Annotated in this window: 44 protein-coding genes and 2 other RNA genes (1 of these 46 running past the window's edge); 13 read left to right on the plus strand and 33 right to left on the minus strand. The window is 39.0% G+C overall.

Annotated features, from left to right (window positions below):
- Positions 1-387 precede the first annotated feature (387 nt).
- Positions 388-732 carry a hypothetical protein gene (locus ACFIJP_RS05320; protein WP_375626074.1) on the plus strand — a complete coding sequence of 115 codons (345 nt, stop codon included), beginning with the start codon at positions 388-390 and terminating at the stop codon, positions 730-732.
- Between the two features lie 197 nt (positions 733-929).
- The gene (locus ACFIJP_RS05325; protein ID WP_375626076.1) at positions 930-1,202 is read left to right on the plus strand and encodes a hypothetical protein; all 273 of its coding nucleotides are present in this window, start codon (positions 930-932) and stop codon (positions 1,200-1,202) included.
- A gap of 618 nt (positions 1,203-1,820) precedes the next feature.
- On the opposite strand, the gene ACFIJP_RS05330 is transcribed toward ACFIJP_RS05325, so the two are convergent.
- From ACFIJP_RS05330 to ACFIJP_RS05360, 7 genes are all read right to left on the minus strand, one after another.
- Complete coding sequence (locus tag ACFIJP_RS05330; protein ID WP_375626077.1) at positions 1,821-3,620, minus strand: acetolactate synthase 3 large subunit; 1,800 nt, start codon at positions 3,618-3,620, stop codon at positions 1,821-1,823.
- A 258-nt stretch (positions 3,621-3,878) separates the two neighbouring features.
- Positions 3,879-4,751 carry a tRNA (adenosine(37)-N6)-dimethylallyltransferase MiaA gene (gene miaA, locus ACFIJP_RS05335; protein WP_375626079.1) on the minus strand — a complete coding sequence of 291 codons (873 nt, stop codon included), beginning with the start codon at positions 4,749-4,751 and terminating at the stop codon, positions 3,879-3,881.
- 933 nt (positions 4,752-5,684) lie between these two features.
- Positions 5,685-7,211 carry a Do family serine endopeptidase gene (locus tag ACFIJP_RS05340; protein WP_375626081.1) on the minus strand — a complete coding sequence of 509 codons (1,527 nt, stop codon included), beginning with the start codon at positions 7,209-7,211 and terminating at the stop codon, positions 5,685-5,687.
- Between the two features lie 149 nt (positions 7,212-7,360).
- Complete coding sequence (gene hflC, locus ACFIJP_RS05345; RefSeq protein WP_375626083.1) at positions 7,361-8,296, minus strand: protease modulator HflC; 936 nt, start codon at positions 8,294-8,296, stop codon at positions 7,361-7,363.
- 2 nt (positions 8,297-8,298) lie between these two features.
- Positions 8,299-9,438 (minus strand): FtsH protease activity modulator HflK, encoded by a 1,140-nt coding sequence (gene hflK, locus ACFIJP_RS05350; protein ID WP_375626085.1) that lies wholly within the window; start codon positions 9,436-9,438, stop codon positions 8,299-8,301.
- Between the two features lie 119 nt (positions 9,439-9,557).
- Complete coding sequence (locus ACFIJP_RS05355; RefSeq protein WP_375626087.1) at positions 9,558-10,067, minus strand: dihydrofolate reductase; 510 nt, start codon at positions 10,065-10,067, stop codon at positions 9,558-9,560.
- On the minus strand, positions 10,064-10,858 hold the full coding sequence (locus ACFIJP_RS05360; RefSeq protein ID WP_375626089.1) for a thymidylate synthase: 795 nt from the start codon (positions 10,856-10,858) through the stop codon (positions 10,064-10,066). The genes ACFIJP_RS05355 and ACFIJP_RS05360 overlap by 4 nt, the downstream gene beginning before the upstream one ends.
- A gap of 194 nt (positions 10,859-11,052) precedes the next feature.
- Here ACFIJP_RS05360 and ACFIJP_RS05365 point away from each other — a divergent pair, with 194 nt between their 5' ends.
- The 3 genes from ACFIJP_RS05365 (at position 11,053) to ACFIJP_RS05375 (ending at position 16,237) form a co-directional block, all read left to right on the plus strand.
- Positions 11,053-12,360 (plus strand): MFS family transporter, encoded by a 1,308-nt coding sequence (locus ACFIJP_RS05365; RefSeq protein ID WP_375626091.1) that lies wholly within the window; start codon positions 11,053-11,055, stop codon positions 12,358-12,360.
- Between the two features lie 607 nt (positions 12,361-12,967).
- A complete protein-coding gene (locus ACFIJP_RS05370; RefSeq protein ID WP_375626092.1) occupies positions 12,968-14,278 on the plus strand; it encodes an MFS family transporter in 1,311 nt (436 codons plus the stop codon).
- A 651-nt stretch (positions 14,279-14,929) separates the two neighbouring features.
- On the plus strand, positions 14,930-16,237 hold the full coding sequence (locus ACFIJP_RS05375) for an MFS transporter (protein ID WP_375626094.1): 1,308 nt from the start codon (positions 14,930-14,932) through the stop codon (positions 16,235-16,237).
- A gap of 67 nt (positions 16,238-16,304) precedes the next feature.
- Here ACFIJP_RS05375 and ACFIJP_RS05380 read toward each other — a convergent pair whose 3' ends face one another.
- Positions 16,305-16,610, minus strand: coding sequence for a DUF2853 family protein (locus ACFIJP_RS05380; RefSeq protein WP_375626096.1), 306 nt, complete (start codon positions 16,608-16,610; stop codon positions 16,305-16,307).
- 97 nt (positions 16,611-16,707) lie between these two features.
- On the opposite strand from ACFIJP_RS05380, the gene ssrA reads away from it, so the two are divergent.
- The 5 genes from ssrA to ACFIJP_RS05405 all read left to right on the plus strand — a co-directional run bounded on the left by ssrA (position 16,708) and on the right by ACFIJP_RS05405 (position 20,704).
- Positions 16,708-17,064, plus strand: a transfer-messenger RNA (tmRNA) gene (ssrA, locus tag ACFIJP_RS05385).
- A 181-nt stretch (positions 17,065-17,245) separates the two neighbouring features.
- A complete protein-coding gene (locus ACFIJP_RS05390) occupies positions 17,246-17,791 on the plus strand; it encodes an SspB family protein (protein ID WP_375626097.1) in 546 nt (181 codons plus the stop codon).
- Positions 17,792-17,799: 8 nt separating this feature from the next.
- Complete coding sequence (locus tag ACFIJP_RS05395; protein ID WP_273788068.1) at positions 17,800-17,982, plus strand: DUF4169 family protein; 183 nt, start codon at positions 17,800-17,802, stop codon at positions 17,980-17,982.
- A gap of 10 nt (positions 17,983-17,992) precedes the next feature.
- Complete coding sequence (locus ACFIJP_RS05400; protein ID WP_273788067.1) at positions 17,993-18,244, plus strand: ribbon-helix-helix domain-containing protein; 252 nt, start codon at positions 17,993-17,995, stop codon at positions 18,242-18,244.
- Between the two features lie 120 nt (positions 18,245-18,364).
- Positions 18,365-20,704: an ATP-dependent helicase gene (locus tag ACFIJP_RS05405; protein ID WP_375626100.1), complete on the plus strand. Its 2,340-nt coding sequence runs from the start codon at positions 18,365-18,367 to the stop codon at positions 20,702-20,704.
- Positions 20,705-20,759: 55 nt separating this feature from the next.
- On the opposite strand, the gene ACFIJP_RS05410 is transcribed toward ACFIJP_RS05405, so the two are convergent.
- Entirely contained in the window at positions 20,760-21,389 is a 630-nt protein-coding gene (locus ACFIJP_RS05410) for a DapH/DapD/GlmU-related protein (protein WP_375626101.1), read from the minus strand.
- A 136-nt stretch (positions 21,390-21,525) separates the two neighbouring features.
- On the opposite strand from ACFIJP_RS05410, the gene ACFIJP_RS05415 reads away from it, so the two are divergent.
- From ACFIJP_RS05415 to ACFIJP_RS05425, 3 genes are read left to right on the plus strand one after another with little or no spacing between them, the layout of a single operon-like run.
- The gene (locus tag ACFIJP_RS05415) at positions 21,526-22,107 is read left to right on the plus strand and encodes an SCO family protein (RefSeq protein ID WP_375626103.1); all 582 of its coding nucleotides are present in this window, start codon (positions 21,526-21,528) and stop codon (positions 22,105-22,107) included.
- Positions 22,108-22,134: 27 nt separating this feature from the next.
- A complete protein-coding gene (locus tag ACFIJP_RS05420; protein WP_375626105.1) occupies positions 22,135-23,004 on the plus strand; it encodes a 50S ribosomal protein L11 methyltransferase in 870 nt (289 codons plus the stop codon).
- A 17-nt stretch (positions 23,005-23,021) separates the two neighbouring features.
- Positions 23,022-24,848: an aminopeptidase P family protein gene (locus tag ACFIJP_RS05425; RefSeq protein ID WP_375626107.1), complete on the plus strand. Its 1,827-nt coding sequence runs from the start codon at positions 23,022-23,024 to the stop codon at positions 24,846-24,848.
- A gap of 581 nt (positions 24,849-25,429) precedes the next feature.
- Here ACFIJP_RS05425 and ligA read toward each other — a convergent pair.
- From ligA to ettA, 24 genes are all read right to left on the minus strand, one after another.
- A complete protein-coding gene (gene ligA / locus ACFIJP_RS05430; protein ID WP_375626109.1) occupies positions 25,430-27,589 on the minus strand; it encodes an NAD-dependent DNA ligase LigA in 2,160 nt (719 codons plus the stop codon).
- Positions 27,590-27,698: 109 nt separating this feature from the next.
- Complete coding sequence (gene recN, locus ACFIJP_RS05435) at positions 27,699-29,360, minus strand: DNA repair protein RecN (protein WP_375626111.1); 1,662 nt, start codon at positions 29,358-29,360, stop codon at positions 27,699-27,701.
- Between the two features lie 6 nt (positions 29,361-29,366).
- Positions 29,367-30,260 carry an outer membrane protein assembly factor BamD gene (locus ACFIJP_RS05440; protein WP_375626113.1) on the minus strand — a complete coding sequence of 298 codons (894 nt, stop codon included), beginning with the start codon at positions 30,258-30,260 and terminating at the stop codon, positions 29,367-29,369.
- Positions 30,261-30,418: 158 nt separating this feature from the next.
- A complete protein-coding gene (lpxC, locus tag ACFIJP_RS05445) occupies positions 30,419-31,303 on the minus strand; it encodes a UDP-3-O-acyl-N-acetylglucosamine deacetylase (protein WP_375626114.1) in 885 nt (294 codons plus the stop codon).
- 213 nt (positions 31,304-31,516) lie between these two features.
- Complete coding sequence (gene ftsZ / locus ACFIJP_RS05450; protein WP_375626116.1) at positions 31,517-33,289, minus strand: cell division protein FtsZ; 1,773 nt, start codon at positions 33,287-33,289, stop codon at positions 31,517-31,519.
- Between the two features lie 63 nt (positions 33,290-33,352).
- Positions 33,353-34,654, minus strand: coding sequence for a cell division protein FtsA (gene ftsA, locus ACFIJP_RS05455; RefSeq protein ID WP_375626118.1), 1,302 nt, complete (start codon positions 34,652-34,654; stop codon positions 33,353-33,355).
- A complete protein-coding gene (locus ACFIJP_RS05460; protein ID WP_375626119.1) occupies positions 34,651-35,562 on the minus strand; it encodes a cell division protein FtsQ/DivIB in 912 nt (303 codons plus the stop codon). The genes ftsA and ACFIJP_RS05460 overlap by 4 nt, the downstream gene beginning before the upstream one ends.
- Positions 35,550-36,470 carry a D-alanine--D-alanine ligase gene (locus tag ACFIJP_RS05465; RefSeq protein ID WP_375626121.1) on the minus strand — a complete coding sequence of 307 codons (921 nt, stop codon included), beginning with the start codon at positions 36,468-36,470 and terminating at the stop codon, positions 35,550-35,552. The genes ACFIJP_RS05460 and ACFIJP_RS05465 overlap by 13 nt, the downstream gene beginning before the upstream one ends.
- Before the next feature lie 238 nt (positions 36,471-36,708).
- Positions 36,709-37,686, minus strand: coding sequence for a UDP-N-acetylmuramate dehydrogenase (gene murB / locus ACFIJP_RS05470; protein ID WP_375626123.1), 978 nt, complete (start codon positions 37,684-37,686; stop codon positions 36,709-36,711).
- Entirely contained in the window at positions 37,664-39,091 is a 1,428-nt protein-coding gene (gene murC, locus ACFIJP_RS05475) for a UDP-N-acetylmuramate--L-alanine ligase (protein WP_375626124.1), read from the minus strand. The genes murB and murC overlap by 23 nt, the downstream gene beginning before the upstream one ends.
- Entirely contained in the window at positions 39,075-40,211 is a 1,137-nt protein-coding gene (gene murG / locus ACFIJP_RS05480; protein WP_375626126.1) for an undecaprenyldiphospho-muramoylpentapeptide beta-N-acetylglucosaminyltransferase, read from the minus strand. The genes murC and murG overlap by 17 nt, the downstream gene beginning before the upstream one ends.
- On the minus strand, positions 40,204-41,358 hold the full coding sequence (locus tag ACFIJP_RS05485) for an FtsW/RodA/SpoVE family cell cycle protein (RefSeq protein WP_375626128.1): 1,155 nt from the start codon (positions 41,356-41,358) through the stop codon (positions 40,204-40,206). Before ACFIJP_RS05485 ends, murG begins: the two co-directional genes overlap by 8 nt.
- 143 nt (positions 41,359-41,501) lie before the next feature.
- Positions 41,502-42,896: a UDP-N-acetylmuramoyl-L-alanine--D-glutamate ligase gene (gene murD / locus ACFIJP_RS05490; RefSeq protein ID WP_375626130.1), complete on the minus strand. Its 1,395-nt coding sequence runs from the start codon at positions 42,894-42,896 to the stop codon at positions 41,502-41,504.
- Positions 42,897-42,900: 4 nt separating this feature from the next.
- On the minus strand, positions 42,901-43,971 hold the full coding sequence (gene mraY, locus ACFIJP_RS05495) for a phospho-N-acetylmuramoyl-pentapeptide-transferase (protein WP_375626132.1): 1,071 nt from the start codon (positions 43,969-43,971) through the stop codon (positions 42,901-42,903).
- A 21-nt stretch (positions 43,972-43,992) separates the two neighbouring features.
- Positions 43,993-45,414 (minus strand): UDP-N-acetylmuramoyl-tripeptide--D-alanyl-D-alanine ligase, encoded by a 1,422-nt coding sequence (murF, locus tag ACFIJP_RS05500; protein ID WP_375626134.1) that lies wholly within the window; start codon positions 45,412-45,414, stop codon positions 43,993-43,995.
- Entirely contained in the window at positions 45,411-46,862 is a 1,452-nt protein-coding gene (locus ACFIJP_RS05505) for a UDP-N-acetylmuramoyl-L-alanyl-D-glutamate--2,6-diaminopimelate ligase (protein WP_375626135.1), read from the minus strand. Before ACFIJP_RS05505 ends, murF begins: the two co-directional genes overlap by 4 nt.
- A gap of 23 nt (positions 46,863-46,885) precedes the next feature.
- Positions 46,886-48,628, minus strand: a complete 1,743-nt coding sequence (locus tag ACFIJP_RS05510) for a peptidoglycan D,D-transpeptidase FtsI family protein (protein ID WP_375626137.1) — start codon at positions 48,626-48,628, stop codon at positions 46,886-46,888.
- Positions 48,628-49,032: a hypothetical protein gene (locus ACFIJP_RS05515; RefSeq protein WP_375626139.1), complete on the minus strand. Its 405-nt coding sequence runs from the start codon at positions 49,030-49,032 to the stop codon at positions 48,628-48,630. The genes ACFIJP_RS05510 and ACFIJP_RS05515 overlap by 1 nt, the downstream gene beginning before the upstream one ends.
- Positions 49,029-50,027: a 16S rRNA (cytosine(1402)-N(4))-methyltransferase RsmH gene (gene rsmH / locus ACFIJP_RS05520; RefSeq protein WP_375626141.1), complete on the minus strand. Its 999-nt coding sequence runs from the start codon at positions 50,025-50,027 to the stop codon at positions 49,029-49,031. The genes ACFIJP_RS05515 and rsmH overlap by 4 nt, the downstream gene beginning before the upstream one ends.
- Before the next feature lie 264 nt (positions 50,028-50,291).
- Positions 50,292-50,682, minus strand: an RNA gene (gene rnpB / locus ACFIJP_RS05525) — RNase P RNA component class A.
- Between the two features lie 83 nt (positions 50,683-50,765).
- Positions 50,766-51,275: a lytic transglycosylase domain-containing protein gene (locus tag ACFIJP_RS05530; RefSeq protein ID WP_375626143.1), complete on the minus strand. Its 510-nt coding sequence runs from the start codon at positions 51,273-51,275 to the stop codon at positions 50,766-50,768.
- 1,315 nt (positions 51,276-52,590) lie between these two features.
- A complete protein-coding gene (locus ACFIJP_RS05535; RefSeq protein ID WP_375626144.1) occupies positions 52,591-52,968 on the minus strand; it encodes a hypothetical protein in 378 nt (125 codons plus the stop codon).
- Between the two features lie 1,964 nt (positions 52,969-54,932).
- The gene (locus tag ACFIJP_RS05540; protein ID WP_375626146.1) at positions 54,933-55,871 is read right to left on the minus strand and encodes an ArsR/SmtB family transcription factor; all 939 of its coding nucleotides are present in this window, start codon (positions 55,869-55,871) and stop codon (positions 54,933-54,935) included.
- 670 nt (positions 55,872-56,541) lie between these two features.
- Positions 56,542-57,671, minus strand: the 3' portion of a protein-coding gene (gene ettA, locus ACFIJP_RS05545) for an energy-dependent translational throttle protein EttA (protein ID WP_375626148.1). 520 nt of this gene lie beyond the right edge of the window; only the last 1,130 of its 1,650 coding nucleotides appear in the window; the start codon falls outside the window, past its right edge; the stop codon is at positions 56,542-56,544.

Consider the following 57,671-nt stretch of genomic DNA (forward strand, 5'->3'; position numbering starts at 1 on the left):
GGCTAGCTATAGAAGCGATAAAAAAGCTCCAAAAAAATGAGGGATAGTGCTATAAAAAACATTAATGGAATCAATAATGATAAATTTCCCCCATATCGCAATAACTCATTTATTTTATTTAAAATTATTGAATCTCTGGGTTTAGCAATGTATGTAAATCAAATCGCAATTATTACTGCTCCACCATTATTTGGATTAATCCAAGATTTTACAGACACTTATTTACTAACTTTGAGTTGAGCAATGGCGAAAGAGACAAACTTTGGGAGGCTTTAGACCATGTTATTTATGATCCATACGGTGGTATTGAATATTCGGTTAAGCTAAAAAAAAATAGCATCTTCGCTGCTACCCCATAGAATATTGACAATTCTTATGAATCAAAAGATGTCTATTACCCCTAGAGCATATTTAAGCTTTGAAAACCTTCCAATTGATAGACAAATTAATACGTCACCTAATCCTTATAATTTAGATGCGTCTTGTAAAAGTGGCTATATTAGCGAAAATTTAATTATGATGTTTTCTTTATTAATCGGAGAGCCTTATTCAATTAAATTTGAAGGCGAACATATAGTAAACAACCTAGTTCCTTTAGAGGATAATAAAAAAGATTATACAGGATTAGGATCTGAAGTTGAGTTAAATTTTCATATAGAAAATACTGCACTAAAATTTATAACGAGTTTAAATTTATCTCCTAAAGGGATATTTTTCTGGTGTTCGCAATGATGTTGATGGCCCGTTAACGAGAATATCTGGTGCACATCTAGCTTTAAAACTTTTAAGTAAGAAGGATTTGAGTAGCTTAAGGGATAATTTATATATAATTAATTTTCTCTATAGAGGAGAAATTGGGTAACCTCTACAAGTAAAGTGTTCGAGAGGACGGTGAATTCCCAGATATCAGCGCTGTTTTTTATCTGGGCATGTTAGAGCCACAGTCAAAAAAAGCTAAGGAAGCTTTAAATCATTTTTATGAAGCTATGAAGACTGTATCTTTTGGAATTGATGTACAACTAGGAAGATTATTATACATTGATAACAGAATGGCTCTACACTCTGGAGGTAAATTTTTGGGATCATTTGATAGTTATGAAAATCCAATGCGGTGGATTCAAAGAGTGTTTGTGTCTGCAGATTTATGGAATCATAAATATGTAGAACAAATAAAAGAAAGAATATTTGATTTTCAATGTTAATGTCCTGATAATGATACGATGTTGAGTATTATTCCGGTTTATATATATTGACTACACATCTCATATGTATAGATTTCCCCCGCATAATCAGGTGAGATTACTACCTGATTATAAGCTATGGTAGCCAATTGATTTTCTATGGCTGCGTTTGATCTTTGTTATTTTTGCTCTTCCTTTCAAGCCGCTAGGGGGATTTTCCTATCAAGCCCTTGAAAGAGCGATTTGGAGTAATTTCATAATGCGAAACCAAAACATAGTGACAAACTTTTCTATTGTTTTCACAAGTATGACGGTTTGCATGGTTGCCCCCTTCAAGCACGGTGGCTTTTTTCTTGCACGATGGAATCTTTCACATATGAGACAACATAATTAATTTATAACAGATAATTCAATGTATTATCTAAAAAATGCAACGAAATAGCTATTAATGTGAACATATGAATAAAAAAAACAAACATCGCATACAAATAATAATACACCCCATGTCTTTAAACAAAGAATGAAAATCATAAAATGAGCTCTAAGGATAATAGGAACTCTCCACAAAGAAGAGACAGAGATGAAGACTTTAAAGACTTCATCATCACCATCCTTCACTATTTTATTAACATATTCATTTTATACAAGAATCTTTCCCTCGGAAGAAACAGCATTTGCAACAGCTTCCTCGCTTGCCTCATCGGGTAATAACATCTCATTATGGGCACATCCCGATGGGATCATAGGAAAACAGTTTTCTAAATGATAAACACGACAATCAAAAAGAACAGGCTTATCACTGTCAATCATCTGCTGAATTTTATCATCAAGTTCATCTGGTTTTGAACAACGAATCCCTACGGCTCCATAAGCTTGTGCCAATTTCACAAAGTCAGGCATAGATTCCGTATAAGAATGAGAAAGACGATTACCATGCAGCAATTGCTGCCACTGACGGACCATCCCCATATACTGATTATTTAAAATGAAAATTTTTACAGGTGTGTCATGCTGAATAGCTGTTGCAAGTTCTTGAATATTCATCTGAATGGAGGCATCACCAGAAATACACACAACAAGCGCAGCAGGATGTGCTATTTGAACACCAATAGCCGCAGGAAGACCATAACCCATAGTTCCCAGACCACCAGAAGTCATCCAATGTTTTGGTTCATCAAAATGATAATACTGTGCTGCCCACATCTGATGCTGTCCGACATCCGTTGTGATATAAGCACATGCATCTTTAGTAAGAGCATAAAGTCGTTCAAGAGCATATTGTGGCATGATAACATCTTTTTTTTTCATATATGCCAATGAATTACGAGCTTTCCAGCGATTAATTTGCGTCCACCACGCCTCACGGACTTCACTGTTAAACGCTGGTTGCTGTATCTTTAAGAGTTGCGTCATATCTCCTAAAACACAAGCCACATCACCAATAAGTGGCACTTTCACTTTTACGATCTTATTAATAGAAGAAGGATCAATATCAATATGGATAATACGCGCATAAGGTGCAAATGCATCCAATCGCCCTGTGATACGATCATCAAAGCGCGCACCAACAGCCAACATAACATCACAATCATGCATGGCCATATTAGCTTCATAGGTTCCATGCATCCCAAGCATTCCAAGCCAATTCTTGTCAGAAGCGGGATAAGCACCAAGCCCCATGAGTGTTGAAGTAATCGGAAAATTTCCCAATTGAACTAAATCGCGCAAAAGCTTTACAGCTTCCATCCCTGATGAAATAACACCACCACCAGAATAAATAACAGGACGCTTTGCTTCTACTAAGAGAGAAACAGCCTCTTCAATAGCCTGCGCATTCCCTTTCGGCTTTGAATAAGAACGCATAAATGTCGGCGCTTGAGGTGCTCTATAAATTCCTGAAGCAAATTGAACATCCTTAGGAATATCAATCAAAACCGGTCCAGGGCGACCTGATTGAGCAAGAGAAAAAGCTTCATGAATAATAGCCGCAAGATCATTGACGTTTTTAACCAGCCAATTCCACTTCGTACAGGGTTTTGTAATTCCAACCGTATCAGCTTCTTGAAAGCCATTTGTTCCAATAATCGTTGTCGCTACCTGACCAGAAAAACAAACAAGAGGTATAGAATCCATAAGAGCATCTTGCAAAGGTGTAACAGCATTCGTTGCGCCTGGACCAGAAGTCACAAGCATAACGCCTACCTTTCCAGTACTGCGTGCATAACCTTCAGCAGCATGCCCTGCAGCTTGTTCATGGCGCACCAAAATATGCTGGAGTGTATCTTGGTGATAGAGAACATCAAAAATAGGCAGAACAGCCCCACCAGGATAACCAAAGAGATGCTTAACTCCATGATCAATAAGAGCTTGCACCACCATTTCAGCCCCAGACATTATTTTTCCGTCCGCACTCTCTTGCTTTCTTGGATCATTTCTCATTTTTCCCACTCACCTACTTGATAGGACAATAAAAAAAGCCCCTAGCGGAGCCCATAAAAAAGACCCCAAAGGAGCCCATTACACAACACATACTGTATGATCACCCCCATTATTCCAACGTATAAAATATATAAAAATTTCCTTGTAGAAAGGTTTCTAATTCCATTGATACCATTCGTCAATAAAAAATTATATTTTCTAAAAAAAATCTTATCTTTTATCTTTCGAAAATTTCTTTGCAAAGCTCTAGCTCTTTTATCAAAAAGTAAGCATCCATTCTTCATCAAATTGATTACGAAACCATGTCATTTGTCTTTTTGCATATCTCCTCGTTTGTATTTTCACTGCTTCAAAAGCATTCTCAAAGCTTCTACATCCATCCAAATAAGCCATAAATTCAGGTATACCAATAGCCTTCATTGCTGGTAATGAAGGGGAAAGCTTAAGATTCTTCATAATCATCACCTCTTCTAAAGCTCCTCTTTCAATCATAGAATCCAAGCGTTTATGAATACGTTCATAAAGCAGAAGGCGTGGTGGCATGAGAAGAATTTTTTCGATGAAATTCGGCGCTATGAGAGGTGTTGTTTTTTGTTTCTGCCACCAACTGAGCGTCTTACCGGTTGCATCATAAACTTCCAAAGCACGGACAATACGTTGACCATCGTGCGAAGAAATTTTTTCAGCAACAACAGCATCAATCTGCAACAACTGGCGATAAAGATTTGCAACGCCCTCTTTATCAAGCCGAAGTCGCCACTTCTGCCGCACAACATCTGGAACATGAGGGATTTCCGAAATCCCCTTTAAAAGAGCACGAAAATAAAGTCCTGTTCCACCAACAAAAATAACTGATCTTAAAGAAAAAGTAGCCAATAGCTTCTCGACATCACACAACCATTGCCCTACTGAATAATTCAAAGTAGGACTCACATGACCATAAAGATAATGTGGCACAATCGCAGTATCAGCCTCTGTAGGCCGTGCCGTTAAAATATTTAAAACATCATAAACCTGCATTGAATCAGTGTTAATAATGAGAGCATTTTTTTCTTGAGCCATTTTCAAGGCAAGTTCTGACTTCCCACTTGCCGTTGGTCCCGCTAGTAATGTAACTGTTCTCTGTGTCATGAATAGCAATTTCTCCCAATCAATAACTTATTGCAACACAGCCCCCAAAGCCCCCTATGAAACTTATAACAAAAGAAAAAATGGACTTAATAACGACACCAAAGGAATTTCCAAGCATTTTTGCTATCATAATTCAATAATAAATTACAGCCATAATCATTCTGTCCGTTAGTCCATTAAAAATAAACATATTCTTTGTCATCATTTATGAAAATAATACTGAGCTTAACCTATACAATCAAACAGCTTTATTTTTTCCTATAAAAACAGCATGTTACTCTGGTTTATAATAAGAGATTCAGAAATTGTCTTCTGTACGCTCTCTTTCTTATAACTATTTTTTCATCCATCACCAAGAAAGGTATAAATATATATAACTAATTTAGTCTAATATCATTTTTCTCTAGAATAACTTTTTTCAAAATGAAGTAAAAAAACGTTCTCTATAGCACACAAAGTACAATCACAAAGTTCTAAAAGTCTCACTAAAGAAAACATGATTTATAATAATAATTGCACCCTTTATTTATAATAGTTGAGCGTTTTGCAACCTGAATAAGAGCTCCCAATATCATAAGATTTTCTCATTTTTATCCTTCTCATAAAGTGCCATATCAATACCATTCACTTGTGCATCAAAAGCAGAGATAAAAATTTGACTTAAACACAAGACATAGATCTTTTATGCGGCACTTCAAAGCCTAGGCTGTTGCAATATTGGGAACTAGCAAATCTATTATGGTACCAACTTATACTTTTATTTAATGCAAAAATAGAGCTGCCCAACGGATTTTATATTATACAATCCATACTTTTTGTCATGAAATGAGCTTGAGAAATATTGGACATCACATGGTTGAGCTACAAAGTAGCCACATACCAAGGCTGATAAAAAACAAAAAATTAATTTTTAAGCCTCAATCCATTGGGGTATCAATCCATCAGGAGCGTTAGGAACCGTAACTCTCCATCTGGACGCGCTACGATGAATAGAACATTTTTGCGTCCAGCTTCACGTAATTTATGAATACGTTTTTTAGCCTCATCGATTGTTGTGATAGCACTCTGATTAATATCAATAATGACTTCACCAACGCGAATACGCTTTTTATCCGCTGCGCTATTTTGTGCAACAGATGTTACCACTAGTCCTCGAAGTTTATCTGAAATTGAATAACGATGACGCAAATCCTCTGTCAATTCAGATAGCGTCATTCCCATAAATTGCATTGTCACGCTTTTCGACAGATCATTGTCTTTTTTATCATCAACTTCTTCTTCTATATCTTCATTTGCATCTGTTTCAATCAAACGTCCAAGCTTAACTTTTACTGTTTTTTCTTGCCCATTCCGTAAAACAGTAACATCCACCACTTTTCCTTCTGAACTTTCTGCAACTAAACGCGGCAAATCACGTGCATGCTTAATTTTTGCATTACCAAAGGAAAGAATAACATCTCCAGTTTGTAACTGGCTATTATCTACATTATTTTCTTCTGTCTGTTCTATTTTACCAGCCACCAATGCTCCTACAGCATTGTCCAATTTTAAACTTTTTGCAATATCCTCTGTTACCGGCTGAATACGAATAGCCAACCAACCACGCCTTATTTCTCCAAAATCACGCAATTGATTAATAACAGCAAGGGCCATATCCGATGGAATAGCAAACCCAATACCGATAGATCCTCCAGAAGGTGAAACAATTGCTGTATTAATGCCAATGACTTCACCATTTCTATCAAATAACGGACCACCAGAATTGCCCCGATTAATTGCTGCATCTGTTTGAATAAAATTATCATAGGGACCAGCATTAAGATCACGGTTACGTGCAGAAATAATACCAACCGTTACACTTCCACCAAAACCATAAGGATTACCAATAGCCATAACCCAGTCACCAATACGTGCTTTTTCTGAGTCACCAAAACGCACAGCTTTTAATTTTTTACGTCCCGCATCCACTTGAAGTAGTGCCAAATCAGTTTTGCTATCCTTGCCAAGAAGCTTCGCCTTGAGTTTTGTACCATCTGTAAAATTAACTTCAATATCATCAGCATCAACAATAACATGATAATTTGTAACAATAATCCCTTTTTGCGCATCAATCACAAAACCAGACCCCAAAGAACGCACCTTTTGAAATTGACTATTTTTTTGACCATCTTTGGATGTAAAAAAATCATTAAAATATTCCTCCAGCAATGAATCTTTGGGAATAACGGGTACCGAAGTATTTTCATCCTGTTCGGTTCCTTCAACAGTCTGTGCCGTAGAAATATTCACAACCGTCTCCAAAAGCTCAGAAGCTAAATCAGGAATAGAAAGCAATGTCTTGTTTGTCTCTGCGCTCCAAGACAAATTCACTGATCCTGATAAAAACAAAACCACACACAAAACAACTCTTGTGATAAAAGACTTCAAAAACGTATTTCTACTCACGATACTTCTATCCATGACATGCCTTTAACCAAAGCTGAAAAGAGCCCTACCCAATTTATTATACAAAATCAGTATGGCTTAACACTGTCTTACATTCATCATAAAAAAAGCAGCTATAGAGCATACTTCTCATATGAAATAGTATACTCTACACATTGTTTCATCTATTCTCCACCAGACTTTGAATCAGTTTTGCTCAAACTAGGACTCATTGTTGATGAAAGCTTTTTCTTTGCTTGCAGGGGATTGTGAAAATAAAAAAAGAAATCCTCATTTGGTGAAATGACCATCGGAACTCTTTCTAAATTCTTATACTTTTCCATCGCTAACCAAAAATCGTAAAAAGATGGATTAGCTTCCCGCGCATTTAGTAAAATGCGAATACTTTCAGCTTGTCCTTCACCACGAGTAATTTCAGCATCACGCTTTGCAGCTGCGACGATTTCTTCATATTCACGATTAGCCTCCGCCACAATACGATCTCGTTCTTGCTGACCACGAGCACGAATATTTTCTGCAGCAGCTTCACGTTCAGCTGCCATTTGTCGATAAACATCTTCTGAAACAGCATCCGTCAAATCGGTTTTACGAATACGCACATCAACAATGGTAATACCCAACGAACCTGCATCTACAGAAAACTGCTTCTGTACTTCAGCCATCATCGCACCTCGTTCATCCGATAAGGCTGCTTTAAATTCTCGCTTGCCATAAACAGCACGTAAAGCGTCAATAAACCGTGGTGCAAGGTTTTCACGTGCCGCAATTTGTGGACGCCCAGAAGCAATGCGCTGTAAAAACAACTTAGGATCTGTAATACGGTAAATAAAGAACGCATCTACCTCATAATACGCACCACCACGAACCTGTACAGATTGTGTAGGAACATCGTAACGCAACAACCGATTATCCACAATGATGATCTTATCTATAAAAGGCGCCTTGAAATAGATTCCAGGGTTAGATTCTACCTGAACAATTTGTCCAAAACGCTTAATTGCTACTTGTTGACGAGGATAGACGATAAAAACGGACATCCACAAAATCATCAAAACAAACACTATAGCACTAAAAACAAACAAAAAACGAGATTGCTGCATAATTAATATCCTCCAGAAATGCGAGAATCCGAAAGCGATGCAGGACGCGCTGATGTTGCCTTCAATTTTTCTGATGAATTGCTACGCAACAATTCGTTCAAAGGTAAATAGGGCACCGCTGGAGAATTTGCCTGATCAAAAACCAACTTATTTGGTGAAGAAAGAATACGCCCCATCGTTTCCATATAGAGACGGTAGCGAGCAGCTTCTGGTGAAATCGCAGCCTCACGAGCTATCGCCTGAAAACGTTCCGCACGCCCTGTTGCCTCTTCAACCATTTGTGCCTTTTCACCTTTTGCGATTTCTCGTGTGCGTGAAGCTTCACCATTTGCTAAACCAATTTTCGTAAAACGCACACGATTCCCCTCTTCAATCATTCTTCCACGTTCCTGCTCCGCCTGCTGAACAGAATTAAACGCAGCAGCAACCTTTGTTGGAGGAGCAGCTTCACTGATAGACACACGGCTTATTTCAACACCAAGTTGATATTTATCTACAGTCAACTGAATAATCTTTCTGACGTCATTAGCAACTTCTTCTTTCTTGTCACGTAAAACATCATCAACCGGCCGCGAACCAATGACCTCACGCATTGCACTCTCAGCAACTTGGCGAACTGTTCCTTCTTGATCATTCACATTGAATAAAAACTGACTAGGGTATGAAATGCGATAGTAAACGGAAAAATTAACATTAACAATGTTCTGATCACTTGAAAGCATTAAGCCATCACTTTGTTGCGCCTGACCAGGCTTCCCACCAATCGCAATTGTTTTTTCCGTTAAAGGTACTTTCATATAGGTCTCAATTGGCCAAAAATGAAAATGCAACCCATCACCAATAATGCCTTCTTTAGGGATGCCAAAGCGCAACTCTACCGCTTGTTCATTTTGCTGAACAATATAAATTGACTGGTATAGCCAAAAAAACACAATAAGCAGAAGGAATAAAACAGAAAAACTGCTTCTCCCGAATTGTTTAAACTGATCCTGCCCTTTGCGCAAAATATCATTAAGATTAGGACCATTTTCGCCACCATTACCGCCACCAGAACCAAAGAGATTCTTAGCTGGTGTTTTTTTGTCACCACTGTTTTTATCGCCACTCCACGGGCCACCACCATTTTGATTTGTCCAGGGCATTATCACCTCTTTAACTGATTACCACTACTCGAACACCAACCATTTGCTTGATCTTATAGGGTGTCTCTTACCTCATTACAATACAACTGATAACCCCTTCCACTTCATATTACAAAAAATTATTTCCGCTCATAAACCACAAAACGTGTCGGATGACTATCTTTTTCTCCTTTTGGAATATCTTGTGTTTCTACAATAGTCCATTTTTCTTTATCAAAAACAGGAAAAAAACTATCCCCTTCTATAGAAGCTAAAACTTCTGTAAGGAATATTTTATCAGCCATATGCAACCCTTGTTGAAAAATTTCACCACCCCCAATAATAAAAACTACATCTGCACCATTTTGAGAAGCCACACTTTTTGCGATAGAACAGGCTTGCGACAAAGAATGAGCAATAACAGCGCCTTCAGCCGTGAATGCGCAATTACGGGTAATAACAATATTTGTACGCCCTGGTAAAGGACGCCCAAGAGAATCCCATGTTTTTCGCCCCATAATAATGGGGTTACCAAAAGTCAAAGCTTTAAAGCGTTGCAAATCCGTGGATAAATGCCAAGGCATCGCACCTTCACGACCTATAACACCATTTTCTGCAACAGCTGCAATTAAACAAACTGGAAAAGTCATACTGCTACCGGTGCCTTGATATGTGGCTGCGCTTCATAATTAAGCAATTCAAAATCCTCAAATTTAAAAGAAAAAAGATCTGTTACCGCTGAATTTATAAGCATCAACGGCAAAGCATTTGGTATACGAGACAACTGGTATCTCGCCTGTTCAAAATGGTTAGAATAAAGATGAGCGTCACCTAGAGTATGAATAAAGTCTCCTGCTTTAAGTCCGCTTACTTGGGCAATCATCATCGTCAATAACGCATAGGAAGCAATATTAAACGGAACACCTAAGAAAATATCTGCTGAACGCTGATAGAGCTGACAGGATAGCTTCCCATTAGCAACATAAAATTGAAAAAAACAATGACAAGGAGGCAAAGCCATCTCCTCTATCAGTGCGGGATTCCAAGCAGATACAATTAAGCGACGAGAATCAGGCGTTTCTTTAATCATCGTCAAAAGATGACTGATTTGATCAATCTGCCGTCCATCGGGAGCAGGCCAAGAGCGCCACTGATAACCATAAATAGGACCAAGGTTCCCTTTCTCATCAGCCCACTCATCCCAAATTGACACACCATGTTCCTTCAACCATGCAATATTTGTATCACCCCTCAAAAACCACAAAAGCTCATAAATGATCGAGCGCAAATGTAATTTCTTCGTTGTTAACAGAGGAAAGCCAGCTTGCAAATCAAACCGCATTTGATACCCAAAAATTGATCGTGTCCCCACACCGGTTCGATCTGTACGATCAATGCCGTTATTTAAAACATGCGATAAAAGATCAAGATAGATTTTCATATAAATATTATGGTTGATTCTTAACGTTACAGGAAATAGAAACTTCAAAATTTATAAAAATACAATTCAAAAAAATCCTCCTCCCAAACATCTTTTATAGGAAATCATTATTATACGATTGCATTTTGATGAATCAAATCGTAAATAAATTTTAAAAGAAACAAGTTAGGTATGATCATAAAAGGGATAAATTTATGGAGAATGAACCAACTTTAGCACCACATGATACAAGAAAACGTATCTGGGCTATCGTGTCCAGTGCATCAGGTAATCTAGTAGAATGGTATGACTTTTATGTTTATTCCTTTACGTCCATTTACTTTGCATCACAATTTTTTCCCTCAGATGGCAATGTCGTTACACAACTTTTAAAAGCGGCTGGTGTCTTTGCTATTGGTTTTCTTATGCGCCCAATCGGCGGATGGCTTTTTGGCTTCATTGCCGATCGTTACGGACGCAAACGCTCAATGCTTATCTCAGTTTTTATGATGTGTGGTGGTTCGTTCTTAATCGCCCTACTCCCTACCTATGAAACCATTGGAGTAGCAGCAGGAATTCTTCTACTTTTACTCAGAATGCTTCAAGGGCTTTCTGTCGGTGGTGAATATGGTACAACAGCAACTTATATGAGTGAAATCGCCCTCAAAAATCGCCGAGGATTTTTTAGCTCTTTCCAATACACCACACTGATTGGTGGTCAACTTCTAGCCAGTCTTGTTATATTCATTTTAGCGCTTTATCTCACTGAAGATCAGCTAAAAGCATGGGGCTGGCGTATCCCATTTGCCATTGGTGGACTAGGAGCAATTGTTGCGATTTATCTACGCCGCACGCTCCATGAGACAACGACCAAAGAAAGTCGTTCTAATGCACAAGCTGGTAGTATTAGGGGACTCTTGAGCAACCACCGAAAAGCTTTTTTTCTAGTTATCGGCTTTACCGCTGGAGGATCGCTCACATTCTACACCTATACGACTTACATGCAGAAATATCTGATTACAACCACCGGCTTTGATAAACATACAGCCACAACTGTGATGACTGCTGCACTCTTTGTTTTCATGTTACTTCAACCTGCATTTGGTTTTATGGCTGATAAAATTGGAACAAGAACTTCACTCCTTATTTGGAGTGTCTTATCTATTATCTTTACCATTCCCGGACTTAATGTGATTGGTAGTACTGATAGTACATGGATTGCTTTATCAGTCATTATTGGAATGCTATGCATTATGAGCTTTTATACATCCATCTCTGGCATTGTAAAATCAGAAATGTTTCCCGCTTCAGTACGAGCAATAGGAGTTGGGCTCTCTTATGCTATTGCCAACGCACTGTTTGGCGGTTCTGCTGAATATGTCGCGCTTGGATTAAAAGATCTTGGATATGAATCTGTCTTCTATTTTTATATAACCGGCATGATGATTATTGCATTCATTTCTGTTCTCTTAATGCCAGATGCCCGGAAAGAGGGTTATCTTCAAGGTGATAGTATCCATTAAATTTTCTAAACTAAATCAAGAATCCCGATTTTTCGGGCTTCTTGATTATGATAATACTGTAAAATCAATTTATAGACATGCCTTTCATATCATAAACATCTCTCGTGTCATAAAGGAGAGATATCCTCTTCTTTGATATAAACCATGATGAATAAAGTACCTCATGCCATGACCCTATATTTTTCATGATACCAATAAATCCAGTACACTTAGCTTTAAAACATCAAATCTGCTTTAATTAATATCCTCTTTTCTTTATCAAAAATAAGCAAAACATCGTTTCCTTATTTGTCTAATAATGGACATTAAAGCGCATCTATTATCACCAATCAATCATCTCTCAACCCCCCTTTCTGATCTGAATGATCGATGACACCGTTAAAGATACAATAAAAATCTAAACATATCCTCCTATAAATATGAGCACTGTTTTTGTTCTATGACAAAAATAAAAACTGGAAACATCATGAAAATAAGCCGCTTCCACCCCCTCTTTTTTTAAGAAACATCTTTTAAGAAACATCGCAATACAATTGAATTTTTATGGCTTAAACTGTAAACAACTTTAAAGAGAAGAAAAGTTATAGATCTAAAAGGGGAATACTTCATGAATAATCAAACAACTTTAGATCCACATGATACAAGGAAACGTATTTTTGCTATCATATCCAGTGCATCAGGAAATCTGGTAGAATGGTACGACTTTTATGCTTACTCCTTTGCATCGGTTTATTTTGCATCACAATTTTTTCCTGAAGATGAAGATATCGTTACACAACTTTTAAAAACTGCAGGAATCTTTTTTATTGGCTTTCTTATGCGTCCAATTGGAGCATGGCTCTTTGGATTCATTGCGGATCGTTATGGACGTAAACGCTCAATGCTTATTTCTGTTTTTATGATGTGTGGTGGCTCTTTTCTCATTGCCATACTTCCCACTTATAAAACCTTGGGAATAACAGCAGCATTCCTCCTCCTTTTAGTCCGCATGTTTCAAGGACTTTCCGTTGGCGGTGAATATGGTACAGCAGCAACTTATATGAGCGAAGTTGCACCCAAAAATCGTCGTGGGCTCTTTGCATCTTTTCAATATGCAACAACGATCACAGGTCAACTTCTCGCAAGTTTTATAATATTTATTTTATCCCTTTACCTTACGGAAGATCAGTTAAAAGCGTGGGGCTGGCGTATTCCTTTTGTCATTGGTGGCTTTGGAGCAATTGTTGCAATTTATCTGCGTAGTTTGCTCCATGAAACAACAACCCACAAAAGCCGCTCTGAACAAAATGCTGGTAGTCTTAGAGAACTTTTTCGCAATCATAAAAAAGCTTTCTTTTTGGTTGTTGGCTTTACAGCTGGTGGATCACTCACATTTTATACATACACCACTTATATGCAAAAATATCTGATCACAACCACAGGCTTTGATAAACAAACCGCAACAACGATAATGACTGCCGCCCTCTTTATTTTTGTGCTACTCCAACCCCTTTTTGGTTCCATAGCCGATAAAATTGGAGCAAGAGCTTCACTCATTAGTTGGAGTACTTTATCCATTATCTGCACCATTCCTGTACTTAAAATGATTGGGAATGCCCATAATGCATGGGCAGCACTCTTAATCATCATTGGAATACTCTGTGTTATGAGTTTTTATACGTCCATTGCTGGTATCATAAAAGCAGAATTGTTCCCAGCCTCAATCCGCGCAATTGGTGTTGGATTTGCTTTTGCCATTGGGAATGCACTATTTGGCGGTTCTGCTGAATATGTAGCGCTTGGATTAAAAAATATGGGATACGAATCTGTTTTCTTTTTTTACATAGTTGGTATGATGGTCATTGCACTCATCTCTATTCTCCTTATGCCCGATATAGATAAAGGAGGATATCTCGATAAAGACAATAAACTTCATTAAACTTATTTTCTGGATAAAAAAGCCCAAGAAATTGGGCTTTTTTTGATCTCCTCTCCACCCTAATAAAGAACGAAAAGTCCGCCCCGCATTCGTCTTATAAACAACACAGTTTCTCTTAAATTGTCTATAGTTACTGCCTTCTTTATGTAATTTACTTGATAAGATTCTATAGGCAAGCCCTATCCTAAATATTTATCACGATATCTAAAAAACACCTTATACGGAAAACCTTATCTGAGCCTTACCTCACCCTCCTAAATGATGATGTGTTATGATACAACAAGATAAGTAAGGACACAAAAATGCCCTTTTACATTATTTAAGCTTTATACAATGTCTTCAGTTTTTAGGCTTTCTGCTCATAAAGACCATCTCTTCTATGATCTTCCCGTATGCCAATAATTGCATTCTTCTCATAAAGTTTAAAGGTATCTTGATCTACTTTTCAATGTTCTCTCCCTTTAAATGCAACGTGATAACTTTTTATTCTATAACACAAGTAAAAATCTTAAAACGAATGACAACCTGACTCTAATAAATCATCTTAAAGAGTTTCCCTAAGAATTATTATAATACAATTGAATTTTTCTGGAAATCATAAACAATTAGGTTTAGAAAATATAAACTATAAATACAAAAGGGGAACAATTCATGAAAAATGAAACAACTTCAGCATCACAGGATGCAAGAAAACGCGTTTTTGCTATTATAGCAAGCGCATCAGGAAATCTCGTAGAATGGTATGATTTTTACGTTTACTCATTTGCATCGATTTATTTTGCATCACAATTCTTTCCCTCCGATGGTGATACGATTACGCCACTGTTAAAAACCGCGGGTGTTTTTTTTATTGGCTTTCTTATGCGCCCTATTGGAGCTTGGTTTTTAGGATTTGTCGCCGATCGTTATGGACGTAAACGCTCGATGCTTATATCCATTTTTATGATGTGTGGTGGCTCTTTTTTCATCGCCATACTTCCCACCTATGAAACCTTAGGAATAACATCAGCAATCCTTTTACTTTTAGCTCGGATGATGCAAGGACTTTCAGCGGGTGGTGAATATGGTACAGCAGCCACTTATATGAGCGAAGTTGCCCTCAAAAAACATCGTGGGCTTTTTGCTTCTTTCCAATCTGCCACCCTTATTACAGGTCAACTTGTTGCTAGCTTCATTATATTTATTCTAGCATCTTATCTCTCTGAAGATCAGTTAAAAGCATGGGGATGGCGCATTCCTTTTGTGATTGGTGGTTTCGGGGCAGTGATTGCGATTTATCTGCGTCGTTCTCTCCACGAAACAACCACGAAAGAAAGCCGCTCTCACAAACACTCTGGCAGTCTTAAGGAACTTCTCACCAAGCATACAAAAGCCGTTGTCGTAATTGCATGCTTTGCATCAGGAGGATCACTCACATTTTACACCTTTACAACTTATATGCAAAAATATCTGATCACAACCACCGGCTTTGATAAACATACCGCAACAACGATTATGACAGCTGTACTATTTATTTTTATCCTATTCCAACCCATAGCTGGTATCATAGCCGATAAAATTGGAACAAAAACTTTACTTATCATTTGGAGTATACTCTCTGTCATCTTTACATTTCCTGGACTCTGGATAATCGGTAATACGCATAGTATATGGGTTGCCTTTTCCGTCATTATTGGCTTGCTCTTCATTATGAGCATGTATACATCCATCTCTGGTGTCGTAAAATCAGCAATGTTTCCCTCTTCAATACGCGCATTAGGCGTTAGCATCTCTCATGCCATTGGCAACGCCTTATTTGGTGGTTCTGCTGAATACGTTGCGCTTGGATTAAAAAAGTATGGTCATGAATCACTCTTTTATTTTTATATAACCGTTGTGATGATCATGGCATTCATTGCTCTTCTCTTTGTCCCGAGTATGCGTAAAGGGGGATACCTCCAAGAGGATGAAAAACATTAAACCTTTTTATCAACGAAAAAGCCCAAGAAATTGGGCTTTTTTATCATTATCACAAATTTAATATTGTTTAAATTTTATGAAGTGCATTAAGGTGCTTAGCAACTAGATAATAAAAAGTCATACGACTTTTTCTGCGATCTCCAGACATCATTTCTGAAACTTTTGACACAGCCATTTTAGCCCTCTGCTCATCGGCGCCTAATACATCTTGAACCCATTTTTCGACGCGTTCTAACTCTTTTGGATCCGATGTAGCAACAAGCGCTGCATCCTGCTTTTTCATCACCAAAGCTAAACGACGGCTAAGTCGTTCTACTGCTGCTTCATCGGGGTTTGAATCATATAGTTTAATATCTGCTAGATTATTGATCATTTTGCATCATCTCCTCTCCAAAAATGAGCGGCCTATACTTTACAGCCACATCATATAGCTCCGTAAATAATTAGAGGATTAAAAATATTAACAACCCCCCCTTTTCCTAAGACTGTTCTTCATCTATATTTAAAGAGCTGGTTTACCAGCTATGGTAATAAATGGACAATGAAATAAACTCATTGGACCCGGGGGCGGTACCCGGCGCCTCCACCAAAATATAAGAGGCCAAAATTATATTTTGGTGGGGGCGAAATAGGATCGACAAGGGCGTAAAGATTGCTCTTTTACTCGGCATAGTACCACCGTTATCGGACTAAATGAGTAGTTGCAAATGACAACTATGCGGAAGCACGTCTCGCTGCTTAATGCAGTGCGAATGTTTCAATTTAAGTCTTAAGCCATCGCAGGTTTAAGCGGGGTTCGGAGGCACCTGGCAACAGAAGCCTTCACTTTTTTAAATGTTATTGATTGATCTTTCAGACATTATCAGACATTATTTACCATAGAGTTTCGTATTTATTCGATTTATTGAGGTACATCGTAGACAAAATATTGCTAATTTTAAAACGTATTCTATCACACAATATCAATACGCCCCGTTCTGCTACGTGAAATAAAAGGAATAAACTTCGATGGTTAAAGATCAAATCCGTTACGATATTCTCGTTCAGGATGCGCTTCGTGGAGTTATCCGTAAAGTTTTATCGGAAGTTAGCAAAGCAGGTCTTCCGGGAAATCATCATTTTTTTATAACTTTTTTGACGAATGCCCCAGGCGTTAAAATTTCTCCTCGGCTAAAAAATCGCTATCCCGAGCAAATGACAATCGTTTTACAACATCAGTTTAGAGATCTCAGTGTTTCAGAAACAGCTTTCGAAGTAACCCTCTCCTTCAGGGAAATAACCGAAAAGCTCGTGATTCCTTTTACTTCCATTCAGGTCTTTTATGATCCTATAGCAGCATTTGAAGCAGCATTTGATCTGCCCTCAAATCCTGCCTCTGGAGAAAGTGAAAATTCAGAAAATACCTCAACTACGCCCATTACCTTATCAAACACACAAAAAAAAGAAAATACGCTTACAAAAGAACAAAATTTCAGTACAAATAAAGAATCTTCAAATAACGATACAAAACAAAGTGCTGATGTTGTCTCTTTAGACTCTTTTCGGAAAAAGTAAATTTTTTCATGACTGAATTGATTAATCTTCGCCAATTTCGAAAACAAAAAAAACGTACAGAAAAATCTCTTCGTGCTGAGCAAAATCGTTATCGTTTTGGACGAACAAAAACTGAAAAATTTTTTGAGCAACAAAAATCTTTAAAAACGCAAAAATTTCTTGATCAAAATCGTTTACGAAACGACGAATAAAGGTGGAAAAATGCACGAAAATAATTCTATCGATTGGTCAAAAGTCATTCCACGAAAGATATCTGTTCGCGTTGATGGACACGCAACAAGCGTCTCTTTAGAACCACCATTTTTAGATATTCTAAAAGATATAGCCCGCAAAAAAGGACAATCTTTAGCCTTTATTATCACTGATATTGATAGCAAAAGACCACAACAAGTCAATCTTTCGGCTTCGTTACGCGTTTATGCCCTTCAAAGCGTTCTCACCCAACGCCTTTAATGTTTATGCTTATTTTTTACGTTCTCTTTTTGTTTATTCAACTGAAGCTGTTGTGACTTTTTTAAGAGAAGTTTTTTTAATCTAGAACTTCAATGAAAAAAAGACTACAAAAGAGATACAATGAGTAATTTTTCTGATCACAACATACCTTTCTTTGAAGAAGATTCCCCTCCAGACCATGATAAGAAGAGCTCTGGTTTTTTCTCCCATACTCTAAAAGAACAAAAATCATATAACACGGATTATTTAGAACAACTCAATCCAGAACAGCAACAAGCTGTTATGAATACTGAGGGAGCTCTTTTAGTTCTTGCGGGTGCAGGTACAGGAAAAACGCGCGTTTTAACAACCCGTATTTCTCACATTTTACGCTCTGGACTTGCCTCTCCTCAGCAAATACTTGCTGTCACTTTCACCAACAAAGCAGCACGTGAAATGAAAATACGTATTGGTGAACTTATTGGAGAAATTGTTGAAGGTATGCCTTGGCTTGGAACTTTTCACTCCACTGGTGCTAAAATTTTACGCCGTCACGCAGAGCTTGTTGGTTTAAAAAGAAACTTTACAATTCTTGATAGCGATGATGTTCTTCGACTTTTAAAACAGCTTATTCAAGCTGAGAGACTAGACGATAAGCGTTGGCCCGCACGAAACCTTGCCACGATGATTGATTCTTGGAAAAATCAAGGACTTTCACCAGAACATATCTCAAAAAGTGATGCTCATTCCTTTGGCAACGGCATGGGACGCGAACTTTATCACAGTTATCAAAATCGATTAAAAGATCTTAATGCTTGTGATTTTGGCGATCTTCTGCTTCATTCTATCTCTATCTTCCAACATAATCCAGATATTCTTCGCGAATATCATTCTCAATTTCGCTATATTCTTGTCGATGAATATCAAGATACAAATACAGCACAATATCTTTGGCTTCGCCTTTTGGCACAACATCCCCAAGGTCAACATGTTAATCTTTGTTGTGTTGGCGATGATGATCAATCCATTTATGGATGGCGTGGTGCAAAAGTAGAGAATATATTACGTTTTGAAAAAGATTTTCCTTCTGCCAAAATTATTCGTCTAGAACGCAATTATCGCTCAACATCCCATATTCTTAAAACCGCCTCCCATCTCATTGCTCATAATGAAGAAAGACTGGGCAAAGTCCTTTTTTCTGCACAAATAAAGAATGAGGAAGAAAAAGTAAAAGTTCATTCAGCATGGGATTCGCAAGAAGAGGCCCGAGCCATCGGAGAAGAAATTGAACAAGCACAACAAACAGGTCATGCATTAAATCATATGGCTATATTGGTGCGTGCATCATTCCAAATGCGTGAATTTGAAGATCGCTTTGTAACGCTTGGTCTTAACTACCGCGTCATTGGTGGTCCTCGTTTTTATGAACGAATGGAAATACGTGATGCTATGGCTTATTTACGCGTTGTTGTCCAACCTGCTGATGATTTAGCTTTTGAGCGTGTTATTAATACGCCAAAACGCGGCATAGGCGATGCAACCCTGCGCATTCTTTATGAGAGTGCGCGAGCACGTGCTGTTCCTCTCTTTTCCGCGGCCGCTGACATCATTGAAACAGATGAGTTAAAGCCTAAGGCACGCAGTGCGTTACGAAGCCTTATTGAAAACTTCCGCCGCTGGCAAAATATGCTTCAAGACACTCCTCATAAAGAACTTGCCGAGATTATCCTTGATGATTCTGGTTATACAACCATGTGGTTAGAAGATCGCTCACCAGAGGCTCCTACACGTCTAGAAAATCTTAAAGAAATGATCCGTTCCATGGAACAATTTGAAAATCTTCAAAGTTTTTTGGAACATGTTGCACTGGTTATGGATGCTGAAAACAATGAAAATACCGATGCGGTCAACATCATGACACTTCATTCAGCCAAAGGGCTTGAATTTGAAACAGTTTTTCTTCCTGGCTGGGAAGAAGGACTTTTTCCCCATCAGCGCTCATTAGATGAAGGTGGACGTTCAGGATTAGAAGAAGAACGGCGTCTTGCTTATGTTGGACTTACAAGAGCAAAAAAACACCTGCATATATGGTTTGTATCTAATCGTAGAATTCATGGACTTTGGCAACCTGCTCTCCCCTCCCGTTTTCTAGATGAATTACCAGCAGAACATATAGAAGTTGTAGAAATGGAAACATCCTATGGTGGTTATGGAAAATCTTCCTTTCAACATCACGATTTCTGTTATACTGACTATGCAACAGCAAGACAAAAGCGTGCACAAAAAAACAAAACGGTTGAAGGGAAAATTATCACTCAATCAATCTCTCATGAATCATCAGATTTTTCTATCAATGATCGGATTTTTCACATAAAATTTGGTTATGGTCATATTACAGCAATAGACGATCATAAATTGACAATAATGTTTGAAAAAGCCGGAGAAAAGCGTGTACTGGATAATTTTGTAAACAAAGCTTGACTAAAAGCAAACTATATCAGTTTTTTCAAGAGACCATTTTGTTTTATTCTGATTATCATTTCCATTTGCGAACAAAGACTTCAATGGGTAAATTTTGCATATCAGGCAATGCGTCGTAAATTTTATCAAGCGACCAATCCCACCAAGCCATCTCTAAAAGGCACTCAATCACATGATCGGGAAAACGCATCCGCAAGCGTTTAGCAGGAACACCAGCGACAACCGCATAAGGCATAACATCTTTCGTTATAACAGCGTTAGCACCAATAATTGCTCCATGTCCAACTTTCACCCCAGGCATAATAACCGCGCCATGTCCAATCCACACATCATGCCCGATAATAACACGTTTTGCACAACGCCTTTCGCGAAAAGAACGATCAAGTGCCATATAACGAAAATATTCATTAGGACGATAGGTTATTTTATGCGTTGAAACGCGTTCCATAGGATGCTCCAACGCATTCATCCGTACATGAGATGCAATAGAACAAAAACGCCCAATATTGCTATAAATAGCCTCACTATTACGTTCTAAATAAGAAAAATCTCCAACGGTTACATCCCGTAAACTCACCCGTTCATTAATTTCCACATAGCGCCCTAATTTACAACCATGCAGCCGTGCTGTCGTATGGATACGAGGCTCACTTTCATGAAATCGAAGATCGTTCTCAATATTCATGCATCCCTCACCAATGTTTCATCAATAGATATGGAAAGACATACCAATCAAGCCAATAAAATCAACCATGAAACAGAGATTGCAAAACAAACCTGCCGATGTTACAATTTCGTGATCTATCTAAGAGAGTCAAACTATGAAAAATGTAATACGCATCTTGGGGCTGACAATCATATTTCTTGCAGGTATTTTTATTTATGATGCGCTGACAAATAAGCCTTTAGGTGATAATTTTACACTCACTGATTCTAATGGAAGAAATATCACTGAGGCTGATATTCGAAGCAAGCCCTCAATAGTTTTTTTCGGCTTCACTATGTGTCCTGAAATCTGCCCTACGACATTGATGAATCTTGATCGATGGCTTACAGCCCTTGGACCCAATGCCGATAAATTAGGTATATGGTTTGTTACTGTTGACCCTGAACGTGATACACCAGAAGTGCTCCATGAATATCTCAGTAATTTTAACAATAAAATCATTGGGATCAGTGGAGATCCTGATAAAGTTCATAAAATGGTCAATTCCTTTAACATCGTTGCTGAAAAAGTCCCTGGAACAGATGGAAACTATACATATAACCATACAGCAGCAATTTTTTTACTCAAAAAAGGTGGAAAATTAGCTGGCGTTATCCGTTATGACACGAAAGAAAGCGATAGCGAATTAAAAGATGAAATCGCCATTGAACGGTTAAAAAAACTCATCTTAAACTAAAAAAAGCCGATCAAAAGAAAGAACAGTATGTCGCAACAAATTCGCCTCTATTATACTGCTTCTAAAAATGAAGCAGAACGGTTCTATACCCTTATAGACACAGCCTTTGACGAAGAAAGTTATCCTCTTGCTCTTACAGAGATAGATGAACAAAATGCTGTATATGAACTTTCACTCTATGTAGACCAAGAAAACTACGAGCATATTTCGAAACATTTTGCTCAAATCCTTTCTATAGATCCTGATAAAATTAATATGGAAGTTTTACCCAACATTGATTGGGTACAAAAAAGCCTTGAAGGACTAAAACCTGTGCATGCTGGACCTTTTTTTCTTCATGGAAGCCATAATAGAGGCGACATTCCATCCAATGTTTTGCCTATTGAAATTGAAGCAAATCAAGCCTTCGGTACAGGACATCATGGAACAACAGCTGGTTGTTTAGAAATGATTGCCAAAGTGATGAAACACGAAAATCCCCAAAATGCACTTGATCTCGGTACTGGGAGCGGTGTACTAGCCATTGGCATAGCAATGCTCAAACCAATTACTGTTCTTGCATCCGATATTGATCCTGTCGCTATTCAAGTTGCACAACACAATATCGAATTCAATGGCGTAAAAAAATATATCACAGCTATTACAGCAACAGGTTTTGCCCATGATGCAATTGCATCACGAGCCCCTTTTGATCTCATCGTTGCCAATATCCTTGCTAATCCGCTTATTGAACTTGCGCAAGAAGTGGTAAAAGCACTTCAAAAAGGGGGATCACTTATACTCTCTGGAATTCTTGAAGAACAACATGCCCATGTTTTGGAGACTTATATAAAACAAGGACTGAAGCACATCGAAACATACCACCGGCAAGGATGGGTTACGATACATCTGAAATAAAAGAAAAGGACGTCGTTATGTATCAATCTTTTGAGGCAACAACAAATCCTGCTTATGCTCTAGAGCGCATTGCCTCTCTTCGTAAAGAACTAGATCGCCTTGGACTCGATGGTTTTCTTGTTCCGCGGTGCGATGAACATCAAGGAGAGTATGTCCCTCCTCATGCTCAACGCCTTAGCTGGCTAACCGGCTTTACTGGATCAGCTGGGATTGCAGTGATTTTAAAAAACAAAGCCATCATATTTACAGACGGGCGATATAAGCTCCAAGTTCGCCAACAAACTGATCCTGATATTTTTGATTATGAAGATCTCATAACTTGCCCTCCCTCACAATGGCTTGAAAAAAATGGTCAAAAACTTTCTATTGGTTTTGATCCATGGCTCCACACGATTGCCGCTACAGCAACGTTGAAAAAATCTTTAGAGATAGAAGCCGGTGGAAAACTTGTAGCAGTTCAACATAATCCCATTGATCTGCTCTGGCATGATCAGCCACCATTTCCACAATCTGCCTTATCAATTCACCCTCTCAAATATGCTGGGTGCGATACGGATGAAAAACTCGCTTTGATTTACAAAGATATACAGAAAACTCATGCAAATGCCTTTATTTTTACAGATCCCTCCTCTATTGCATGGATATTCAATATACGGGGCAGTGATGTTTCCAATACACCTTTTATCTTGTGTTTTGCTCTCATTCCACTTAACGAAATACCAGCCTTATTCATTAGCAGCAAAAAACTTGGTGTAGAACAGAAACAATATCTGGAACGTTATGCAAAATTATATGAACCAGAACAGCTTATTCCAAAGATCAAAGAGTATATTCAAAAAGGGACAGTGTTTGCATTAGATCCACAGCTAACATGCGAAAAATTACGAACTGTTATTGAAGAAAACAATAGCTCTTTCATCACACTTACCGATCCTGCCGCTCTACCACGTGCCATTAAAAATGACACAGAACTCAATGGTGCACGCAAAGCGCATCTACGCGATGGTATTGCCCTAACCCGTTTTTTTTCCTGGTTAGATAAACAAACACCAGGGTCAATAAGTGAAATTTCTGCTGCGCAAAAATTAGAAGAATTTCGCATAAATACAGCAAAAGAAATGGGAGAAGAACTCAAAGATCTTTCTTTTGATACAATTTCAGCAGCAGGAGAAAATGGCGCCATTATTCATTATCGTGTAACGACACAAACAAATAAACAACTCAATGCGGGTGAACTTTATCTTGTTGATTCAGGCGGACAATATCGTGATGGAACGACAGATATCACACGTACAGTAGCAATTGGGAATATTGGAGAAGAAGAAAAGCGCTATTTCACGCTTGTCCTCAAAGGTATGATTGCTCTTTCAACGGCTTACTTTCCAAAAGGAACCCGCGGACAAGACATTGATATTCTAGCGCGCATTGCATTGTGGAAGGCTGGTTTTGATTATGCTCATGGCACCGGTCATGGTGTTGGGTCTTATCTTTCTGTTCATGAAGGACCACAAAATATTTCCCGCAAAGGATGCCAAGAACTCATCTCCGGTATGATTCTTTCAAACGAACCAGGATATTATCGCGAAGGTGCTTTTGGTATTCGTCTTGAAAATTTGATAATTGTAAAGCCAGCACAAAAAATTGATGGCGGGGATATAGAAATGCTTTCGTTTGAGACACTTACACTCTGCCCTATTGATCAAAAACTCATTCTCCCAGAGCTTTTGACACAAGAAGAACGGCAATGGCTCAATGATTACCATGCGCGCGTTTATCAGATGAATGCACCTTACTTAAATGAAGAAGATAAAAAATGGGCAAAAGAGGCAACACTACCCCTTTAAATGAGGCAACACAAATATCTTCTAACGCTTCTTATAAAAACACCACACCCTACTCTTTTAAAGAGAGAAGTGCGTATTCACCATCAGCAATCACAAAAAATGCTTCTATAAAATACTTCAAGTTTTTTTACCGATAGGATAAAAGCTCTTTCCAAACTGAAACAAAACGGAATACACTTGTAACAGATAATGCTTATCAACTATCCTCCGCCATCTTCACATGAGTTATAGCCTTATTCTGCTATATAGAAATTTTCATTATATTTTGTAATCCTCCGCGTCTCATTTCTAAAATGCCTATTATAACCAGCTTATTACGCCGTTTAAATTCAAAAATTCTGCATACTTAGTTACAATTTTTACCTTGCTTCACAGTGATAACGTATATCTTTTACTAACAATAACCTTGTATATTCATCATCATAATAGTTTAAGTTTAATATTTAAATTCAACGTTAATCATTTTTAATAACTTAATAAATATCAAAATATATGGCGATCTATTTTTGCAAAAAGACAGCCCCCAAAATATAAGAGAGCTAACCATACAAACAGCATACGCATCTTCTAGAAAACGCCCTCTAAACATTATGTTCCTTAATCAACTGTAGCCAAATCTCTTCATCAATAACCTCAACACCTAATTCTTCAGCTTTAGCCAATTTGGAACCCGCTCCAGGTCCTGCAACAAGAAGATCTGTTTTTTTAGAAAGTGAACCAGATGTTTTGGCCCCTAATCGCTCTGCCAATGCTTTTGCTTCATCGCGTGACATATGCGCTAAGGTTCCTGTAAAAACAATTGTCTTCTCCACTATTGGGGAAGAAGCTGTCATGATAGGCTCCTCATCAAGAGGAGTTACTTCTTCAAGTAAAACAGACAAAACCTCCCGATTATGCGCTTCTTGATAAAAATCAATAATTGCGCTCCCTACCTGTGGTCCAATTCCTTCGATATTGGTAAGCTCCACCCAAGCTTCATTGCCTTTTTCATTTTCCTTAACACATGGCATAAGTGCTCCCATAGCCGCAGTTTCAAAAGCTGTATAATTTTTATAAGTACGCGCAAGGCGGCGTGCATTCACCTCTCCAACATGACGAATCCCCAATGCAAACAAAAAACGACTTAAAGGAATTTCTCGGCGTGCATTAATGGCATCATAAAGTTTACGAACTGAAACAGTCCCAAAACCTTCCATATTTTCTAAACGTATCAAAGATTTTTCTTGGCGACGTTCTAAAGTAAAAATATCGGCTGGTGTATGAATACAAAGCGCTTCATCTTGAGCATAGAAAAAAAACTCTACCTGTTTTTTCCCCAAACCCTCAATATCAAAAGCATTGCGTGAAACAAAATGACGAATACGCTCAATCGCCTGTGCAGGACAAATAAGCCCCCCTGTACAGCGACGCACAGCTTCTCCCACTTCACGAACAGCATGACTCCCACAAGCTGGACACAAATGAGGAAAAATAAAGACAGCAGCATCTTTCGGGCGTTTTTCAATAATAACATCAATAACTTGAGGGATCACATCACCAGCACGTTGTACAATCACGCTATCGCCTACACGGATATCACGTCCTTCACGAATAGGCTCTCCTTTATGACCAATTCCCTTAATATAATCCTCATTATGCAAACTAGCATTGGTCACCACCACTCCACCAACAGTAATAGGCGTAAGACGTGCAACAGGTGTCAAAGCTCCCGTGCGACCAACTTGAATGTCAATATCTTTCAAAAGCGCTATCGCCTTTTCTGCTGGAAATTTATGCGCGATTGCCCAACGCGGCGAACGAGAAACAAACCCCAAGCGCTTTTGGAGCATCAAATCATTAACCTTATAAACAATGCCATCAATATCATAGCTTAAAGAATGACGGCATTCTTCGATATCGTGATAATAAGAAATAATTTCTTTTACTGTCTTAAAGACTTTTGTTAATGGATTGATAACAAAGCCATATTCTTTTAGCTTTTTCATCATCTCCATTTGACTTTCTGCCAATATTTCACTCACCTCACCACAAGCATAAGCAAAAAATTGAAGTTTTCTGCTAGCGGTTATCCGTGAATCAAGCTGACGGAGTGAACCAGCCGCCGCATTTCGGGGATTGGCAAAGGTTAACTTGCCCTTCTCTTGTTGGCTGATATTCAGTGCTTGGAAATCCTCCCGCCCCATATAAACTTCACCACGCACCTCAATGATATCAGGAAAATCACCTTGCAAAACTTGTGGAATATCAGCAATTGTTCGGGCATTTGCCGTCACATTTTCACCAACAGTTCCATCCCCACGCGTTGCCGCCCCCACAAGCCGCCCCTTTTCGTAGCGCAAAGACAAAGATAGACCATCAATTTTTGGCTCCGCTGTTATTTCCAACACTTGTGTTTCTGGAAGCCGTAAAAAACGACGAATACGCTCAACAAATTCAGCAACATCTTCAGAGCTAAATGCATTATCAAGTGAAAGCATTGGCTGTGCATGAACAGATTTTTCAAACTTTTCAGAAATTGGTGCCCCAATTTTATGTGAAGGAGAATCAACACGAATAAGCTCTGGAAAAAGAGCTTCAATTTCTGCATTACGGCGGCGCAAAGCATCATATTCTGCATCAGAAATTTCAGGCTGATCATCACGATTATAAAGCACATCATGACGTGCAATCTCTTTTGCCAACCACTCTAATTCATTTTCTGCTTCAACAGCTGTGAGATTTTTATCTGCATCTTTGTTCATAAAATCTATTCCAAATTACGAGCACTATCACAAGGATCTCCACCCTCCTCATAAAGTGAATCTCAATAAATACAAGCTTTCCAGTATTTTTATCGCTGACTAATTACCTTTATGCTAGAAGCTTTTGAGCCGCTGCACGCGCTTCTTCAGTAATCTGTTCTCCTGCCAACATACGAGCAATTTCTTCTGCACGCTCATGCTCTTCCATTTTATGAATCGCAGTAACAAAGCGTCCTTTATCATGACTCTCAATTTTTGAAATAAGAAAATGCCCATGCGCTTTCGATGCGACCTGTGGAGCATGCGTAATAGCAAAAACCTGGACATGTTCTGACAAGCGTTGCAACCGTTGCCCAATAGCCGCTGCAACAGCACCCCCAACGCCTGTATCAATTTCATCAAAGATCAGCGTCGGCGCTGATCCTCGATCAGACAAAACAACTTTTAATGCCAACAAAAAACGAGACAATTCACCGCCAGAAGCTACACTAAGCATTGGTCCGGCACGTGTTCCAGGATTTGTTCGCACCCAATATTCAATACGATCACATCCCTCTGCACTCCGTTTTTCCATATCACTTTGCATTTCAACAATAAATTCAGCCCTCTCTAATTTCAGTGCTGGTAACTCAGTCATCACGCTTTCAGACAAATGCTTTGCCACCTCTTGACGTTTTATTGACAATGCTTGCGCTAATGTATCATACTCTTTTTGTGCTTGTCTTGCCTCATCTTCAAAACGTATCAATACAGTCTGAGCATCCTCAAAAGCAGCGAGTTCAGCATCCATTTTATCGCGTAACTGTACCAATTCGTCTGCAGAAACTTGATATTTACGAGCAAACCCCCGAAGAGAAAAAAGACGCTCTTCTATCCTTTCCAATTCATCAGGTTCAAAATCTAATGCTCGTATTGCCGTCTCAATACCTTCTTGTGCTGTTGCAAGTGCATGCAATGCCTCATCAATAGATTTCACCACTGGTGCAATAAGCTCTTGTGCCTCAGGAATTTTTCGCTCCAAACGCCTCACCAAATTAGAAAGCACTGGGATTGGTGATTTTTGACCCGTTAAAAGATCATCCGCTTCTTTAATATCCGTCGCTATTTTTTCTAATTTAAGCATATCGGCACGGCGAAGAGAAAGAGCATCCTCTTCACCAACTTTAAAATCAAGCTTCTCAAGCTCTTCTACACACGCACGAAGATAATCAACCTCACGTACAGCGCTCTCTACTTTAAGACGCTGTCGTTGCAAACGCTCCTCAAATTCACGCCATGTGTGATAACACTGACGCAAATTTTCCACTTCATCCTCAAGACCACCAAAAGCATCTAATAATTGGCGATGTGTAGCAACATCAACAAGCGCACGATCATCATGTTGTCCATGGATTTCAACCAGCAAACGGCCAACACTCCGCATCAATGCAACACTAGACACCTGATCATTGATAAAAACACGGCTACGTCCATCGCTTGATTGCACACGTCGTAAAATAATATCACCCTCATCATCAAGACCATTCTCACGAATAAGTTGACGTGCAGGATGTGAAACAGACACATCAAAAACAGCTGTGACCTGCCCGCGCTCAGCACCATGACGCACAAGCGAAGTATCACCCCGCCCCCCTAGAGCAAGTGATAAAGCATCAAGGAGAATGGACTTCCCCGCACCTGTTTCTCCAGTTAAAACAGTCAACCCCGCCGTAAAATGAATATCGAGCGTTTCGATCAAAACAATATTATGAATCGAAAGCTGTACCAGCATAGAGAATCAACGTACCCTCTTCTTATCACCACCTAAAGCATTTGAGATCCAAGAAGATTTATGCTCGCGCGGCGATATTTTATTCTTCTGCAAGAGATTATAAGAAAATTTATACCACTCACTTTTGGGATAGTTACGTCCTAAAATAGCTGCTGCCGTCTGTGCTTCCGCCGTTAAGCCGAGAGCAAGATTAACCTCAGTCAAGCGGAAAAGCGCTTCTTCAATTTGATTTGTATCGGAATACTCTTCAACCACGGTACGAAACCGTCTACTTGCCGCAAGGTAGCGCCGCCCCTCTTCATAATAACGACCAATCTGCATTTCTTTGCCAGCCAGCTGCTCGCGCCCAAAACGTATTTTATCCTTAGCATCCTTGACATATTCAGAATTAGGATAACGCTCTATAAGGAGCTGCATAGCAGCAATAGCGCGTTTCGTATCACGTTGATCACGCGTAACATCAGGAATCCGACGGAAAGAAGAAAGACCAATAATATAGTACGCATAAGCCGAGTCAGTCGACCCTGGATAAAGAGTAATATAGCGTTGAGCCATACTAATTGAATCATCATACTTTCCGAGTCGATAATTAGTAAAAGCCCCCATGACCAAAGATTTACGCCCCCAGTCTGTATAAGCATACTGCTTTTCAATCTTCAAAAACTTCTTCGATGCATCCCCAAGCTTCCCACTCTCAAGGCTAGCAAGAGCCTGATTATATAAAACATCTGCTGGCTCTATTTTCAAAACATAAGCAGATGGATCAAGAGTATTTTTCTCTTTAAAGAGGCATCCCGCCAACATACAGGTGCTTCCCAAAAGCACCACCCCCAATATCTTGCGTACAATGTTAGATTTTCTATATGTCATATTTCCAATGCACACATGAGATTTTTTCATAGTTTTCCCGGCCTCCACAGAATATCACCTTGTAGCAAAAACAAGTTATAAAAGGTCTTATACCATATCACTTTAAAATCCACATAACCAATTTAGCAGTTTAGGTCAATCATCCCCTTAAAAATCAAATAAACGATAAAAAAATCTTGTCAATTTTTTCACTCTTTCTCTAAAAAGCTTTTTTCGTAATGTGATTCGTCTGCCAAAACAGCCTTCACCAATTGCGCATTAATTCTATGTCCACTACAATAAGAACGAAATAATCCAATAAAAGGCGCCCCAAGCAAAGCAGTATCACCAATCGCATCAAGCATCTTGTGCCGAACACATTCATTCTCCCAATAAGGACCATCGGGATTTAAAATTTTATCATTAAGGTCGATAACAAGAGAATTTTCCAAAGAAGCGCCTCTCGCCTTTCCAGAAAGCCTTAATTTTTCCACATCTTTGACAAAACCAAAAGTGCGCGCACGTGACAAATCATCTCTAAACCCTCGTGTGGTAAGGTCAAAACTGAAATGTTGCTTACCAATAGCAGAAGAAGGAAAAGAGATCGTTATATCAAAACGACGTCCATCGAATGGCAAAAGCTCTGCAACACCATGAGCTCCTTCAACCCGCAACGGTTTTTTTATAATGAAATAAGAACGTAACGCACTTTGCTGTACAATGCCGACATCTTCAAAAGCTTGGCAATATAGCCACGCTGAACCATCCAAAATAGGAATCTCATTATGTGACACTTCAATAATAAGATTATCCAAATTATAAGCAGTAATTGCTGCCATCAAATGTTCAATTGTTTCAACCCTTATATCTCCATCTCCAAGTACCGTTGATAATTCAGTTTCTCCTGTTTGCGATGCATGGGCTTGAAATATTTTCTCTGTTCCGTCTAATCCACAACGCTTAAAAATAATACCACACCCAACATCCGCTGGACAAACCTTTACCACTGACAAACAGTCACTGTGAACGCCAATCCCCTTAAATGTTACCGCTTTTTTAAGAGTAGACTGATATTTTGGCACCAAATTCATCATATTATTTTATTGAATTACTTTTACTTCTTTTAACAAAATTTATAAAACTATAAAAAATATTCATAGTAAATAATAAAAAAAACCGCTTATAATAAGCGGTTTTTTAAAAACAAAGTATTTTATCCAAAAAACAGCAATATATTTTACTGTATAATTTTTGACTGATCATCAAAGAGGTAATAATTTTTCTTACTTTGCCTCATTTTTCATCAATTAATTTGCCTGACGACGTAAAAATGCTGGTATTTCCAACTGATCTTCTTCACTTATAAAAGTGCGCTGATCTTGTGGTACCTGAGGGTGCAGCTCACCAGAACGACGTGGAACATAAACAGAAGCATCTTGAGAAAGTGCTTGAGAATTTTTATTGTAAACATGAGACTCTTGCTGCTGAGACGATCTAACAGCGGGTTCTAGCCTCGCTTCTGGCTCTGCTTCTTCACGATGTGTCAAGCTCTGTTTCAAACGCTGCCAAAGATTACGAGGACCTTGATCAGTCACAGATATTCTTTGACTTTGTCCATGAGCAACAGGAGGAAAATCCTTTAACTCAGGCATACGCATTGGAGCGCGCGCTTGCATTTGTTGCATTTGTTTTGGTTGCACTGGCTTTTCTTTTTGCTTCACAACTCCTGTCATCTCATCAAGAACATGCGCTGTTGCCTCCATACTCACAGGAGCCGTCATAGCCTGTTGAGAACCACGATTTACTTGCATACGGGGCACATTTGATTTCTGTTCCTGAACAGCATTTGAACCATACGCAACAGCTTTCGTCGCACTTCGTGTCGTCATTGCTTCTGCAGGATGTGCAAAAATTTGACTTTTGGGACGGAACCTTTCTCCGGTTGTTTTACCCTTCTCTATTTCAAGTGATTCGATCACTTCTACCATTGACTCAGAACGCAGTGGCGATGACTGAACATGAAAAGAACTGTGTGACGTTCCAGGATCGCTCTTGCGCATTGAAGAAGCAGGTCTTTGAAGCTGAGGATGAGAGGACTGAACCACATCACTAACTTCACGATCAATACCGGTAGCAACTACAGAAACACGAATAACGCCTTCCAATGACTCATCATCAATGGCGCCAAAGATCACATTCGCATCAGCATCCACTTCTTCACGAATACGATTAGCAGCTTCATCAACCTCAAAAAGAGTCATATCACGACCACCCGTAATAGAAATCAGTAAACCACGCGCCCCACGCATAGAGGTATCATCCAACAATGGGTTTGCAATAGCAGCTTCAGCCGCAGCCAAAGCACGCCCCTCACCAGAGGCCTCACCCGTTCCCATCATGGCTCGACCCATTTCGTGCATAACAGAGCGAACATCAGCAAAATCAAGATTAATCAAACCCTCTTTAATCATCAAATCCGTAATGGAAGCAACACCAGAATAAAGCACTTGGTCAGCCATAGCAAAAGCATCAGCAAACGTTGTCTTATCATTTGCAATACGGAAAAGATTTTGATTGGGAATAACAATCAATGTATCGACAGATTTTTGTAATTCTTCAATACCAGCCTCTGCCGTTTTCATACGACGTGCGCCTTCAAACTGAAACGGCTTTGTCACAACACCAACAGTCAAAATACCTTTTTCACGCGCTGCGCGAGCAACAACGGGAGCAGCCCCTGTTCCAGTTCCTCCGCCCATACCAGCAGTAATGAAAACCATATGAGAATCTGCAAGATGATCAATAATTTCATCAATACATTCCTCTGCCGCCGCTTGTCCAACTTCCGGTAAAGCACCAGCACCCAAACCCTCTGTCACAGCTGCTCCAAGTTGGATAACACGTTCAGCCTTTGACATAGCCAAAGCCTGTGCATCCGTATTTGCAACAACAAAATCAACTCCCTGAAGACCAGCATTTATCATATTATTCACGGCATTCCCGCCACCACCTCCAACACCAAAAACGGTAATGCGTGGCTTCAATTCCGCGATATCTGGCCGATGCAGATTAATCGTCATTTTCTTTTCCTTCTCATAAGACACCGCAAGCCAAAGCGATGAAATTTATCCAACTAGACTTAACTAAAAACTCTCACGCAACCACTGACCAACACGCTGAAAATACCCACGCGTGCCCATCGATAAATGATTTCCTGCCGCCTGCATTGTTTTTTCTTCAAAACCCACCAATTGCGGATAAATTAACAACCCAACAGCAGATGTAAACGCCGCCCCTTTTGCAAGAGAAGGAAGCCTCGAAATACCTAAAGGCCGCCCGATACGAACATTTCTTCCTAATATAGTACGTGCCATTTCTGGCAATCCTGTTAACTGGCTTGCTCCCCCAGTCAAAATAACACGTTTACCAATGATGTGACCAAAACCAGAACGATTTAAACAATCACGAACCATTTCTAAAATTTCTTCAACACGCGCACGAATGATACGCCCAAGAACCGCGCGAGGATATTGAGTTTCACGCTGTTCATTCCCAATTTCTGCTACATTAATCATTTGTCGCTCATCAGCACTTGTTAAAAGTGCTGAACCATAAACAACTTTTAAACGTTCCGCCTCTGTTAGAGACATAGAAAATCCGCGCGCAACATCAAGAGTGACATGATGCCCCCCAACAGCAAGAGCATCCGCATGAATAAATTTTCCCTCAAAAAACACTGAAAATGTTGTTGTTCCACCACCAAAATCAATACATGCAGCCCCTAAATGCGCCTCATCATTCATCAAGACAGCAAGACCACTTGCAAAGGGAGTAGCAACCATTGCTTCAACACTCAAATGTGCACGATTAATACAAGTTTCTAAATTACGCAAAGAGGCTGTTTCTGCTGTTACCACATGCATATCTACCCCAAATGTTTCCCCTGCCATACCAATAGGATCAGAAATTCCTTTATCTCCATCCAATACATAAGAAACTGGAACTGAGTGCATAACATGACGTTCAGCATCAAAAGCTTTACGCGAAACATCTGAAAAGGCCATACGCATATCACGCTTGGTGACTTCACGACCATTCAAATGGACTTTTCCATTAATCAAAGCACTTTGTAATCGACTTGAGGAAAAATTCACAATCACTGAATCCACCACCAAGCCAGCCATTTTTTCTGCCGCATCAACAGCCAATCTTATTGATTGTTCTGCTGCAAACATATCCATGACAACACCAGATTTAATACCGCGTGAACGCTGCACTCCAAAGCCTAGAATTTCCGTAGAATGTGTACGACCATGTAAATAGTGCGCATGCTTCAAAGGACGCAAACAAGCAATAAGACAAACAATCTTACTTGAACCGACATCAAGCACCGTTAAAAAACGTGTTTTACGCCCTCCCAGATGATGTGATCTAAGCAACATCATGGGTTTCCTGCCTTTCGTGCCTTTAAAATACGTTCTTCTTCTGCTACAGTAGCGTTATAACGCTCCAACGTTTCATCTGACAAAGAAACAGTAATTCGATCAGCAAGACGTAAATCAACACTGAGAATATCGCGCGATAAAAGATCTTGCATTGTACCGGACGAAATAAGAGAGGAAAGCCTTTCAAGTGCACCATTTTCAGGCAACATAACGCGCATTCCATTATCCAAAACAAGATCCCAACGTCGATTACCTACCCGCACAAAAGCACGAATACGATCATATACTTCTGGATAAACTGACAGCGCTTGAATAAATCCTTTAGCAGCATTTTGCGCACCCTGCCCCACCACAAGAGGTAAATCCCGAACAATTTCCCCTTTAAAGGGCACAATGACACGACCTGTATTATCAACAATATCCACTATGCTATCATGTTGCCAAATGGCATAGGGTTCACGCTCCACGATGGAAATGCGCATTCTATTGGGATAAATTTTCTGAACATTAGCCGATTGCACCCAAGCCTGTTTTTCCAAAAGAGAACGTGCTCTTTCAACATCAAAAGTGAATATAGAAGGCGCAACATCAAGTTTTAAAATTTTAAAAATATCCTGCTTTGTTAAGCGCTTATTACCGCTTATATCGACATGAGTGACCACAAAACTACTATCCAATATGATCGTATTTACGATCACAGCCATCTGACCACTCGATGAAAGTCCATAAAAAGCCGTAACCAAGAAAAACCATACAACAGCAAAAGAGCCGAAATGGCGTGGAATATGAATATTGACAAAAACAAACTCAAACATAAACCGAAGAAAACGACGATAAAGACGTGGCAAAGCCGGCACTGAAAGCACCTCCATCGGAACATTTGTTTTATTAACATTCAACGCATACATGATGCGTCCTCCACCATCCATTGAACAATATCGCCGTAAGTACGGCCGCTCGCTTTTGCAATATCAGGAAGAAGAGACGTCGATGTCATACCGGGTTGCGTATTAATTTCAAGCCAAACCAATTCTCCCGTTTTCTCATCAAAACGAAAATCAGAACGGCTAACACCTCGACACCCTATCGCCTGATGGGCTGCTAAAGACATTCTTTGCACACTTTGGTAAATATTTAGTGAAAGTTGTGCAGGACAAATATGAAGAGAACCACCCATTTTATATTTCGAGTCATAATCGTAGAATGGAAAGTGTTTATCGGGAAGAATTTCACACACATCCAGCACTTCATTCCCCAAAACAGCACAAGTCAATTCACGACCAGGAATATATTTTTCAATCATCACCTCATCGGCATACCCCCACTCAGCTCCCCCAATATTATGCGGCGGTACAGCTTCATTTTCCTGGACAATAACAACACCAAAACTTGATCCTTCACACACAGGTTTAATTACATAAGGAGGCTCCATGGGGTGTGTTTGTCCCAAAGCAAAGCGGCTCATGATACGAGAAGGAGCAACACAAACCCCAACATTTTCAACGATAATTTTTGCACGTCCCTTATCCATTGCCAAAGCGGATGCCATCACACCAGAATGGGTATAAGGAATTTTTAAATATTCAAGAATCCCCTGAATCCGACCATCTTCACCAAATGGACCATGCAATGCATTGAAGACAATATCGGGCTGCAACTTTTCAAGAACAAAAGCAATATGAGCGTCAACATCCACGCGGCTCACGCGATACCCCTGCAGCTCTAGAACATCAGCACAAGCCGCCCCTGAAGATAAACTTACAGACCGTTCAGAAGAAAAACCTCCCATTAACACAGCTATATGTTTATCTCTCATAATAAATCACCCTCTTTCGCATACTATATGTAGTCTATATAAAATACATCAGCACCACATACAGAAAAAACAAGGTTTATCCTTGCGAATCAATAACCTAGCATTTTGCATAATGAATCAGACTCAAAAGCCTGATGCAAGAGATTCTTTGTTAATTTATTGATTCTTAATAGAAATTTTTTATTATCTCTTTGAAATGACTCAATTTTTTATTTGCACTTTTTTAGTGAACAATAAATCAATGAAATGGATCAAAAGGAGAAACACTTCGACCACGCTCAAATTGACCGATACGCTCTATTTCCCACTGTAAAAGGTGGGCTGAATTTGCAAAAACACGCGCACGCACTGTTTCTCCCAATGCTTCAAGATCATATCCTGTTGCTTGCCCTGTATTAATCATAAAATTACAGTGCATTTCACTCATTTGAGCGCCACCAATCCGTAAACCACGACACCCTGCTTCATCAATCACGCGCCACGCAGATCCATTCTCAGGATTTTTGAAAGTTGATCCTCCTGTCTTTTCACGAATAGGTTGTACAGTTTCTCTGTGGAGGGAAACTTCATCCATAGCAGCACGAATATCATCTTTATTACCAAGTTTTCCTTCCAATAAAGCAGCTGTAAAAATAAAATCTTTAGGAATATCACAATGGCGATAGGAATAATGCATATCTTTCAAACTCAAGATATGACGTTGTCCTTTACGATCCAGCGCATAGACCTCGACAACACGCGCTGCGGTTTCAACACCATTCGCACCCGCGTTCATTTTGAGAGCTCCTCCAAGAGCACCAGGAATACCATGATAAAAATGAAAACCTGCAACTTCTGCCTTTAAAGCAGCAGCAGCTAAATGTTTATCCGCCGTACCAGCACCAACTAAAAAGCCTTTTGGAGAAACTTGCTGCACTTGCCCAAAATTTTTTGGCGAAAGACGAATCACAACACCAGGAACGCCCCCATCACGCACCAGAAGATTAGAACCAATTCCCACAATTGTTACAGGGATAGATTCAGGAAGATTTTGCAGAAAAACTGCTAAATCTGCCTCATCAACAGGCTGATAAAAAAGCTCTGCCAACCCGCCCGTGCGAAACCACGTTACCTTACGCATTTCAACATTAGGTGTAAGTTTGCCTCTCACGCCACCCAACAGCGGTTGCAATTGCGCCAATAGCGCCTCACCATCAATGTGCTGAAAATTTACCATGACCATCCAATACCGCTAATTGATGAGGCAACGCACAAGCCCATTGTGTGATATTGCCAGCACCAAGAAAAACAACATAATCCTCTGCCTGAGCAAATTTTGAGACAAGAGACACGACATCTTCCAGACTATGTATCAAGCGCACATCACGATGACCCGCCATTTTAATATGCTCTACCAATTCTTGAGAACCAAATCCTACAATAGGCTCTTCACCAGCCGCATAAACAGGCGTAATCAACACTGTATCTGCATCATTAAAACAAGTAGAAAAATCATCAAATAAATGATACAAACGTGAATATCGATGGGGTTGTGCAATGGCAATAACACGTCCTTTTGCACTCTCACGTGCTGCACGCAAAACAGCCTTTATTTCAACAGGATGATGTCCATAATCATCAAATATTTCAATACCCCGCCAACTTCCTGTTCGCGTAAAACGCCGTTTTACTCCGCCAAATTCTGCTAAGCCCCTTTTTATAGCTTCATTTGAAATGCCAAGTTCATGCGCAATAGCAATAGCCGCCGTTGCATTAGCAACATTATGCTGTCCTGCCATGGGCAAAAGCAAATTTTTCAACTCAATCTTTCTTCCTGTTTTGCGTGAGCGAACAAGAACATCAAAATGCGTTTTTTGACCATCCATCGAAAGATTAAGAAAACGAACATCCGCTTGTGGATTTGCACCATAAGTGATCACCCAACGATCATCAATACGGCCCGCCAATGACTGAACCTCTGGATGATCAAGGCACAAAACAGCAAAACCATAAAAAGGAACATTTTCTACGAATTGCCGAAAAGCGTCACGCACAGCATCAAAACTTCCATAATGATCCAAATGCTCAGCGTCAATATTAGTAATAACAGCAATATCAGCAGGCAGCTTTAAAAATGTACCATCACTCTCATCAGCTTCAACAATCATCCAATCGCCATCTCCTGTACGAGAATTCGTACCATAAGCATTAATAATACCACCATTAATTACCACTGGATCAAAATGACCGGCATCAAGAAGGGCTGCGACCATTGATGTGGTTGTTGTTTTACCATGTGTACCACCCACCGCAATTGCACGCCGAAACCGCATCAGCTCCGCCAGCATTTCTGCACGTCTAACAAGCGGCAAATGTCTTTCCTTTGCAGCAATATACTCAGGATTTGTTTTTTTAACGGCAGTAGAAAAAACAACAACCTCTGCATTCCCTAAGTTTTCAGCACAATGACCTATATGAACGTTAATTCCTTTTTTCCGCAAACGTTCAACATTTGTACTTTCAACTTGATCTGACCCTTGAACTTTATAGCCAAGATTATAAAAAACCTCCGCAATTCCACTCATACCGATCCCCCCGATTCCGATAAAATGGATAACGCCTATATCAAGTGGCATTTTCATTTAAAAGCTCCTCTTTTATATCTGACAACAATCGCCCTGCAATTAAGGATTCAGCCATATCAGCAAGGCAACGGGTTGCATGAGGTTGCCCAACTTTTTTTGCAGCAAGCGCTTGTTTTTCCAATAAATGGGGCGCACAACAAGCGTGCATTAAAAGAGAAAAAAGCTTTTGTGCATTTAAATCTTTTTCTGATACAATTTGCGCACCACCTACACGAGCAAGCAGAGCTGCATTGGCAGCCTGATCATGATCTAAAGCATGGGGATAGGGAACAAGCAAAGCAGGTCTACCAATCACCGCTATCTCACAAACAGATGAAGCCCCAGCACGCGACAAAATAAAATGGGCATGTGCCATACGTTCAGCCATATCATCAAAAAAAGGAGCTACCTCTGCTTGTACGCCCATATCACGATAGATTTTGATTAACCCTTCTGCTTCCCCTCGAACTTGCTGCACAATTCGTAAACGTTTACGGTTCTTATCATCGAATAAAGCAATAGCTTCTGGAACAATATGTGAAAAAGCAGAAGCCCCTTGGCTACCTCCAAAAATCAAAAAATGAAATGGCTCTTCACCAGTTGAGGGATGATAAGGAATTTTGGCCGCCTTCAGCACAGCCTCACGGACAGGATTCCCCGTCAAAAGTATTTTACGAGCATAAGCGCCATTTGGCGACAACAAACCACCAGCGATTGCACGCACAAAAATTGCCAACACCCGATTGGCACGCCCCATAATAGCATTTTGTTCATGAATAAATGTTACACGCCTCGTTAGGGCCGCAATAAAAAGAGGAGGAAAGCTAGGATACCCCCCAAATCCTCCAACAAGAGCAGGACGTAATTTATAAAACAACGCCAACGATTGCCCCATACCCCTTAGCAAAGACCAAAATGTCTTTATCAGAGCAAAAGGATGGCGTCGTATAAATGTTGCCGATGAAACGATATGAATATGCTCTTCATCAAAACACTGAACAAAAGGTCGTGCTCTTTCATCTGTTATTAAATGAACATCATATCCACGCTGCCTTAATTCAACAGAAAGGGCTTCAGCAGGAAAAAGATGTCCACCTGTACCACCAGCCACCAAAACAATAACTTTTTTATCATTCATAAGGGGTATCCAAGACAGAAGAGGAAGAAAAAGCTGAAAGGCGTGCTTCTGGCCAACGACGTGTTAAACTAAGCAAAATGCCCATTGAAAACGCAATCGCCACCATCGAAGAACCACCATAAGAAATAAAAGGCAATGTCATGCCTTTTGGAGGAATTAAGTGAAGATTAACGGCCATATTAATCGCTGATTGAAAGCCAATCATCATTGCTATGCCAGTAATACCAAGACGTATAAAGGAATCACGTGTATTCATGGCTATATACAATGAACGCATAACGATAAAGCCAAAAAGCATCATAATTAATAAACAAAGGATAATACCATATTCTTCAGCAGCGACGGAAAACACAAAATCTGTATGGCTATCAGGAATGATACGTTTTACTGTTCCCTCCCCAGGACCTTGCCCAAACCAACCACCATTCAAAATAGCCTCACGTCCTACATCCACTTGAAAAGTATCCCCTTCACCTGTCAAAAAACCATTGATACGCTCGCGCACATGATGCAGAAAAAGATAAGCTAAAATAATTCCTACAACGCCTAAAATGAGAAAGAGAAAAATAATGGTAAGAGGTACACCAGCAATAAAAAACAGCCCCCCCCATGTTGCACTTATTAAAACTGTTTGTCCAATATCAGGCTGCAAAACCAGAAGCACACAACAAATGGCATAAAGTAGAATCGCTAACGTATAACCCAGAATTCCCCTCCTGCGTATCTGTTCTGAAAAAAGCCAAGCAGACATAACCACAAAAGCTGGCTTCATAAACTCTGAAGCCTGTACAGAAAAACCAAATAGCTGAATCCACCTCCGTGCTCCCTTTAATTCTGGACCAAAAAATAAGGTTGCAACCATAAGAGCAAGCGTTACAATGAGCAAAAGAGCACATAAACGACGAATATTAGAAAGCGAAAAAAAAGAAATGGTAACCATCGTAAAAAATGCTGAAATGCTAAAAATGATATGCCACCGAACAAAATAAAAACTATCAGCAATTCCGATTTTTTTTGCAATAATAGGGCTGGCAGCAAAAGATAGCATAATGCCAATACCCATTAAAATTAAACAAGCTGCAAAGATAGAGCGATCAATCGTCCACCACCAATTAGCAATTGGATCTCTATCTGCGCGCGTAACCATGGTATCCACCTTATCCATTTTATAAATTATCTTAAAGTGATATGGTTCCCCAGCCTATTTAACAAACACTTTAAAAACTAAATTACACAAAAAAAGATTCTGGAGTCTTAACGCAAAAATATTTTTTTATAACTGATGCTTTTTTATTGTAACTGCATCACAAAAGAGACAAATGCTTCACCTCGCATTTCATAATTTTTAAATTGGTCATAACTTGCACAAGCAGGTGACAAAAGAACCGTCACCTCTTTTTCCTTACAACCCATTGCGTCAACAGCTGCCTCATGCACCGCATTTTTCAAAGTTAAGCTCATAGAAAAGGGAAAAGCAGATCCAATGGTGCGGGCAAATTCTTCCGCCGCGCTCCCAATCAAATAGGCTTTACGAATTTTAGGAAAAAATTCTCTAAGAGACTCTATTCCTCCCTGTTTTGCCTCTCCCCCAACAATCCAAAAAATATCATTAAAGGTGGAAAGCGCAGGAGCTGTTGCATCTGCATTAGTCGCCTTGCTGTCATTGATAAACAAAACCGCCCCCATTTTACGCACCTGCTGCATACGATGATCCAGCCCTTTATAGCTTGCTAAACAGTTCTCTATATGTGGATCGGTTATTTTTAAAACCTGCAACGTTGCTAATGCCATAAGGGCATTTTGCGCATTATGACATCCGCGCAAAGCAGTCATAGACGCCAGATCTGCAAGCATATGACGCTGTCCTTGACAAACAGAAAAGAGCTTAGTCCCATCTGCATAAAAACCATTTTCAACAAAATGATCCTTGGAAATTGCCCAAATTTTCTTCCCCTCATGAAGCAACTGTTGATATAAAACCCGACAAGCTGCATCATCAACTGAAATAAAAGCCTGAGAAGCCTGAGCAATCAGATGCCTTTTGGTTTGCACATAACAGGCAAAACTCCCATGTCGATCAATATGATCAGGTGTTAAATTCAATAAAAGTCCAATGGTCGGCTGAAGAGAGGGTGTAAGATCAATTTGAAATGATGAACATTCAATCACATAGATCCGTTTTTTAACAAATGGCTTAAGCGTCAATATTGCCTTTCCGATATTCCCCCCCACCTGCACATCATAACCCATTTTTTCCAACAAATGCGCAAGTAAAGCCGTTGTAGTTGACTTCCCATTCGTCCCCGTAATCGCAATGAAAGGAACATCTTGGTCACAAAAACCATAATGCTGTAAAAAATGCTGGCGCGCACGAACAAATAATTCAATATCACCGATAATTTCTATATTTTTTTTTCGTGCTTTTTCAACAACCCAATGGGGTTGAGGACAATTTAAAGGAACTCCAGGAGCTACAATCAATGCAACAAATTCTGACCAATCTTCATAACGGAGATCTCGCGTTGGAATATTGTGCCGAAAAGCCATTTGCACGCTTGAAGGACTATCATCCCACGCCACCACTTCTGCACCGCCACGCATCAATGCTTGTGCCGTTGCTAGTCCAGACTTCCCCAATCCAAATAAAGCAACTTTTTGTCCTTTATAACACGCAACAGAAATCAAAATCTCACCGCAATTTAAGTGTTGAAAGACCAATAAGAGCAAGAACAATTGAAATAATCCAAAAGCGTATCACGACTTGGCTTTCAGTCCAGCCTTTTTTCTCAAAATGATGATGTATCGGTGCCATAAGAAACACGCGTTTTCTTGTTAATTTGAAATAACCAACCTGAATAACGACCGAAAAAGCTTCCACAACAAAAAGCCCACCAATAAGAGCCAAAACAATTTCGTGCTTCGTAGCTACTGCAACAGTCCCTAATAATCCTCCAAGAGCCAACGAACCAGTATCTCCCATAAAAATAGCTGCAGGTGGTGCATTAAACCATAAAAAACCAAGCCCTGCCCCAACAACAGCTCCCAATAAAACAGCCAATTCACCTGCTCCCGATACATAATGGATTTGGAGATAATCAGCAAAATTCATATTACCAGAAAGATAAGCAATCAGAGCAAAAGATAAGGCTGCAACCATCACAGGAACAATAGCAAGGCCATCAAGTCCATCCGTCAAATTAACCGCATTACCGGTCGCGACAATAACAAAAGCAGAAAAAGGAATAAAAAACCAGCCCAAATTGATAAGATAATCTTTCAAAAAAGGCAAAGCGAATCCAGATGAGCCAATTTTCAGGATGACAAAAGCAGCAATTGCGGCAACACAAAACTCCAAACTTAACCGTGCTTTCCCAGAAAATCCTTTGTCTGTTTGTTTTGTGACCTTAAGATAATCGTCATAAAATCCAATTGCCCCAAAAGAAAGCATAACCAATAGCGATACCCAAAAATAAATATTCGATAAATTACACCACAAAAATGCCGATACTACAATGCCAGTTAAAATCATCAATCCACCCATTGTAGGTGTTCCAGCCTTTTTAAAATGTGTTTGAGGACCATCAGCACGAATCGGTTGCCCCTTACCCTGCCGCAATTTAAGAGAAGCAATGATGCTAGGTCCAAACAAAAAGACGATGAGCCCCGAAGTAAGCATAGCCGCTATCGTGCGAAAAGTAATGTAACGAAATACATTCACACCTGGAAGCCAATCACTAAACGAAGAAAAAAACAGCATCATGGTACAAAAAACCTCTTAAAACTATGAAGAAACCGCTTTATAGCGGTCAAGCAATGCAGTCACAATATCTGATGAACAAAGGCTATTGGATGATTTAACCATAAGCAGATCCCCAGAAGAAATTTCTGCTAAAAGGAGAGATAAAATTTTCTCAATATTTTCAGCATAATGAACCTTAACACCAGCAGACAAATCACTGACTAAAGATTTCATCGCCTCACCAAATAGAAAAACCGGATTAGCACCGGAAAGACGTATTGGCTTTATTAAATCACGATGAAGCTTTTCACTATACTCCCCTAACTCTAGCATATCTCCTAAAATAGCAATTCGCCGCCCCTCTTCTCCGACTGGTCCTGTAGCAAGAAGCTCAAGCGCAGCACGCATAGAAGCAGGATTTGCATTATAGCTTTCATCAATGAGATAAAATTCACCCCCATTTGATAAAGACAGTCGATAACGAACACCTCGCCCCTTTTGAGAAGAAAAATGGCGAAAAGAAAGAAGAACAGGCTCTAACTCAACTCCCATAGCATCACAAGCAGCAATAACCCCTAAACTATTTTGCACAATATGGCGTCCGGGAGCACCAATTTGAACCTCCCTATCCCGCTCCCTAATACGTACAATCATAGAAGAATGATCAGTTAGAAGACGTATATCTCGCGCTTGATAATCAGCATTTTTGCTCTCACCAAAGCTTAAGATATTCTTTACACCGCATTTCTTTGCTTCTTGAACGAGATAAGAAAAAAAATCACTATCCGCATTTAAAATGGCAATGCCTTTCTCATCTAATCCTTCAAAAATTTCAGCTTTTGCCTTTGCTATTTCTTCAAGATTTTTGAAAAAAACCATATGTCCTGCACAAATATGCGTAATGAGAGCAACATGCGGACAAACCAGTTTGACCAGAGGGCGAATTTCATCTCTATGATTCATGCCAATTTCAAAGATACCATAATCACTCTCCATAGGCATCCGCGCTAAAGTAAGTGGAACCCCCCAGCAATTGTTTAAAGAAGCGAGATTCGCATGAACGTTCCCTTTCGTTGCAAGTGCTTGTTTCAAAGCTTCTTTTGTCGTTGTTTTTCCCACCGATCCTGTTATCGCGATAATCTTAGCTCTTGAACGTTTGCGTGCAGCTTGTGCAAGTTTTTCTAAGGCTTGCAAAACATCAGGAACAACAATAAGCGGGGCCGATATCTTTTTCATATCCCTCAAACGGTGTTCCGCAACGATAAGAACGCCTGCACCTCGTTCATAAGCTTGCGCAGCAAAATCATGACCATCAAGATGATGCCCTTTAATGCAGAAAAAAATATCACCTTCCGCAAGAGTACGACTATCAATGGAAACCCCAGAAAAAGTTTCTGGCATGCTTCCCATTACAACACCATTAATTGCAGCAACAAGTGCTTGCTTATCCCATAAAGCTGTCATTTCTTTCGGTCCTCTAGAGCTTCTATCGCTTTCAAACGATCTGAAAAAGGATACGTTGTCTGCCCTATAATTTGGCCATCCTCATGACCTTTTCCAGCAATGATGAGTGTATCACCAGCTTTCAAAAGCTCCACCGCATAAGAAATAGCCTCACCACGATCTGCTATCTCTATTGCTGTTGGCACTGCCTGTAAAATATCCTTGCGTATTTTTTCTGGCATTTCTGTGCGAGGATTATCATCCGTTACAATAACAATATCCGCTTTATCCGCCGCAATTTTTCCCATCAAAGGTCTTTTTCCTTGATCACGATCTCCTCCACAACCAAAAACAACAATCAAACGCCCTTGCGTAAAGGGACGAACAGAAAGCAAAACCTGCTCCAAAGCTTCTGGTTTATGAGCATAATCAATATAAACAGGCGCATTATTTTCTGTCTTTCCGACAAATTCTAACCGCCCAGGCGCCCCCTGCAAAGTTTCAAGCGCAGAAAAAACCTTACGAGGTGAAACACCCGTTACAATTGCTAACCCCGCTGCCATAAGCGCATTGGCTACCTGAAAATCTCCAGCCAAAGGCAAATCAAATGTATAAATATTATTTTCCACACGACACTCAATACACTGTTTTGAGCGTTGATGTTCAACACGATTAATCGTGATAAATTGCCCCTTACGACCAATTGTCAAGACACGGCGGCGCGCTTGTGTAACAACATCAATAACCTTTTGTGAATAAACATCATCAGCAAAAATCAAAGCAGGAGCAGATACAGGCAAAAGTGTATCAAATAACTTCATTTTAGCCCGCAAATAATCCTCTACCCCCGTGTGATAATCCATGTGATCTCGCCCTAAATTGGTAAAGGCACCAGCCGTTAAACGAACTCCATCAAGTCGTCCTTGATCAAGCCCATGCGAAGATGCTTCAAGGGCTGCATGCGTCACACCTTCATGAGAAATTTCACAAAGAAGACGGTGCAAGACAACCGGATCAGGTGTTGTGAGAGAACCATAAACATTCCGTTTAGGAGAAACAACACCAACCGTTCCTATACTCGCAGCACAAAATCCAACATGAGTCCAAATTTGCCGAATAAAAGAAACAACAGATGTTTTACCACTTGTACCAGTCACAGCAACGACCGTTTCAGGCTGAGAACCGTAAAAACGTGCAGCTGCCAACGCTAAACTATGACGAACATTAGAAACACGTAAAATGGGAACAGATAAATCCTCAAGAACAGCATGACAATCTGTAACAATTGCTCGTGCGCCACGCTTTATCGCATCATCTATATAGTGCCTTCCATCACTTTTTTTTCCTTGAACAGCGACAAAAACATAGCCTGGCAAAACTTGTCGAGAATCTGCACTGATTCCTGTTATTTCCATTGAAGAAAGATTCTGATCTTCAAGACATTCTGTAAAAACTGTTCCAAACAACATAACGCTGCACCTTTGTATTCATTTTACCGTTGTTTAACGAAACTTGAATTACTCTTTTTACTTAAAAGAGGCTCATATTCTTTTTTAAAATCGGATTTTACACCAAGAAAACTAGCTGTGCGACGAACAATATTAGCAAGCATTGGTCCAGCATTCATCCCCGCTGTTGCTGAACGCTGTCCCTCTGCAGGCTTTGGTTCATCAATAATTGTTAAAACAACATAAACAGGATCATCAATAGGAAAAGCAGCAAGAAAACTATTGAAATTTTTTGTTTTAGAATATTTTCCATTTTCAACTTTTTCAGCTGTTCCTGTCTTACCACCTACACGATAACCTTCAACTTTTGCATTACGTCCAGAACCAATATCACTATTTAATTTATAAAGGTAACGCATATTTTGACTTGTTTTAGCCTGCAAAACCCGTTTTGCGTAGTGCAAAGTTTGTCCTTTTGTACGTTTTAAAAATGTCGGAGCAATTAACCAACCACCATTCATTAAAGCAGCAGCCCCGACAGCCGTTTGCAAAGGTGTTGTTGCCATACCATGCCCAAAAGCAATGGTCATCGAATGAATATCCTTCCAATGATGTGGCACAATAGGATGGGCAACTTCAGGCAATTCTGTTGTCAATCGATCCAGTAAACCAAGTCGTTTCAAAAAATTACGATGTCCATCAATCCCCACCGCCAATGCCTCCTTAGCAGAACCAATATTAGAGGAATAAATAAAAACCTCCCATAACGTTAAGGGACGATTTTTCCCATGAAAATCATGAATAGTATACCCACTACTTGCTTTTATTGGCTTTGAAGCATCAATAATACTGTTTAAATGAAAAATATCGGAATCAAGAGCCATGGCAGTTGTAAAACTTTTAATGATTGATCCCATTTCAAAAGCTCCTGCCGTCATCCGATTGAGACGATCACTTTTTAAAGCTTCAATAGGATTTCCAGGATCAAAATCTGGTAGTGATGCCAAAGCCAAAACTTCCCCCGTATGTATATTTAAAATAATAGCTCCTGCAGCAATTGCCCTATAACGCTTCATAGCCTGAATAAGTTCATCATGAACAATTGCCTGAACACGCACATCAATCGAAAGCTGAACTTGTTTTAATGATTCTTCCATAGCAAGACCAGCGGCACGCAAAGCACTCAACCCCGCATCATCAATATATTTTTCCATACCTGCAATGCCCTGATTATCAACATTCACCATACCGAGAATATGGGAAGTTACAGGTCCATCAGGATAAAAACGACGAATTTCAGTCCGAAAACCAATTCCTGGTATACCAAGAGCCATAATTTTCGTCTTCTGCATTGGTGTTAACCCACGCTGTATCCAAGAAAAACCAGATTTTCTTTTTAAGCGCTTATAGGTTTCCTGCCAATTAAGATCAGGCAAAACTGTTGAGAGCAATTCAATTGTTTCATCCACATCAATAATACGTCGTGGCTCAGCAAAAAGTGAATAAGTTTTAATATCTGTTGCCAATAAACGACCATTACGATCAACAATATCAGGCCGTGCCATCAATTGAAGAACTCCTGGCCCCTTTGCTTCTTCAATCTGTCCACCTTCCAACCCATAAGAAATAAGGCAAGCCCCCATGATGCCATATAAAATTAAAAAGCAGAACAACGAAAAAAGCAAACGTGGACGACTAGAATAGGGACGACGAACAGAAACATTATGATTATTCAACGAATTCTTTAAGCGCTTTTTCTTCTGTGAGAATAAAAAAGTCGATTTCATTACTGCGCGCCTTTTTGGACAACATCATTTATCTGAGAAGCCCGATTATTTGTCAAAATATCCTGATTATCTTCCAAGATATTTTGTTTAATCACTTCTTCAATTTGATCATGTACCCGTACCGGAATATCTTTAAACGCCACGATTTGACGCGGCTGTATAACCTCTAACTCAAGTTCTTTTTGATAACGTTTTGCAAGTTTTTGCATGCGTGAAGGCCTTATCATCACAGCCCACTCAGCACGAAGCAAACTTACCGTATTTTTTGCTGCAGCAATTTCATGCTCAAGATGACGAACTTCGTTCATTCGTTTTTGAACATCATATTTTACTTTATAAGTAAGACCTGCCATACAAATCATAATCATCACTAAGATCATATCAAATGTACGAAAAACTGTCATTTCTTGCCGCCTTCAAAACTGGCAATCTCTGCTAAACCAAATAATTTCATATCTGCTGCAAGAGCCTCTGCTTTAGTTCGTACACCAACACGCAACCGCGCAGAACGTGAACGAGGATTTTGCTGTAACTCCTCTTCACTTGCAGTTATCCCCCCTTTAAACAAAGGAAAAAATGTTGCTGGAGGCGTTTTTATTTCAGGAAGATAGCGTGATCTCATACACTCTCCTGAACGAAAAGAAAAAAATCTTTTGACCATACGATCTTCAAGAGAATGAAAACTGACAACCCCCAAACGACCACCCGGTTTCAAAATGCGTTCAGCAGCAAATAAGCCACGTGCAAGTTCACCAATTTCATCATTAACATAAATGCGAAGAGCCTGAAATACACGTGTTGCAGGATGAATGCGATCTCCTGGCTTACGTCCTATCAACGCTTCGATAGCATACGCCAAATCACCTGTACGCAAAAAAGGCTGAACAACACGACGCTTTTCAATCATCCGTGCAATTCGCCCCGCATAGCGCTCTTCTCCTAATATCTTAAAGATACGTGCCAAATCCCTTGCTTTTAAGTGATTTACAACATCGCCAGCAGTAAAACCAGTCTGAGCCATTCGCATATCTAATGGACCATCTTTTTGAAAAGAAAATCCCCTTTCAGCTTCATCAAGCTGCATTGAAGAGACACCAATATCCAAAATAACGGCGTCTACCTTCTCTTCAACAACGCGATCCAACTGTGAAAATTCCATTTGCACCAAATGAAGTCGTGGAAAAAATTCTTCAACAAGCGATTGTCCCGCACTAATAGCATGAGGATCACGATCAAGAGCGATCACCTCCGCCCCTGCCTTTAACAAAGCGCGCGTGTAACCACCAGCACCAAAGGTGCCATCAATCACTTTTGCTCCAACCAATGGCATAAGCCCAGCCAAAACTGGCTGCAACAACACTGGGATATGGCGTTCAGCTCTTTGATCCTGCTTTATCAAAATAATCCGTCTTGAAGTTATGCTGTCTCAAATCAACAGCTCTCTCATAGCAACTGATTTTAGAGTAACCTAGCCTTCAACTTTCATATTAATCACAATGAACGAAAAAACTAAAGTTATCCCAAGACAGATCCTAACGCATTATACTTAAAGAAATGTTATAATTTTTTAAAATACTCTTTGCTCAAGTGTCCATTTCAAACACATAGAATCCATAAAAGACCATATATAATTGATCTTATAAAATATCGCGTATCATCATGAAATATCAGTCGGCCTATAAGCCGGGTTCTGTAGAGTAAAGCTTACACTTTACATGGCAACCATTCATCTGGGACGGATGTTACCATCCGCCTCGTGCAACCTACCCGAATGACTCGCCCGGAAATCGGCTGCAAATTAAATTTTGCACGTCATTTCTATTTGGTCTTGCTCCCGGTGGGGTTTACCTTGCCACATTCATTACTGAATGCGCGGTGGGCTCTTACTCCACCCTTTCACCCTTACCTATAAAAATAGGCGGTTTACTTTCTGTGGCACTTTCCCTAGGGTCACCCCCGCCGGGTGTTACCCGGCACCGTCTTTCCATGGAGCCCGGACTTTCCTCACTTGCCGCATTTCAGCATTAGACAAGCGCGGCTGCCCAGCCGACTGACGCATTAATTTATAAAACATTTTCTGCTCCGTGAAAATAGCATCTTAAAATATTTTATAGCAAACCTGTCTAAAAAGATGTTTTTATTTTAATGAAGCCAGATAAGTTTTCACTTTTGCGCAATATTTCGCCGAAATGGAATTCATTTTTTTTGCAGCATGACCTGCGTTATATTTAAGGATTGTACCACACGTACTTCCACCACTGAGTTTATACGCCCGTGCCAAATAACGCATACCATATTCAAGATTGGTCGCAGGATCGTACAAATCCTGTACAGAACCACTAAAGCCCAACCCTCGTGCCGTAGAGGGTTTAATTTGCATCAAACCTATTTCGCCAGCAGCCCCCTTTATACCTGCCTTATAATTACTTTCGACTTTTACAACAGCATGTGCTAAATTAACGGGAACATTATATTTATTCGCAAGTTTCTGAATAAGAAACTCATAAGGACGATCAGGAATCTTAGAAGCAACAATCGCTGAGGCTTCTCCTGATTCCGCAACATTTAAGACACTATGAGTCCAACTTACATCAAATACAAAAAATACAGCACACGCTGTATTTAACAAGATTTTCAAAAATTGCATTTTCTTTCTCTTCACTCAAACATTCTCAAATTCTAGCTGCAAATAATTTGCAAACGTATTGTACAAAAAAAGAAAGCAAAAGAACGGCTTGAAAAAGGAAAGAGTAAGACAATTTCAAGATAAAATTCTGCAACAAAAGAAAATATCTTTATGCACAAATTATAGATTTATCTATATCATAAAATAAAAAAAATAAAGAGACTATGATTAATCTTATAGCGTATTAAATAAAATGATATAATATACAAATTTCTACTATCACTATTGTATCACTTAATTTTTATATTAAAAAAATAGCATCTTAAAGAGAGACAAGAACATCTTTTTACCGAAGATTCTCAATATCAAAAAAGTTTCACAAAAAATATAAACTGTTATCAACACTTCTCTCTGGTTAATAAACACCCACAGCACTCTTTATGTCCGATAAAACCCCAACAAATCATAAAACAAGTCCCCGCTCCCATCATTGCGCATAAAAAATTCATAAATATACTAAAACTATCATACTCTTTACCAATTCAAAATATTGCAACAGACTTTTAGCTCTTAAGATGCCACAAAGAAGCTTTTTACTTCTTCTTTTGAAAGAGCTTTTATCCACACAAGCCTCTCACTTGTAGTGCACAAGAAACTAATTTTGATTTTTTCACCATGAATAAATTTAAAACGAGAGAATTTTACAATTCTTAAGATTCTCACTCAATATGAAAATGACAAATTATCATTACAAAACAATATGCTAAAAAAGCTATATCCGTCTTTGTCTCTACAACAAAGCTTAACAATTACTTTTGTCTGTTTTTTGAAAAATGTTAGGAAACTCAATACCCCCAAAGCCTTTTAAATAAAAATAAACCCTCATCTTCATTCAAATATTTTTTTCTTTGTCACAGACAATCACCTTATCAGCCTTGCACCTCATTTTCAGAAATCATACAAGTGAATAAATATTCTAAAATCCGTAGAACAAAGGAATCTTAAATCCTTTTAAAATTTTCTATTTTCTCATATCAAATAAAAAAATAACCGGCATATAAAACGCGATTAACGTGTTTTATTATAGCCAATACTGCTTTTGCTTTTGTTATTGTCGCGATTGATAATACAATTAACTCGACCAATACCCTTGACAGACTTTCTTTCACTCCTGTAATGATTGCATCATTATCGTTATACTTTGATTGCTTACCTTTTGAGTAAGATAAATTTTGCTAATTATCCTACAAATTGATTATCTCCTCGCACTTTTCAAAAATTCATGAAAAGCTCTTGCTGCTTAAAATAAAACCCAAAAGCGCGATTAAAAAAACAGCTAAAAATAAGCATTAGCAATGGAAGGACGAGAAATCGCTTTTGAGAGAGCCATAGCAACAGTTTCACCAGATTTTTGAGCCTGCTCACGACTCTGACCACTTTTAGCAGCAAGCGCAATTACATCACGACGCAGCTGCGCAATAAACAACTCTTGCTGTTGAGGGTCCATCTTAGAAAGATGCTTGATAATATCTGGAAAAGATACGGACAATCTCTCTAACAACTCCTCCTCTGTTACATCAAGCTTCTGAGAAGAAAAAGAAGAGCGACCGGAAAAAAACTGATAAACAGCACTACTTTGAGAAGCAAAAAATACAACGCCAGAAATAAAAAATACAAATAAAATAAAAATAATACGATGTGAAAAAGATCCCATTATCTCTTACCTAAAGATCACAGAACACAAACATAGATTCCCTTTACGATTCTCCTTATAGCATTCAACGATGCCTCAATAAAGAAAAATCAAATTATCGAAAATGAATACGCTAACACTATCCGCCCAACAAGACCTGCCCCTCTATGTATTCAGGTAGTATAGGCGAAACAATAACAGATCTTACACTTCCCCCTAATAACACGCTACAACATACCGCAAAACAATTATAAAAAGCCTGACTGAGGAAATCCTCAGTCAGGCCAGACAATCTAGGGGATCCACGCGGGGGGGGGGGGAGGAGGTTCCCCGATCGTCCTCTCACATCAACCACTAAGATAGCCGATGCAATATTCTTGCTATGGAATAAAATTCTTTAAACAACAAGAAATTCCTATCATCTTCTACGCAAAAAAACATAAAAGAGTTATAAATTGTTTAAAAATGTTTAAATTTGGGCAAAAAAAGTTTAAAATGACCCAATTTGAAGCAATTTTATTTCAAGAAACATCAATTAGAATCTACAATCATTATAACTTTTAAATAGTTTCTTTCATAACTCTGATGATCATAATTAAAAAAACCGTAATTTCTACGTATCCACCCTATAAAAATCAAACTATGTAAAAGTAGAATCACTTTTCCAACAGCAATCACCACAAAAATAAAAATGTAGATTTTTAAAATCTTACACAAATAACCATAAAAAATGAAAAACATCTTCTTGCAAGAAAACAATAAATTTAGAGAAATAAAATCTTATCTATCTTCATAAAAAATTCTGTAAATGATTATTAAAATATTGTCGCATCTCTCATGTAACAATCAATGAAGAATTTAAACAGCTTAATTTTATGAAAAAATGAGAACTCTGAAGGTATTTGTTTCGAATCACGTGCTATAATCATTCCAAATAACGATAAACTATTTTACAATAACCAACAGGCTCTAACGCATTTTAACATAACAAACCGAGATCAATGCAGACAGTTTCTCTTAATCTCTATCATTTAAATGATTCCGTAAAATAATTACACACAGTAGTTTCTACACTCAAAAATTGTTATAGTCTGTTCTTCTAACGTAAATAATGCATTGATTTACAATCATAACGCATCATTTTACAACTTACATGAGAGATCTCAAGAACGTAAGATCCCTTATTTTAAATCTTCGTCCATTGAATCAATGAATAGCCATACTATGGCACATCACAAACAAGAAAAAGCATATGGATAAAAAACATAAAAGCCCAAAAATAAAAACCTATTGCCGTCTTTACCATCCCTTTCATTTGCCTTTACGAATTTCAAACATGCTCATAACGCTGTGTTTTAAATAATGAAAATCATGCATTGTCTTACCCTTTTACCCCTTCGTCTTTTTAGAGCATCTTTTTGCACCACTCACTAAAAATTCCAAGGTACTTCTTATCTAAGCACCTGTTTTAAAGAGACATCGTAAGATCTATTGGGTACCACCATTTTTGACATTTATGAAGGTATGAGCCATCACTATATTATATTGTGCGCTATTACATCATATCGCCGCCGCTCTCATATTTAGAAATATGTATTTCCTTTTACAAACGCTATTATTTAGATAAATATCTTCTCTTGTAACAAACAAACAGACTCTTTTGGATTCTGAAACAGGAAATTTGAAATGAAAAAATATTCCTATATTCGAGCCTCTCATTGAAATCTAAAAAATCAATATATTGGCTAATAAAACAAATATGATATCAAGACACCTTAAATAACGATCCTCATAGGCTTATCTCTATAGAAGGTGCTTTCATTACACAGTACACAGCCACCAAGCCCCTGTAAAACACCAATACTCTCATATAAAAACATAATACAAATGTAAAAAACAATAGATTATCAATGATTGAATAAAGTTTTATCTCTACGCTATTCCTTAAGAAAAATCAGAGAATAAAGCAGGTCAACAAACGCGATTTATGCAAAATCGACTTGTTTATCTTTGATATCGTCAACTAATAAACGCGGATCACGAGCAAGCCAAAGCGTAACCATACCCTTCTCACTGTTTTCATTTTGTATAGGAGTAAGACAAACCGTTTGTTCTAGAACAAGTCCCGTATTTTTAAGCCATTGTTCTATTTGTAAAGCCGAAAATCCAAAACGCGTATGTGCTTGATCAGAATATGAAGACTCAATTTTATGATAACCAAAATCCACAACCAATAAACGTCCATGAGGACGCAAAACACTTGATATCTCATGAAGAAACATTTCAGGATTTTCAAGAAAATGTAAAACCCAATGAAGAATAACTAAATCAAAAGTTGTATCTCCAACAGACAAGTGAAAAACATTGCTATCAAGCACAACTTCAACCGCATGCGTATAAAGATTAGAAAACAATTTTAAGACAGAGTCTCCACCTATTCCAATATCCAGCATCGTTTGAAATGGTTTATCGCCAATGATTTCAAGTAAAGCGTTTTCCACACCATGATCTGCCATATAGGATGACCGTAATACATCCCATTGCAACGTATTTTGTAAAAAATGCTTCTTCCTCGTTTTTTGACGCTGCTTTTTAACATCCTTCAAACGTTCTAAATCATGCGCTAACAACATATCATGCTTTGGTAAAGCCGAAAGAACACCCATCACAATGTCTTTACCCAAAAAATCATGACAAAGCTTAAAATAAAGGCTATCTCCCTTCTGATAACGCTCAATCAATCGTGCTTCGTACAACAAACGTAAATATCGTGATATACACGCTTGCGACTGATCAAGAATAAAAATAAAATCAGGAATTGTTAAATCTTCATGACGCAAGAGCGTAAGAACACGTAAATGGTTTATTTCTGCGACCGCTTTTAGCAGCACAATCATTGCATCTAAACTTGCACTTTTTTTCATAATTATCCCTTAAACATTCTTATAAACATTTGTTTACAGAAAAAAAAGTCAAGCATAAAACGCATATTCTCATCTATTTTGTTCTCTCTATTTTATTATACTATAAAAAAATAGGCTACTGTAAAAAACGAACAGATTATTCCCCTGCTTCTCGTTATAATGATAATGCATTGATTTATAATAACAATTAATCATTTTCAACTTGAATAAAACATCGGAATACCGTAAATTTTCCTCATTTCAAATCGATTCATGATAAATCAATCCAAATTATTCTCTTACAGCTCATAAACAGAGGAGACATATGGATAAAAATACTTTTTATAGTCATCTCAAAACAAGAACTGCACATTATTGAGAGAAAATAAATAACATGATGGTGCCAGCTTGCATTTTTATTAAGTAAAGATGATAATGCTCAATGACCAGAGCATTTGTAGAAATAGTGCTATACTCTTCACCCCCTCCTTTTCATTGCAATTTTACAAGCAATAGTCGGTTATATATCATGAGTAGAATAACCCTATTTAGGTCACAATTTCATAAAGTATCTCTTACTATTTTCAATGAATAAAAACTTCCACAGACTACACACATACTTTATTTATGAAATAACAAATGCAATAAAACACACTATTTTTTCAAAAACGTTGAGATAAGATAAAAAACTCTAGCGTGTAAGAGGTTTATAATTTGCATGCTTAGGATTAAGAGATTCCGCCCCAAGACGACGAACTTTATCATCCTCATATTCAGCAAAATTACCTTCAAACCATTCTACATGGCCTTCACCTTCAAAGGCTAAAATATGTGTTGCCAATCGATCAAGAAACATACGGTCATGCGATATGATAACTGCACAACCAGCAAAATTTTCCAATGCATCTTCTAATGCACCCAATGTTTCAGTATCAAGATCATTTGTCGGTTCATCAAGAAGAAGCACATTCCCCCCCTCTTTTAGAAGTTTCGCCAAATGTACGCGATTGCGCTGGCCTCCTGATAAATTTGCCACCTTCTGCTGTTGATCTGCCCCCTTGAAATTAAAAGCCCCGCAATAAGCGCGACTATTCATCTCATATTTGCCTAATTTAATAATGTCATTTCCACCAGAAATTTCCTCCCAAACAGTTTTATTCCCCACCAAGGAATCGCGACTCTGATCCACATAACTCATGTGAACTGTTTCACCGATACGTATTTGACCTGAATCGGGCTGTTCCTGTCCCGTCAACATTTTAAACAAGGTCGACTTTCCCATACCATTGGCCCCAATAACGCCGACAATACCACCAGCAGGAAGTTTAAAAGAAAGAGAATCAATCAATACACGCTCACCATAAGCTTTAGAGAGATTATCAACTTCAATAACAACCTGTCCTAATCTTTCTCCAATAGGGATAATGATTTGCGCCTCTCCAGGACGGCGCTCACGTGCTGCTTGAACCAACTCATCATAAGCCTTAATCCGAGCTTTTGACTTTGCTTGTCGCCCTTTTGGACTAGAAGCGATCCATTCTTGCTCACGTGATAAAGCACGTTGACGCGCTGCCTCTTCACAGCCTTCTTGAGCCAAACGCTTAGCTTTAGCCCCCAAATAAGCAGAATAGTTCCCCTCATAAGGAATACCTCTCCCACGATCTAACTCTAAAATCCAACCCGTTACATTGTCGAGAAAATAACGATCATGGGTTATCAAAAGCACAGCCCCAGGATATTCACGTAGATGCCTTTCAAGCCAAGCCGTCGTTTCAGCATCTAAATGGTTTGTCGGTTCATCCAAAAGTAACAAATCAGGTT

Origin of the sequence: Bartonella sp. MU37NMGALS, assembly GCF_042194015.1 — a bacterium.
GTDB classification, from domain to species: Bacteria; Pseudomonadota; Alphaproteobacteria; order Rhizobiales; family Rhizobiaceae; genus Bartonella; species Bartonella grahamii.

Excerpts from the sequence above, each read along its gene's own strand:
- ACFIJP_RS05355 (WP_375626087.1), bottom strand. The coding sequence starts at position 10,067 with ATGACTTTTCCAGTTTGTTTAATTGCAGCTGTTGCAGAAAATGGTGTT.
- ACFIJP_RS05420 (WP_375626105.1), top strand. The coding sequence starts at position 22,135 with ATGTCGCAACAAATTCGCCTCTATTATACTGCTTCTAAAAATGAAGCA.
- ACFIJP_RS05325 (WP_375626076.1), top strand. The coding sequence starts at position 930 with ATGTTAGAGCCACAGTCAAAAAAAGCTAAGGAAGCTTTAAATCATTTT.
- ACFIJP_RS05375 (WP_375626094.1), top strand. The coding sequence starts at position 14,930 with ATGAAAAATGAAACAACTTCAGCATCACAGGATGCAAGAAAACGCGTT.
- ACFIJP_RS05510 (WP_375626137.1), bottom strand. The coding sequence starts at position 48,628 with ATGAAATCGACTTTTTTATTCTCACAGAAGAAAAAGCGCTTAAAGAAT.
- mraY (WP_375626132.1), bottom strand. The coding sequence starts at position 43,971 with ATGATGCTGTTTTTTTCTTCGTTTAGTGATTGGCTTCCAGGTGTGAAT.
- ACFIJP_RS05320 (WP_375626074.1), top strand. The coding sequence starts at position 388 with ATGTCTATTACCCCTAGAGCATATTTAAGCTTTGAAAACCTTCCAATT.
- ACFIJP_RS05330 (WP_375626077.1), bottom strand. The coding sequence starts at position 3,620 with ATGAGAAATGATCCAAGAAAGCAAGAGAGTGCGGACGGAAAAATAATG.
- ftsZ (WP_375626116.1), bottom strand. The coding sequence starts at position 33,289 with ATGACGATTAATCTGCATCGGCCAGATATCGCGGAATTGAAGCCACGC.
- ACFIJP_RS05340 (WP_375626081.1), bottom strand. The coding sequence starts at position 7,211 with ATGGATAGAAGTATCGTGAGTAGAAATACGTTTTTGAAGTCTTTTATC.
- ACFIJP_RS05390 (WP_375626097.1), top strand. The coding sequence starts at position 17,246 with ATGGTTAAAGATCAAATCCGTTACGATATTCTCGTTCAGGATGCGCTT.
- ACFIJP_RS05405 (WP_375626100.1), top strand. The coding sequence starts at position 18,365 with ATGAGTAATTTTTCTGATCACAACATACCTTTCTTTGAAGAAGATTCC.
- ACFIJP_RS05535 (WP_375626144.1), bottom strand. The coding sequence starts at position 52,968 with ATGGGATCTTTTTCACATCGTATTATTTTTATTTTATTTGTATTTTTT.
- ACFIJP_RS05360 (WP_375626089.1), bottom strand. The coding sequence starts at position 10,858 with ATGAAAATCTATCTTGATCTTTTATCGCATGTTTTAAATAACGGCATT.
- miaA (WP_375626079.1), bottom strand. The coding sequence starts at position 4,751 with ATGACACAGAGAACAGTTACATTACTAGCGGGACCAACGGCAAGTGGG.
- ACFIJP_RS05540 (WP_375626146.1), bottom strand. The coding sequence starts at position 55,871 with ATGAAAAAAAGTGCAAGTTTAGATGCAATGATTGTGCTGCTAAAAGCG.
- hflC (WP_375626083.1), bottom strand. The coding sequence starts at position 8,296 with ATGCAGCAATCTCGTTTTTTGTTTGTTTTTAGTGCTATAGTGTTTGTT.
- ACFIJP_RS05425 (WP_375626107.1), top strand. The coding sequence starts at position 23,022 with ATGTATCAATCTTTTGAGGCAACAACAAATCCTGCTTATGCTCTAGAG.
- ligA (WP_375626109.1), bottom strand. The coding sequence starts at position 27,589 with ATGAACAAAGATGCAGATAAAAATCTCACAGCTGTTGAAGCAGAAAAT.
- ftsA (WP_375626118.1), bottom strand. The coding sequence starts at position 34,654 with ATGATGTTGCTTAGATCACATCATCTGGGAGGGCGTAAAACACGTTTT.
- recN (WP_375626111.1), bottom strand. The coding sequence starts at position 29,360 with ATGCTGGTACAGCTTTCGATTCATAATATTGTTTTGATCGAAACGCTC.
- murF (WP_375626134.1), bottom strand. The coding sequence starts at position 45,414 with ATGACAGCTTTATGGGATAAGCAAGCACTTGTTGCTGCAATTAATGGT.
- murC (WP_375626124.1), bottom strand. The coding sequence starts at position 39,091 with ATGAAAATGCCACTTGATATAGGCGTTATCCATTTTATCGGAATCGGG.
- ACFIJP_RS05460 (WP_375626119.1), bottom strand. The coding sequence starts at position 35,562 with ATGTATGCGTTGAATGTTAATAAAACAAATGTTCCGATGGAGGTGCTT.
- ACFIJP_RS05530 (WP_375626143.1), bottom strand. The coding sequence starts at position 51,275 with ATGCAATTTTTGAAAATCTTGTTAAATACAGCGTGTGCTGTATTTTTT.
- ACFIJP_RS05465 (WP_375626121.1), bottom strand. The coding sequence starts at position 36,470 with ATGAGAGATAAACATATAGCTGTGTTAATGGGAGGTTTTTCTTCTGAA.
- ACFIJP_RS05415 (WP_375626103.1), top strand. The coding sequence starts at position 21,526 with ATGAAAAATGTAATACGCATCTTGGGGCTGACAATCATATTTCTTGCA.
- hflK (WP_375626085.1), bottom strand. The coding sequence starts at position 9,438 with ATGCCCTGGACAAATCAAAATGGTGGTGGCCCGTGGAGTGGCGATAAA.
- ACFIJP_RS05365 (WP_375626091.1), top strand. The coding sequence starts at position 11,053 with ATGGAGAATGAACCAACTTTAGCACCACATGATACAAGAAAACGTATC.
- murB (WP_375626123.1), bottom strand. The coding sequence starts at position 37,686 with ATGGTAAATTTTCAGCACATTGATGGTGAGGCGCTATTGGCGCAATTG.
- ACFIJP_RS05505 (WP_375626135.1), bottom strand. The coding sequence starts at position 46,862 with ATGTTGTTTGGAACAGTTTTTACAGAATGTCTTGAAGATCAGAATCTT.
- ACFIJP_RS05380 (WP_375626096.1), bottom strand. The coding sequence starts at position 16,610 with ATGATCAATAATCTAGCAGATATTAAACTATATGATTCAAACCCCGAT.
- ACFIJP_RS05410 (WP_375626101.1), bottom strand. The coding sequence starts at position 21,389 with ATGAATATTGAGAACGATCTTCGATTTCATGAAAGTGAGCCTCGTATC.
- ACFIJP_RS05515 (WP_375626139.1), bottom strand. The coding sequence starts at position 49,032 with ATGACAGTTTTTCGTACATTTGATATGATCTTAGTGATGATTATGATT.
- murG (WP_375626126.1), bottom strand. The coding sequence starts at position 40,211 with ATGAATGATAAAAAAGTTATTGTTTTGGTGGCTGGTGGTACAGGTGGA.
- ACFIJP_RS05440 (WP_375626113.1), bottom strand. The coding sequence starts at position 30,260 with ATGAAAAAATCTCATGTGTGCATTGGAAATATGACATATAGAAAATCT.
- lpxC (WP_375626114.1), bottom strand. The coding sequence starts at position 31,303 with ATGATGAATTTGGTGCCAAAATATCAGTCTACTCTTAAAAAAGCGGTA.
- ACFIJP_RS05370 (WP_375626092.1), top strand. The coding sequence starts at position 12,968 with ATGAATAATCAAACAACTTTAGATCCACATGATACAAGGAAACGTATT.
- ACFIJP_RS05400 (WP_273788067.1), top strand. The coding sequence starts at position 17,993 with ATGCACGAAAATAATTCTATCGATTGGTCAAAAGTCATTCCACGAAAG.
- ACFIJP_RS05395 (WP_273788068.1), top strand. The coding sequence starts at position 17,800 with ATGACTGAATTGATTAATCTTCGCCAATTTCGAAAACAAAAAAAACGT.
- ACFIJP_RS05485 (WP_375626128.1), bottom strand. The coding sequence starts at position 41,358 with ATGGTTACGCGCGCAGATAGAGATCCAATTGCTAATTGGTGGTGGACG.